43 protein-coding genes and 1 tRNA gene (1 of these 44 running past the window's edge) are annotated in these 57671 nt (G+C 59.5%); 25 read left to right on the forward strand and 19 right to left on the reverse strand.

Annotation, left to right across the window (positions count from 1 at the left end):
* Positions 1 to 409: 409 nt before the first annotated feature.
* Entirely contained in the window at positions 410 to 787 is a 378-nt protein-coding gene (locus AC4HNJ_RS18830; protein ID WP_490481145.1) for a Rap1a/Tai family immunity protein, read from the reverse strand.
* Between the two features lie 2 nt (positions 788 to 789).
* Positions 790 to 1275, reverse strand: coding sequence for an SHOCT domain-containing protein (locus tag AC4HNJ_RS18835; RefSeq protein WP_490481146.1), 486 nt, complete (start codon positions 1273 to 1275; stop codon positions 790 to 792).
* A 718-nt stretch (positions 1276 to 1993) separates the two neighbouring features.
* On the opposite strand from AC4HNJ_RS18835, the gene AC4HNJ_RS18840 reads away from it, so the two are divergent.
* On the forward strand, positions 1994 to 2464 hold the full coding sequence (locus AC4HNJ_RS18840; protein ID WP_490481147.1) for a hypothetical protein: 471 nt from the start codon (positions 1994 to 1996) through the stop codon (positions 2462 to 2464).
* A 30-nt stretch (positions 2465 to 2494) separates the two neighbouring features.
* Positions 2495 to 2959: an SOS response-associated peptidase family protein gene (locus AC4HNJ_RS18845; protein WP_490481209.1), complete on the forward strand. Its 465-nt coding sequence runs from the start codon at positions 2495 to 2497 to the stop codon at positions 2957 to 2959.
* 24 nt (positions 2960 to 2983) lie between these two features.
* Here AC4HNJ_RS18845 and AC4HNJ_RS18850 read toward each other — a convergent pair whose 3' ends face one another.
* Both AC4HNJ_RS18850 and AC4HNJ_RS18855 read right to left on the reverse strand, forming a co-directional pair.
* Positions 2984 to 3991 (reverse strand): hypothetical protein, encoded by a 1008-nt coding sequence (locus AC4HNJ_RS18850; RefSeq protein WP_490481148.1) that lies wholly within the window; start codon positions 3989 to 3991, stop codon positions 2984 to 2986.
* A 368-nt stretch (positions 3992 to 4359) separates the two neighbouring features.
* Positions 4360 to 4435: transfer RNA gene (locus AC4HNJ_RS18855), tRNA-Thr, on the reverse strand.
* A gap of 147 nt (positions 4436 to 4582) precedes the next feature.
* Between AC4HNJ_RS18855 and pilV the strand changes: the two genes are divergently transcribed.
* From pilV to AC4HNJ_RS18880, 5 genes are read left to right on the forward strand one after another with little or no spacing between them, the layout of a single operon-like run.
* The gene (gene pilV, locus AC4HNJ_RS18860) at positions 4583 to 5107 is read left to right on the forward strand and encodes a type IV pilus modification protein PilV (RefSeq protein WP_490481149.1); all 525 of its coding nucleotides are present in this window, start codon (positions 4583 to 4585) and stop codon (positions 5105 to 5107) included.
* Positions 5104 to 6450, forward strand: coding sequence for a PilW family protein (locus tag AC4HNJ_RS18865; RefSeq protein ID WP_490481150.1), 1347 nt, complete (start codon positions 5104 to 5106; stop codon positions 6448 to 6450). Before pilV ends, AC4HNJ_RS18865 begins: the two co-directional genes overlap by 4 nt.
* A gap of 34 nt (positions 6451 to 6484) precedes the next feature.
* Positions 6485 to 7135 (forward strand): pilus assembly PilX family protein, encoded by a 651-nt coding sequence (locus tag AC4HNJ_RS18870; RefSeq protein WP_490481210.1) that lies wholly within the window; start codon positions 6485 to 6487, stop codon positions 7133 to 7135.
* A complete protein-coding gene (locus AC4HNJ_RS18875) occupies positions 7116 to 9344 on the forward strand; it encodes a pilus assembly protein (protein WP_490481151.1) in 2229 nt (742 codons plus the stop codon). Before AC4HNJ_RS18870 ends, AC4HNJ_RS18875 begins: the two co-directional genes overlap by 20 nt.
* Positions 9345 to 9364: 20 nt before the next feature.
* Complete coding sequence (locus tag AC4HNJ_RS18880) at positions 9365 to 9784, forward strand: type IV pilin protein (RefSeq protein WP_490481152.1); 420 nt, start codon at positions 9365 to 9367, stop codon at positions 9782 to 9784.
* A 4-nt stretch (positions 9785 to 9788) separates the two neighbouring features.
* On the opposite strand, the gene recD is transcribed toward AC4HNJ_RS18880, so the two are convergent.
* The 3 genes from recD to recC are packed head-to-tail and all read right to left on the reverse strand — an operon-like array spanning position 9789 to position 18899.
* A complete protein-coding gene (gene recD / locus AC4HNJ_RS18885; protein WP_490481153.1) occupies positions 9789 to 11771 on the reverse strand; it encodes an exodeoxyribonuclease V subunit alpha in 1983 nt (660 codons plus the stop codon).
* Positions 11755 to 15408: an exodeoxyribonuclease V subunit beta gene (gene recB, locus AC4HNJ_RS18890; protein ID WP_490481154.1), complete on the reverse strand. Its 3654-nt coding sequence runs from the start codon at positions 15406 to 15408 to the stop codon at positions 11755 to 11757. The genes recD and recB overlap by 17 nt, the downstream gene beginning before the upstream one ends.
* On the reverse strand, positions 15405 to 18899 hold the full coding sequence (gene recC / locus AC4HNJ_RS18895; protein WP_490481155.1) for an exodeoxyribonuclease V subunit gamma: 3495 nt from the start codon (positions 18897 to 18899) through the stop codon (positions 15405 to 15407). The genes recB and recC overlap by 4 nt, the downstream gene beginning before the upstream one ends.
* 173 nt (positions 18900 to 19072) lie before the next feature.
* Here recC and AC4HNJ_RS18900 point away from each other — a divergent pair, with 173 nt between their 5' ends.
* Positions 19073 to 19345, forward strand: a complete 273-nt coding sequence (locus AC4HNJ_RS18900; RefSeq protein ID WP_490481156.1) for a hypothetical protein — start codon at positions 19073 to 19075, stop codon at positions 19343 to 19345.
* A 1-nt stretch (position 19346) separates the two neighbouring features.
* On the opposite strand, the gene AC4HNJ_RS18905 is transcribed toward AC4HNJ_RS18900, so the two are convergent.
* Both AC4HNJ_RS18905 and AC4HNJ_RS18910 read right to left on the reverse strand, forming a co-directional pair.
* Complete coding sequence (locus AC4HNJ_RS18905; RefSeq protein WP_490481157.1) at positions 19347 to 20774, reverse strand: cytochrome-c peroxidase; 1428 nt, start codon at positions 20772 to 20774, stop codon at positions 19347 to 19349.
* Positions 20775 to 20917: 143 nt separating this feature from the next.
* The gene (locus AC4HNJ_RS18910; protein WP_490481158.1) at positions 20918 to 22657 is read right to left on the reverse strand and encodes a phospholipase C; all 1740 of its coding nucleotides are present in this window, start codon (positions 22655 to 22657) and stop codon (positions 20918 to 20920) included.
* A 703-nt stretch (positions 22658 to 23360) separates the two neighbouring features.
* On the opposite strand from AC4HNJ_RS18910, the gene AC4HNJ_RS18915 reads away from it, so the two are divergent.
* The 4 genes from AC4HNJ_RS18915 to AC4HNJ_RS18930 all read left to right on the forward strand — a co-directional run bounded on the left by AC4HNJ_RS18915 (position 23361) and on the right by AC4HNJ_RS18930 (position 29300).
* Entirely contained in the window at positions 23361 to 24512 is a 1152-nt protein-coding gene (locus AC4HNJ_RS18915) for an N-acetylmuramoyl-L-alanine amidase (protein WP_490481159.1), read from the forward strand.
* Positions 24513 to 25005: 493 nt separating this feature from the next.
* A complete protein-coding gene (locus AC4HNJ_RS18920; RefSeq protein ID WP_490481160.1) occupies positions 25006 to 25338 on the forward strand; it encodes a hypothetical protein in 333 nt (110 codons plus the stop codon).
* A gap of 12 nt (positions 25339 to 25350) precedes the next feature.
* Complete coding sequence (locus tag AC4HNJ_RS18925; protein WP_490481161.1) at positions 25351 to 27309, forward strand: CocE/NonD family hydrolase; 1959 nt, start codon at positions 25351 to 25353, stop codon at positions 27307 to 27309.
* Positions 27306 to 29300, forward strand: a complete 1995-nt coding sequence (locus tag AC4HNJ_RS18930; protein WP_490481162.1) for a S9 family peptidase — start codon at positions 27306 to 27308, stop codon at positions 29298 to 29300. The genes AC4HNJ_RS18925 and AC4HNJ_RS18930 overlap by 4 nt, the downstream gene beginning before the upstream one ends.
* A gap of 103 nt (positions 29301 to 29403) precedes the next feature.
* On the opposite strand, the gene AC4HNJ_RS18935 is transcribed toward AC4HNJ_RS18930, so the two are convergent.
* Positions 29404 to 31368, reverse strand: coding sequence for a M1 family metallopeptidase (locus AC4HNJ_RS18935; protein WP_490481211.1), 1965 nt, complete (start codon positions 31366 to 31368; stop codon positions 29404 to 29406).
* A gap of 375 nt (positions 31369 to 31743) precedes the next feature.
* Between AC4HNJ_RS18935 and AC4HNJ_RS18940 the strand changes: the two genes are divergently transcribed.
* Entirely contained in the window at positions 31744 to 32685 is a 942-nt protein-coding gene (locus tag AC4HNJ_RS18940; protein WP_490481163.1) for an alpha/beta fold hydrolase, read from the forward strand.
* A 92-nt stretch (positions 32686 to 32777) separates the two neighbouring features.
* Here AC4HNJ_RS18940 and AC4HNJ_RS18945 read toward each other — a convergent pair whose 3' ends face one another.
* Positions 32778 to 33785 (reverse strand): MBL fold metallo-hydrolase, encoded by a 1008-nt coding sequence (locus tag AC4HNJ_RS18945; RefSeq protein ID WP_490481164.1) that lies wholly within the window; start codon positions 33783 to 33785, stop codon positions 32778 to 32780.
* A 139-nt stretch (positions 33786 to 33924) separates the two neighbouring features.
* On the opposite strand from AC4HNJ_RS18945, the gene AC4HNJ_RS18950 reads away from it, so the two are divergent.
* The gene (locus AC4HNJ_RS18950; protein ID WP_490481165.1) at positions 33925 to 34242 is read left to right on the forward strand and encodes a hypothetical protein; all 318 of its coding nucleotides are present in this window, start codon (positions 33925 to 33927) and stop codon (positions 34240 to 34242) included.
* 39 nt (positions 34243 to 34281) lie between these two features.
* On the opposite strand, the gene AC4HNJ_RS18955 is transcribed toward AC4HNJ_RS18950, so the two are convergent.
* Together AC4HNJ_RS18955 and cueR are read right to left on the reverse strand one after the other, a co-directional pair.
* On the reverse strand, positions 34282 to 34980 hold the full coding sequence (locus AC4HNJ_RS18955; protein WP_490481166.1) for an MgtC/SapB family protein: 699 nt from the start codon (positions 34978 to 34980) through the stop codon (positions 34282 to 34284).
* 103 nt (positions 34981 to 35083) lie between these two features.
* Complete coding sequence (cueR, locus tag AC4HNJ_RS18960; RefSeq protein WP_490481167.1) at positions 35084 to 35482, reverse strand: Cu(I)-responsive transcriptional regulator; 399 nt, start codon at positions 35480 to 35482, stop codon at positions 35084 to 35086.
* Positions 35483 to 35692: 210 nt separating this feature from the next.
* Between cueR and AC4HNJ_RS18965 the strand changes: the two genes are divergently transcribed.
* Both AC4HNJ_RS18965 and AC4HNJ_RS18970 read left to right on the forward strand, forming a co-directional pair.
* Complete coding sequence (locus tag AC4HNJ_RS18965; RefSeq protein ID WP_490481212.1) at positions 35693 to 38149, forward strand: heavy metal translocating P-type ATPase; 2457 nt, start codon at positions 35693 to 35695, stop codon at positions 38147 to 38149.
* A gap of 73 nt (positions 38150 to 38222) precedes the next feature.
* The gene (locus AC4HNJ_RS18970) at positions 38223 to 38432 is read left to right on the forward strand and encodes a heavy-metal-associated domain-containing protein (protein ID WP_490481168.1); all 210 of its coding nucleotides are present in this window, start codon (positions 38223 to 38225) and stop codon (positions 38430 to 38432) included.
* 108 nt (positions 38433 to 38540) lie between these two features.
* Here AC4HNJ_RS18970 and AC4HNJ_RS18975 read toward each other — a convergent pair whose 3' ends face one another.
* Both AC4HNJ_RS18975 and AC4HNJ_RS18980 read right to left on the reverse strand, forming a co-directional pair.
* A complete protein-coding gene (locus AC4HNJ_RS18975; protein ID WP_490481169.1) occupies positions 38541 to 39935 on the reverse strand; it encodes an FAD/NAD(P)-binding protein in 1395 nt (464 codons plus the stop codon).
* A gap of 80 nt (positions 39936 to 40015) precedes the next feature.
* Entirely contained in the window at positions 40016 to 40600 is a 585-nt protein-coding gene (locus AC4HNJ_RS18980; RefSeq protein WP_490481170.1) for a cysteine dioxygenase, read from the reverse strand.
* Between the two features lie 726 nt (positions 40601 to 41326).
* Here AC4HNJ_RS18980 and AC4HNJ_RS18985 point away from each other — a divergent pair.
* Positions 41327 to 41707: a hypothetical protein gene (locus tag AC4HNJ_RS18985; protein ID WP_490481171.1), complete on the forward strand. Its 381-nt coding sequence runs from the start codon at positions 41327 to 41329 to the stop codon at positions 41705 to 41707.
* A 277-nt stretch (positions 41708 to 41984) separates the two neighbouring features.
* The gene (locus AC4HNJ_RS18990; RefSeq protein WP_490481172.1) at positions 41985 to 43061 is read left to right on the forward strand and encodes a 2-dehydropantoate 2-reductase; all 1077 of its coding nucleotides are present in this window, start codon (positions 41985 to 41987) and stop codon (positions 43059 to 43061) included.
* 67 nt (positions 43062 to 43128) lie between these two features.
* On the opposite strand, the gene AC4HNJ_RS18995 is transcribed toward AC4HNJ_RS18990, so the two are convergent.
* Entirely contained in the window at positions 43129 to 44121 is a 993-nt protein-coding gene (locus tag AC4HNJ_RS18995; RefSeq protein ID WP_490481173.1) for an AraC family transcriptional regulator, read from the reverse strand.
* An 89-nt stretch (positions 44122 to 44210) separates the two neighbouring features.
* Between AC4HNJ_RS18995 and AC4HNJ_RS19000 the strand changes: the two genes are divergently transcribed.
* On the forward strand, positions 44211 to 45044 hold the full coding sequence (locus tag AC4HNJ_RS19000; protein WP_490481174.1) for an oxidoreductase: 834 nt from the start codon (positions 44211 to 44213) through the stop codon (positions 45042 to 45044).
* 137 nt (positions 45045 to 45181) lie between these two features.
* Here the strand turns inward: AC4HNJ_RS19000 and AC4HNJ_RS19005 are convergent, their stop codons facing one another.
* The 3 genes from AC4HNJ_RS19005 to ompR all read right to left on the reverse strand — a co-directional run bounded on the left by AC4HNJ_RS19005 (position 45182) and on the right by ompR (position 47640).
* On the reverse strand, positions 45182 to 45469 hold the full coding sequence (locus AC4HNJ_RS19005) for an EF-hand domain-containing protein (RefSeq protein WP_490481175.1): 288 nt from the start codon (positions 45467 to 45469) through the stop codon (positions 45182 to 45184).
* A gap of 136 nt (positions 45470 to 45605) precedes the next feature.
* Positions 45606 to 46925, reverse strand: coding sequence for an ATP-binding protein (locus AC4HNJ_RS19010; protein WP_490481176.1), 1320 nt, complete (start codon positions 46923 to 46925; stop codon positions 45606 to 45608).
* A complete protein-coding gene (ompR, locus tag AC4HNJ_RS19015; protein ID WP_490481177.1) occupies positions 46918 to 47640 on the reverse strand; it encodes an osmolarity response regulator transcription factor OmpR in 723 nt (240 codons plus the stop codon). The genes AC4HNJ_RS19010 and ompR overlap by 8 nt, the downstream gene beginning before the upstream one ends.
* A gap of 317 nt (positions 47641 to 47957) precedes the next feature.
* Here ompR and AC4HNJ_RS19020 point away from each other — a divergent pair, with 317 nt between their 5' ends.
* The 6 genes from AC4HNJ_RS19020 to AC4HNJ_RS19045 form a co-directional block, all read left to right on the forward strand.
* Positions 47958 to 49085, forward strand: a complete 1128-nt coding sequence (locus AC4HNJ_RS19020; RefSeq protein ID WP_490481178.1) for an efflux RND transporter periplasmic adaptor subunit — start codon at positions 47958 to 47960, stop codon at positions 49083 to 49085.
* A complete protein-coding gene (locus AC4HNJ_RS19025; RefSeq protein WP_490481179.1) occupies positions 49085 to 49321 on the forward strand; it encodes a hypothetical protein in 237 nt (78 codons plus the stop codon). The genes AC4HNJ_RS19020 and AC4HNJ_RS19025 overlap by 1 nt, the downstream gene beginning before the upstream one ends.
* A complete protein-coding gene (locus AC4HNJ_RS19030; RefSeq protein ID WP_490481180.1) occupies positions 49318 to 52362 on the forward strand; it encodes an efflux RND transporter permease subunit in 3045 nt (1014 codons plus the stop codon). Before AC4HNJ_RS19025 ends, AC4HNJ_RS19030 begins: the two co-directional genes overlap by 4 nt.
* A gap of 3 nt (positions 52363 to 52365) precedes the next feature.
* Positions 52366 to 55440, forward strand: coding sequence for an efflux RND transporter permease subunit (locus tag AC4HNJ_RS19035; protein ID WP_490481181.1), 3075 nt, complete (start codon positions 52366 to 52368; stop codon positions 55438 to 55440).
* Complete coding sequence (locus AC4HNJ_RS19040) at positions 55430 to 56932, forward strand: efflux transporter outer membrane subunit (protein WP_490481182.1); 1503 nt, start codon at positions 55430 to 55432, stop codon at positions 56930 to 56932. Before AC4HNJ_RS19035 ends, AC4HNJ_RS19040 begins: the two co-directional genes overlap by 11 nt.
* A gap of 229 nt (positions 56933 to 57161) precedes the next feature.
* Positions 57162 to 57671: the 5' portion of a sterol desaturase family protein gene (locus AC4HNJ_RS19045; protein ID WP_490481183.1), read on the forward strand. 324 nt of this gene lie beyond the right edge of the window; only the first 510 of its 834 coding nucleotides appear in the window; its start codon is at positions 57162 to 57164; its stop codon lies off the right edge, out of view.

Here is a 57671-nt window from a genome sequence, read left to right on the forward strand (position 1 = left end):
GGAGGCAAAGCTGGTCTGTTTCATCACACTTCCGTCTTCACGCAATGCTGCACGGCCATCATGCCTCATGATCAGGAATAAATCAGAGGTTCCTTAAGGCTAATGGGGCGAAATAACGATAGTTAACTTGAACTCACTCGAAAATTGAGTTGCAACTGATCCCTTCGACTCGTCCCCTCTGAATTGCGGATGCTGGTGATGCCTGAACACCGTTCCGGTATGGCCTGAACACGTCGCTGGTGTTGACAGTTAGCAGATGTCTCCAGGGTCTGGTATCGGCCAACAACAGCCGGTCGGTGAATCAGTCGCGTCCCCCGATAGCGGTCGTTCGGCGCTCGGAATGTTCAACGCCAGGCAACTCCGTCCAGTACGCGACGGCCGTAAGGAAGCGCGGGCGCGACAGGAGGGCCTATTTGGATTGGCAGGGGAACGCGGCCCTGAAAGCTGCGGTGATGAGCACCACGCTTCCGTATTGCCACTGAGTCGGGTGGTCGTCCATATACTTCTGGATGATGTGCATGTTCTGCGCGCGGGTCACCCCCTGTGGAATACAAATCACCTTGTAGATGTTCAACGTGTCCACGACGCCATTGACGTAGCCAAAGCCGATAGCCGCCTCTCCGAATTGCGCGTCTGTGGCGGTGCCGTTTTCGGTGGCCTGTGAGGCGAGGAGGTCGTAGTGCAGCACGGTTCCCCGTGAGGGGTCGTTGTCTGCAACGGCCTGTGCCGTGGCGGTAAACGTCGCGACCATCAATGCCGCGCCCAACAGGTAGGATTTGATCTTCATAATCACTGCTCTCCGAGAATCTTCTTCTTCTCCGCGTCGAATTCGTCCTTGGTGATGACTCCCTTGTCGAGCAAGTCCTTTAGCTTCATCAACTGCGTGTACGTGTCCTGCTGCTGTGCCGGTGCGGCAGCGGCGGGAGCCTGCTGATTCTGCATGACGACATCGGGGCGATTGACGAGCATGCCGTTCTTGGCAATCGGATCGTCCTTGTCCACCACTCGGAATTCATAGGAGAACTCAGCAAACCGTCCGGGGCCTGCGGGGATGGAGTTGGTGTTCACGCCTACAGCGACCTTGCCCTGGCTCTCAGCGAATGCGTTGGCCTGGGCGATCACATCGGCCTGGAGCTTGGCGGCGTTGCCAAACATGCCTGCGTGGTCTTCTTTCGACAGCATGTAGGTGTTATCGGAAATCTTGACGATGCCTGGGTTGGCACAGCCAGCGAGCGCCACGAGTGTGGCGCACATCAGATGCATCTTCCCTTTCATGCTGAGTCCCCTTTCGAGTCCCTATGATTCCCCTGGAGCCATTGTACGACTCAGCAGGACTCCATGTGGGCCGGCTAGGGCGCCCCTAACCACGGGTGTCGCAGCCCGTGACTCGGCGGCGGCGTACAGTTTGCAGATGCCGCATCGAGAACCACCACCCCCGAAAGACTTTGTCTTCGACTTCACGGCCGACTGGTCGAAAGTGGCCGCCAAGCCACCGGGCAGCGAGGCAGCGCGCGGTTGGACGCTGCACGGAACCGTTACCAAACGCGGGCATACATACGGGCTCGCCCATAGCAATGGCTTGTATGCGGCTTGCACAGAGCACGGGCTGATATTCGAGCTGACGGCAATCGAGCGCAGCCGGATCAGCAGCGCGGCGCATTTCAAGACGGCGCCAGGGTGGGAGCGCGCACCGAAGCCGGTTGAGCATGAGGCGGCCCATGTCACGGGTCTAGCACAGAACAAACGACCCAAGGGGTACTTGACACCCCGCTCGTTCGAGGGCGCTTGTGACGCCTGCTGTGCGCCGTGCTATGTGTGGCAGGATGTTGGTGGCGCTTGCCTTTGCTGCGGCAAGAGAGTGTTTCGGCCGGGGTATCTTTGGCACTTCGTGACCTGGCCGGACGGGAAAATAACCGCGACTCCTGCCGACTGGGTCACTGAGCGCGATGTCGAGCGTTTGGTCGAGCGTCGCAGATAACCGTGGGAAGCAGTCATGTGTTACAGCGCGATGGTATGGGCTGATTGGCACCTGTTTCGGAAAAAGCTTGGTGTCGACATCAACATCACAGATTTCTATAACGAGTTTTATAAGCGTCGCCGCCAGGGCGAGCTATTCCCCAAGGCGATGGACGCGGCGTTTTCGAGCCCGCAGAACGACGACGAACGGCGCATCAAGGCGCTGATTGACGAACTCAACGCGGCGCAGGCGAACAAGTGGGAGCGCGAGCTATTCGCCCAGCGCAAGCGGCTCGGCGACGCAGAGCGGACGCTACAGACTAAGACAACGAAGAAAGCTACCGAAGACAAGCGGATCGCCACGAACAAGATCGGGCGCGCGCTGTCGAAGCTGGACGATCTGAAGCGGTCGGAGCTGCTACCGCGAGACTCGCGCATTTTCCCCGACTGGTATGCGCCGGTGCTGATTAGCGACGGTGGCGAGCTAAAGCTCATCCCTATGCGCTAACACTGTCGCCCTGCGGGCCTACCCGAGTCGATTGACCGGCTCAAGGGCGGTGGTGTCAGCGGCACGTACAACGCGCGCAGGGATAATCTAGAGCGGTTCTGGCGCCATCAGTTCGGCTATACGCACGGCATTGCCGTCGTGTCGTCGTTCTTCGAGAACGTTTCGCGCCATGCGAATGAAGGCCGCGAACTGGCACCGGGCGAGAAAGAGGAAAACGTGGTGCTGCAATTCAACCCGCAGCCGCCGCACGACATGCTTGTGGCCTGCTTATGGTCGCACTGGCAGGGCGGTGACGACGATCTGTATTCGTTCGCAGCGATCACGGATGAGCCGCCGCCGGAAATCGCAGCAGCAGGGCACGACCGATGCATTATCCCGATCAAGCCCGAGAATATGCTCGCATGGCTCAATCCGGACCCGTCAAACCTTGCTGCGATGCAGGCTATTTTGGACGATAGGGATCGGTCATTCTATGAGTATGAAATGGCGGCGTGATTGCTTGAGCCAAGTGCCAGGCCTCTACGTCGACCTTGGGTCTTCCGTGTGTGGCGCCATGTTGCCTCGAATTGGAGTGATCGCAATGTGGCCCAGTTCGTTTTGAACAAACCATTCGCGTGTCGCTGGAACGACATTGGGCGGAATGACCAAATTGGCTCTGCTGTTGTGGACTAGTTCTGCCAATGGATCCTTGCCGAACACAATCGATTGTTCCTTCAAGACACAGCCCAATACCGCACTCACATGGTCGTAGCCCGGAGACAAGAAAACGCTTGAGGGCACCGCATCTCTGTCCGGTCTGTCTATTTCAGGTCGGAACTGGTTGCCCTCACTCAGGATGGTTCCGGTCCGTTGATCTAGCGCTGCCGCGATTGGCCCGACGCCATAGCAAATCTCCACTGGATAAGGCAACGTGCTGATGCCGTTGATGTCCCACCAAAACTGGTCGAGAAGTACGGAATTGATGACGATGACGTATGGCTCCCTCTCATTGACGACGCCTTTGGTAAGCCACCCCGGCTCGCGTTCCTCACCGATCCACTTGTCCGATTTCGTCTTCAACGCGTGCGTCCAGCGGAGCACGCGCTGTTCATGCGGAACCCTCTTGGCAATAGTGACGCCGGCCTTAGGCGGATCGAGATAACCCTCAGGAAACCCCCTTGGCTCTGGGGTGATGACTTCGAAGCAAATCGTTAAGCCATCTTTGACAGCACGGAAATCAGGTCCCGCATCTGCAGATGAAAGCGCGAAGTTCGACCGCCAAAGTAGCATCGCGAACAGCAGCTCACCCATGCGGGCCTCTGACTGAGTAGCGGAGCCGCTGAGCAGGTGTTCATCAAAGTGGCGGTCGGCTAGCTCTTGGGCGTGGAAACGGTCATATGCAGTAGTGAGAGCCGCTACCGCTTCAATGCGACAGGAATCCTTCGCTCTTGACCACCGCGCTTCAAAGAAGGCGATCGCTTCATTCCGGCGCAGTTGAGCCATGAGCGGCTTCCCCATTTGAGCCAGTTCCGGGTCGAAAGTAGACATCCCAAGCTTGCCGACGGATTGACTTTGCCGCACGGCCCACTACTGGCCAAAAGAGGTCTTTTGGTGCGGAAAAGGAATCATATCTTCATGCGACCTCAGCTTTGATATGCCGTCGAACAAACTCTCGTCACCACGGTACCGGATCAAACGGAACATTTCGATTCGCGAGTGCAGATTCCAGCGCATCAGACCACTGACGCCAGTCAGGGTAAATTCTGATGCCGTATACCCAAAGCTGTACCCAGAGATACCGGGATTTCAATGGAGTCGGTGGGAGTGCATAAGACAATAAAAAAAGGCCAGAGACCTCATTTTTATGAGGTTTCTGGCCTTTTTGGGAGTCCTTGAGAACTCCTGATAGCAGTAACTGGTGCCGGAAATAGGAATCGAACCTACGACCTACGCATTACGAATGCGCCGCTCTACCAACTGAGCTATTCCGGCGGAGCCGTATAGTTTAGGGAGCTCTGCCGCGGCCTGCAAGGGTGGGGCGGTGAGGCGAATTCGGACTCCAGGACGCGGCAATCGCCGACTGACGCGTGGAGTGGCCCACAGGCAGAGTGGGCGCTTGGTCAACAGGGGATGTTGTCGATGCGTTTTTCACTCCAGCAGGGCGTGACGCTGATCGAAGTGCTGGTCGCCATGCTGATTTTCAGTATCGGTTTGATGGGTGTCGCTGCGCTTTTCATCATGGCGGCGCGTTCCAATCATGCTGCCTACTTGCGCACCCAGGTGACGTTTCTGGCGCAGAACATGGCCGATCGGATGCGTGCCAATCCGATGGGTGTATGGGCCGGGGATTACAACGGCGCTTATCCCGACGCCAGCAGGCAGGATTGCTCTGCGGGTTGCACACCCAGGCAGCTTGCTGCGCACGACCGGGGCGTATGGAGCAGCGAACTGCACACCTTTCTACCCGCTAAAGCCAAGGCGCGCATTACCTGCAGTCATCGCGGCGTGGCTTACGTTCCTTCTTCGGCACAGATGCCGCTGCGTCCTCCTTATGGCGGCAATTGCGCGATGACGATTACCTGGAACGAACGGGCGCCTGACCTGGCCGGTGGGTCAACGGATGAGCGGCCGCCGCAGACGTTTGCCTGGGAGTTCCAGCCGTGAGGCGGTTCCATCGAGGCATCTCATTGATAGAGCTGATGATCGCGATGTTGATCGGCTTGTTCATCAGTGCGGGCATCGTTGCTGTATTCACGGCATCGTCACACGATCGTCTGGCTCAGCAGCAGCTTGCCCGTCTGCAGGAGGAAGGGCGCTTCGCGATCACGCAGATCCGGCAGGATCTCTCCATGGCTGGCAGTCAGTACTGCGCCAATACGGGAGGCTCGGCTCATGCCAGTGCGGCAGGACCTTATCTGGATCAGTGGCGTACGCCCACTGTGTTGGCCAGTAATCCGGGTTTGCTCATGGCTGCGCTGCAGGATGTCACCACGCCATGGGGCGGGGCTTATCCGCCCGCACCGACCGAGCCGTATTCGTTTCCGTCTTTTCTTGCCATGCGTGGTTATGACTGCACGATAGATGGCTGCACGCCTATCGATCCCAGCCATAAACGTAGTGCGGTCGGTTTTGGCATTCCTGCCATGGGCAAGGCAGTCGACAGTCGTGTAGTGGGCGCGTCGGTACTTACTGTGCGTTATCTGAAACCGAGCAGTGGCTGGACCATCGCGCCGGAAGGGAGTGGGACAGGAAGCACCTTCGCCACGCATGCGGATGGTTCCGTGAGCATCCGGCTGAATCCTTCGTCGAGTGAGCTCAAGGCCGCTGACATCAAGGGCGATGAGCCACTGATGATGTTGGCCGATTGTTCCAGTGCGCAAATCTTCACCGTGTCCGGCGTAGGCAGCAGCGAGCTCAGATCGACCGGCGCCAACTTCGTTCAACCGCACGTTGCGCAAAACATGGCGGCACCCAAGTTGTTCGATCTCAGTCGCGACATGCAAACCGTCACCTATTTCCTCAAGGTGGTGGATAACGGCGATGGCCAGGGACATACCACCGGTGCATTAGTGCGGCGTGTGAATGGCGGTATCAAACCGTTTGGCACTTCGGGGGAGATCGCGCGAGGCGTAGAGCGGCTCGATTTCAAATATGGCGTGCAGCGCGCGGATGGTACGGTTCGCTACTACACCGCCGCACAGGTGGATAACAGCACGCGCGCTGACTGTCCCGCCGTGCCGCTGCCGATACAAGGGAGTAGCGACCATGGTTGCTTATGGCATTCGGTAAGCCTGATCGAAGTCGATCTGCTGATGGATGGCCAAAGCCCTTTGCCCGCGTTGAGACCGGGTGAACTTGCATACAGCTATGTATCCGACGGCATGCTCACGCCCGAATCGCCGACGGCTGCGGGCCGCAAGGTAACGCCGCTTCAACAAGGATTCCCCCTGTCCATGCTGCGGCGCGAATTCACGACAGTCGTCGCATTGCGCAACTTCAATCCCTAAAGAGCAAAACGGCCGCCAGGAGGGCGGCGTGAAGATGTACGTCCATTACTCGAAACGCCTCTGCTCGAAGCAACGCGGTTTTGCTCTGGTGGTTGCGTTGATCTTTCTGGTGCTGATGACCCTGCTGGCGATGAGCGCTTCGCAATATGCCTTGATGCAGGAGCGCATGGCCGGCGGTCTGCGCAACGCACAACAGGCGCGCATGAGCGCGGAGACCGCTTTGCGCGGCGCGGAATACAAGTTATGGCTCACGGCCAGTCAGCCCGGAGCCCGTTTGCATTGTTCGGAAAGCACAATCACGTCGGATGATGGTTGCGTGGTATATCGGCCCTATAGCCCCTTGTATGCGGCGAGCGGCAAGGTCACGCGCTTTCGGTCGTCACCAGATTGGGTGCCCGGCATCGGCGTCAGTTATCTAGGACCCACGCGCAGTGGCTACACCCGCAACTCACAGCAGCCCACTGCCGCATTGGCGGAGAACCCTGTGTACATCATCGAGGACCTTGGCGAGCAACGTGCGCCGGGTACGGGCGTTTTGCATGAATCCGGCAACACCGGCCCTAACAATGTCGGGCAAGGACATTTGAATGTTCACATCTACCGCATTACCGCTCGTGCAACAGGCGGCAATCCCCATACCGTACGTATTGTGCAAAGTACCTTCGATGCGCCGGCAAATCCTTGAGTGGTGCAGACGATGGGCTGTGATCAGCCTGTCGGTAATATGGGTAACAGGGGTGCACGCGTTCGCGTCGGATAACCCGGGCACGGTGGAGTTGAGCCCGGTGCCGTTGGATCAGACGGAAGTCGCCCCCGCTTTGGCCGTACTTGGTTTGAACAGCAATGTGTTGGCGACAGGGTCGCTTGCTTTCGTGGGTGGCTACGACCCTGAGAATGGGGCAGGCGTTCTAAAAGCCATGACGCTTGGTGACGATGGCATGCCCATGAAAACCGTATGGGATGCCGGGGCAATACTGACGGACCCATCGCTGACGCCGCCCGACAAGCGCATAGTCCTGACTGCCGCCCTCGGCGGTGCCGGCGATATCAGCGGCATGGCATTCGAGCCTTCGGCGGATTTCGATACGCGTGAGCAGCGCGGACTCCTGGCGTCATCATCGGCACCGTCGTCCACGTCGTTAGTGGCCGATCGCGTGGCCTATCTGCGTGGTGCGCGCGAGGACGAATCCAGCGGTGCCATGCACCTACGTCACAGCTTGCTTGGCCCCATCGTGCATGCGCAAACGGTGTATGTCGCCCATCCCACCGGCAGCTATACGGATCGCTGGCCCACAAAAATCCAGGGTATTTCCGTTCTCGCGCCAGAGATGGGGCCTGGTGCGCAGACCTATGCGCAATTCGTGAAGAACAATGCGGATCGTCCGCCCGTGCTGTATGTCGCTGCCAATGACGGCATGCTGCATGCCTTCCATGCACCGATTCCCCTTTGCAAGGCGCAGGACGCCAACGGTTCATGCACGTCTTACGATCCCGGCCCTCATGCAGGAAGAGAGTGGTGGGCCTACGTGCCGCGGGCGGTGTATGACCATCTCGGCAGTCTTGCCAGTGCGCAGAACTTCCGTTTTGAACCGACCGTGGATGCGACGCCGGTAATGCGCGACGTATTCTTCAGCGAGGGTGGCCGGCGTGAGTGGCATACCGTGCTTGCCGGCGGTCTTCGGTTGGGTGGTCGCGGTGTGTACGCACTGGATATCACGCATCCCGACGTAGTCAGCGAAATCTTTCCCCAGCGCACGGTGCTGTGGGAGTTCGATGCCGATATGCCGCCAGGCATCGGAGCCGATGGCAATCCCTATCATCCTGCTGATCTGGGGTACACCTATGGCCAGCCTGCTATCGCACGGCTGGCCAATGGCCAATGGGCTGTGCTGGTTCCCAATGGATATTTTCCCGATTGCAGCAAAGCGGACAAACCTGTCAATTGCGAAGACGCCGCCCGCATGGCGCCTGTCGGTTATAGCGCTTTATTTGTGCTGGATGCACAGACCGGCGCGGTCATTGCCGAGCTAAAAACACCTACCCCCATGCATGGTGTGATGAGCCACGGTCTGACCACGCCGGTGTTGGGCGATTATTCCAATGATCAGATTGATGACGTAGCGTTTGCCGGTGATCTCGACGGCAATCTGTGGCGTTTCGATCTGTCTTCGCCCAATCCCGCGCTTTGGTCGGTGACGCTTGCCTACCGGCCAGCGGAGCAGGGCAAGCAGCCCATCACGGTCATGCCGCGGCTGTTTCCGGATCCGGCCACTCATCGCTTCATCGTGCTGTTCGGTACCGGCAAATACCTGGGAAATGGCGACAAGGTCGATGTGGGATTGCCGACACAATCGGTGTACGGCATTCGCGACAGGCTCGACAGCGAAGGGCAACCCATCACTGCCACGCATGAAAATCTTCAGCAGCAGATACTCAGCCAGACGGCTGTTACCGATGCAAACGGCCACAGCGCTGAGGTGCGCACGCTTACTTCGCATCCTGTATCCATCAAGATGGCCGGCTGGTACTTCGATCTCCATGTGATCGAAGGGGAACGCGTCATTGCCACACCGACGGCGCTGTTCAACACCAACACCGCGCTGGTGAGCACCTTCATCCCCGATGGCGATGCGCCCTATGGCGCGATGATCGCTGTGGATGCAGCCACGGGTGGACCGGGGAACGCCATGACCTTCGGCGGACGCGCGTATGCAGGCGCATTGATCGACAACCCCAGAACGTCGGGTACGTTGCCGGTCATCAGCCGCGTAGGTGGGGGCCAATCGCTATTGCCTGGCGTCACTTTGAAGGGTGGCGGCAGCCTTGCCATGCCGCTTTCCTTCGACAGCCCCATGTGGCGCCGCCGTTCGTGGTCGTTGCTGACGCCGAAATGATAAGGAGGAGAACTCAGGCCATGGAGCGTTCGCGTGGTTTTACCTTGATCGAGTTGATGGTTGTCGTGGGCATCGTTGCCGTCCTGGCGGCGCTGGCCGTGCGGTCTTATTCGCGTTATGCCTTGCGTGCACACCGCACGGAGGCTCACCGCCTATTGATGACCATGGCCCATGCCGAGGAGCGTTGGTACGCCACGCATAATCGCTACACCGATGACCTTGGCAAACTGGGCTTTGCAGAGCCAGCGGTTTCGGAGCACGGTTATTACCAGGCAGGCTTGCGCTTGTCCGATGACGACGATCAGGGCTACATCGCCATCGCGATACCGACAGGCCGTCAGGCCAGCGACGTTTGTGGAGATCTGTCCATCGATAATGCCGGGCGCAAAACCCCGGCACGAACGGACGTGGCTGCCCATGCAAACGGTGCTTGCTGGTGACGGTTCATGGCGTTGCACTTAAACGCTCGGCCAGGCCGGAATATCGTCGCGTACGCTGCGCGACCGCTTGTTCGACAATGTTTGGCCTGGCTATCAGTGTCAACCACCGGCGGGCACGGGTCATGCCGGTGTAGAGCAGCTCGCGGGTAAGCATGGCCGAGGCGTCATCGGGCAGTATCAGCATAGTGTGCTCGAATTCGGAGCCTTGTGATTTGTGCACCGTCATCGCGTACACCGTTTCCACATCGCCCAGTCGCGAAGGCAGTACGCACCGCACCGGAACATCATCGGCCTGCATAGCTGGCGATGATGTTCCACGTGTCATCGGAAAGGCGACATAAAGGCGAAACTCGCCATCGGCGCCGCGCATGCGCAAGGTGATGCCGACGTCGCCGTTCATCAGGCCGAGACTGTAATCGTTGCGGGTCATCATCACCGGCCGCCCTTCATACCAGCCGCGATCCGATTCGATCAGGCCGTTGGCCAACAGGTTGGCTGCGATGTCGCGATTCAGGCGATCGGTTCCGGCCGGTCCGCGCCGCACCGCCGCTAGCATCTGGAATTGATGGAACGCCTCCAGCACCTCGCGCGCCCAGATCCGATAATGCACGTCTTCGGCGGAAGGAGCGGGGCGATCGCGCTGCAGCCGTTCAAGATAAAAACGAAAACCATGCGGCATGGCATCCGTTGTGCGTGGCGCGCTGTCATGCGGATAGCCTTCCGTCGCCAGCAAAGCGACAGGCGTGGTTTGTACGCCCTCCGATAGCCATGCAATGGTGGACGATGGCGCATGCAAAAGCCTCTGTACCTCTGCTGCATCACCAGCGTTCACGGCAGCGGCCAACTGGCCGATACCGCTTGCCGCATCAAAACGGTGGCTCCGGCGCAACATGGCTATATGTTGATCAAGCGGTTCCGCATCCTGGCTGACGAACGCGCTCACGTCATCACCGCTGGTGTCGCGCAGCCATGCGGCCGTAGCCTCGCTGTAATAACCGTGTTCGGCACGGCGCCCCAAGTCACCCAGCACGGCGCCGGCTTCCACCGAGGAAAGCTGGTCCTTGTCGCCAATAAGGATCAGGCGGGCGTGCGCTGGCAGCGCATCCAGCACCGCCGCCATCATCTCCAGGTCGACCATTGAGGCTTCGTCGATCACCAGCACATCGACATGCAGCGGATGGCGACTGTCGTGCACATAGCGCCGGCTTTCAGCGCGGGCGCCGAGTAGTCGGTGCAGGGTTTCTACCTCCACGGGGATAGCAGCGCGTACCTGCTCGTCGATATTGAGTCTTGCGATTTGCTGCGCGATGGATCCATTCAATCGTGCCGCGGCCTTGCCGGTAGGCGCAGCCAGGCGCATGCGCAGCGGGGTGGTATGTTCGCGCAGGTGCAAGGTTTGCAGCAGGCCGAGCAGGCGGACCACGGTCGTCGTCTTACCGGTGCCCGGCCCGCCGGTGATCACGCTAAAGGCGCCGCGCGCCGCCATCGCACAGGCAACGCGCGGCCAATTCACCGAATCGTCGGTCGATGCCTGGAACAGGCGCTGCAATTCGTCCCGCGCGTTTGCAACCGGCGCCGGATCGGCTTGCAACCGCGTACGAATACCTTCGGCCACACGGCATTCGTATTGCCAGTAGCGACGCAGGTAGAGGCGATGTCCATCCCGTACCAGCGGCGCATTTGCCGGAATGCCGTCCGCGCCAGCCAGCAAAGCAGAGGGTGGCGTGGTCGTGTCGGCAAGTATGTCTAGCCATGAAGCCGGCCATGCTTGTTCGAGGGACAGGTGCTCCAGTGCGTGCAAGTCCAGGCAGGGATGGCCATCGCCCAACTGTCGACTGGTGAGCGCGGCCATCAGCAACAAGCTTGCTTCGGCGCGCGGGTCGCATTCGGCGATGAAGCGCGCGAAGGCTAGATCCAATGGCCGTAGCAGCTGACGTGTGGTGGCCTCGGCAAGCGCGGCAAGCATGGCCTCATGCGACATCGGCATGCCCCTTTGCAAACAGACGATCCATGGCATCGATCAACCCAAAGGGCAGTCTTTCGGTGTGCATGCCGTGCCCTGCCTGATCGACACCGCGTAAATACAGATAGAGCACACCACCCATGTGGCGCTCGTAGTCATAACGGGGCAGGCGGGTACGAAGCTGGCGATGCAAGGCCAGCGTGTAAATGGCGTATTGCAAGTCGTAGCGCGATTGCAATGCGGCGTCCCGCATGGCTGTCGGCGTATACGCGCTGGTGTTTTCTCCCAGCCAGTTCGATTTGTAGTCGATCACGTAATAACGGCCATCGTGCTCGACGATCAGATCGATAAAGCCCTTCAGCATGCCGTTGACGCGAAGCGGTGATAGGGCGGGGCGGGAAACACCGCTCAAGGTATGCTGGCTCACCAGGTAGTCAAGCTCCCTGGCCTCTACGTTATGGGCCTCAAGCCAGAACTCGAGCTCCGCTTGGTAGCGGTCACGCTCGCGTAAATCGGCAAGCCTCAATACGCCGCCGCCCGGCAATCTCAGCGGTGTGTTCAATAGGGCCGGCAGCCATTGGCTTAGAGGCGTTATCCATGCTTGCCAGCCGCGGCGCTGACAGCGACGGGCAATCTGCTGCTCGAGCGCGGCCGGCTGGGCCGCCAGGTGCGCGAATCCATTCTCTGCGACCCACTCCAGCAAGTCATGCAAGAACGTGCCCGGTTCCGCGCCGCGCGGGAAAGCATGCATGCCGAAATGCTCATCGGGAGGCATCCACTCCACGGCCTCGCGCGAGGCTTCGGTCAGCACGTCTTGCGTGGCGGTATCGGGTGCTGCCTGCCGCAGCGTTTCGCCAGCGCCATGGGTCAACGCGCTATAGCTGGCAATCCACCACGGCGTGGCCGCTGGCAGTGTGTAAGTACGCGCGGCACGCGGTTGCGATGCGTCGCGTCGTGCATGGAATACATGCGTGCCAGCGCTGTCAGCCACAGCATGCACATGAATATGCGGCGAGCCGCCACGCAATGCTTCCAGGCGTGGCAGCAGCTCACCGGGAGCTATCGGTTCAGCGCCGGAAAGCACATAGCCAAAGGCGGAGCGGTGCAGCAGCGCTGCGCGGGTGCGGCCATCCATCACGCATGCCACGCCAAGCCAGCAAGCGTGCTCGGCACGGGTGAGCGCCACGTAGAGCAGGCGCAGGTCCTCTTGCAGTCGTTCGCGATCGGCACGTCCCCGTGCTTCCTCGTCGGGCTCGAGATCCAGCCACACTTGCCCTCGGTCATCGTGCCAAGGCTGCGTGCTCCCCTTTGGCGCATCCTGGAATCGGCAAACGAAGGGCAGCATCACCACGGGGTATTGCAGGCCTTTCGATTTGTGAATGGTGATCACCTTGACGAGATCTGCTTCGCTTTCGAGGCGAACGATTTGTTCCTCGCCCGTTTCCGTATCGCGGTCGGCCGCGCGTGCGATCTGTGCAGCAAGAAAACGAATCAGCGCGTACTCTCCATCCAGGGTAGTGGCGGCATGCTGCAACAATTCAGCCAGATGCTGCAGGTTGGTCAGCGCTCGTTCGCCCTGCGGCTTGGCAAGCAGGCGCGCGGGTAGGTCGAACACGTGCAGCAGGTTGTGCAGCATCGCCAATACACCGTGACGCTGCCATACGGCTTGCAGCGCGCGGAATTGCTCGCCGCACCATTCCCGATAGGCTTCGTCATGATTGAGCTGGTCCAGTTCGGCCAGGCTGCGGTCCAGCGTGGCGCTGGCGAGTGCGGCACGCATCGCACGATCGGACGTGGGCAGCGCGCAGGCTTGCAGCCATAGCAGAACGTCCGGCGCTTCCTCTGCGGCATAGACCGAGTCGCGTTCTGAAATGTAGACGCTAGCCACGCCACGCTGGCGCATTGCGGCGCGTATGCATTGCGCTTCGTGGCTGGTTCGGACCAGCACTGCTATATCGCGTGGACGCACTGCGGTTGCGGCGCCTTGCGCGTCGACGAAAGCGCAACGCCCCGCTTGTGCGGCATCGAGCAAGTCTACGATGCGCGCGGCGGCATGCGCGGCGGCTGTTTCCAGATATAGCCCCGAAGCCATGGGCTTGTCGGCCGGCAAGACATTCAACTGTAGCGCGGGAACAGGTTGGCCGTCATAGAGCAAGTTGGGTTTGCCGCCCGCTGCATGCACCGGATGAAATGACAAACCATGCGAGCCGTGTCCAAATGCAAATGCACCGAGCGGCCAGGTATCGGCGTGCTGGAATACGCGATTCACCGCTTCCACCAAGGCAGGCGTGGAACGGAAATTGGTGGTCAAGGTCCAGGTGGGTGATGACGCATCATCGCGTGCAGCCAGATAGGTATGAATGTCGGCACCGCGGAAACCGTAGATCGCCTGCTTGGGGTCACCGATCAGCAATAGGCCCTTGTCGGAGCGCTCGCCATAGATGCGCTGAAAAATCCGCCACTGCAGCGGGTCGGTGTCCTGGAATTCATCGATCAGCGCAACCGGATAGTGATTGGCAAGGGTCTCGGTGAGCTGTGCGCCACGAGGGCCCTGCAAGGCAGCATCGAGCTGACGCAGCATGTCATCGAAGCCCGGACGTTGCTGCCGCTCGCGTATTTCATCGATGCGGGTGGTGATCCATGGCAACGCATGTGCCAGCAGCAGCGGCGCCAGCGGTGGCTCTGCCTGCCATGCTTCTACAACGGTCTGGATAGACTGAAAAACAATGTGCGCAGGTGGCGTCTTGCCCTTGCTTGTCGCTTCATTGAGCTTGGCTTGCGTATAGCGCTCAAGCAGTGAACGGGGGGCCGCGGCGCCTTCCGCCCATGCACGCAGGGCTGGTAATTCGTGCGCCACGGTTTGCGGACGAAACGTAGTGTTTTTGAGCGTCTTGTTCTGGACGGCGGTGCGCAACATCTCTTCAATCGCATCGGCATCGCGCAACCATTGCGTGCGGGCGAGGTGTTCGGCGGCGCGGCGCGGTGCCTCACGCTGGCGCAGTCCCTCGCTGAGGTTATCGATAGCAGGCAGGGGATGGCCGTGAACGCGTAGCTGATTAGCGGGTTGGCGCAGTAAGGGGCGCAAGGCGCGCTGCAAGCTCTGGGGATCGCGCCATTGCGTGGTGATGCAGGCGGCTTCCACGGGATCGAGGCCGACGTAGAAACGTCGCCAATAGTCGCGTGTCGCTTCCGCAAGGCGTGCTAGTTCGTCGGCAATATCGTCTTCCGATTCGCTGCCTTCGAACGCGTGCTGCGACAACATGCGCTGACACCAGCCGTGAATGGTGTGGACGGCGGCTTCATCCATCCATTGCGCGGCGAGCTCCAGCTGGCGTGCTGCCGCGGCGCGTTCCTCCGGGCCCGAGTATTCAGCCATCAGCTGCTCGAGAAAGGTATCGGCTTCGTGTTGGCCACGAAAAACCGCCGCGGCGGTGGCGAGACGTTCGCGAATGCGTTCGCGTAGTTCGGCGGTGGCGGCGCGCGTAAATGTCACGACCAGGATCTGTGCCGGCAGCCGCGCGGCTTGGTCGCCATGTCCGAGTACCAGGCGCAAATAGAGTGCTGCCAGCGTCCAGGTCTTGCCGGTACCCGCACTGGCTTCGATCAAGCGCATGCCTTGCAAGGGCAGGCGCAGCGGATCAAGTGGCGCTATCGCAGTCATGCCTCCATCTCCAGCACGGCTGCGTCGAGCAGGGGTCGATAAAGGGTAAGCCAGCGTTCGAAGCCATCGGCGTGCAATGCGGCAAAACTGCGCCAGGTGCGTGCGAGGCAGGGTTCGCGTTGCATTTCCCCGGGAGGGGCGTTCGGAGCGTTGCTGCCTTCATAACAGGTCTGCGCGGCGTCAAAGGGAGATTTTTCGTCTCGCTCGGCAAGCAGCCATGCATAAGCGGAACGACGCGCTGCCGGCAACGGAGCTTGCATGCCATGACGCCATGCATCCACCAGTGCATGCAGCAGCGACGCTGCTTCGTTGCCATCGAGCGATGGCAATACCACGCTGGCATCCGAACCGAGAAAACGGGTGGAGAGTGCCAGGCCGCTTGCATTGGCCAGCAGTTGTATCACCCATGGTTGAAGCAGGCGATCGTAACGAAGACTTTTGCCGGTGCCGAGGTCACCTACCATGGGTATCAATCGCACTGGCGATGTACCGGCCAAGCCGTGCAAATCATCAAGCCAGCCTTCCACCGTCAGTGTGCCGCATGCGTACCGCAACTCGTGTGCAGGTAATCGTTGAGGCCAACGTGCGAGTGCGGCGTGCCAGCGATGCAAGATGCGCTGTACGTCATCGCGGATGGCTTCCATCGTGAGTATTCCAAAGCCACCGGCGGGTAGTACACCTTGTTGCCGCAGGTGCTGGGCGGCGTCAATCAGCGCGGGCAGGGGATCGGCATCGTTGGTGGCGAGTGCGCTTTGCAACAATGCCTGCATGGCGACGTGGTTATCCAGCACGTCCAAGGCGAATGGCTCGTCGTCTTCGAGCCCGACATCGATGTCGCCAAAGCGGACTTTCAACCGTTCGTTGTAAAAAAAAGTTGCCGGCCGCACGATAAAGCGTTGCAGCGCACCGATATCCAGTGCGGATTCCGGTTGCCAGGGGGCTAGTAGTGTTTCGTGGGCGATCAGAGGGGCACGACGCGCACACGCCCATTCGTCGGCATACGTAAACAAGTGCGTATCCGTATCTGCCGAGAAATAGCGCGGACTGAATGCCTGCAGAGGATGCACGGTCGTGATGGCGGCTAGCAGCCGCTTGCGTTGCTCGTCGGCGTGCGGCGAGTCGTCACCGATGTGCCAGCCGGCAGCAAGGTAATCGCGCAACTGTCCTACCAGCACGGATGGCGGCAGTTCGCTGTTGTCGCGCACGCTATGCCCGATCCAACTGATGTGCAAGACATCGCGAGCGGACAGCAAGGCTTCCAAAAAGAGGTAGCGATCGTCATCGCGCCGTGAGCGATCGCCGGGACGATGCTGGCCGGCGAGTGCCATGAGGTCGAAATCCGGCGGCGAAACGCGGCGCGGATAATCGCCATCGTTCATCCCAAGCAGGCATACCACGCGGAATGGAATGGCGCGCATGGGCAGCAGGGTGCCGAAGTTCACCGCGCCGCCCATGAAACGTTGCGACAAGTGATTCTGGTCAATCGCCGACAACCAATCCTCGCTGACGATACTCAGCGGAATCGCTTGCGAAAATCCTGCTTCATGGCAGGCATCCAGCCAGGTATCCAGTGCGTCTTCCAGCCGATCGACGCGCAGCGTATCGAGAGTGTCGCCGCGTGTGTCGAAACAGTCGCGCAGCAGATGGCGCAAGCGTTCACTCCATTGCGCGGGCGTTGCGGGAGTGGCGAACAGGCGCCAGTAGCGCTCCAACGTATCCAGCAACGCGCTCAGCGGACCGAGCAACGCCGCATCCAGGCCGCCTACTTCTCCGTAGGGAGCAATGTCGCCTAGGGAGACTCCATCGCCGCTGGCATAACCCAGCAACATGCGGCGCAAGCCGAAACGCCAGCTGTTCTGCTCGTCCGGCGGCAGCCCCAGGGCGAGCTTCTGCTGGCCGTGCAATCCCCAGCGTATGCCGGATTCGGCAATCCATCTCCGCAGGATGGGCAGATCGTCTTCGTTGAGTCCGAAGCGGCGTCGTAGCGATGGTACGTCGAGCAGGTCCAGCACATCGCCGGCAGTGAAGCGCGAGTCGGTCAGACGAAGCAGGTGTTCCAGCGCGCTCAGCAATGGCGACGTGCCGCGCCCCGGTTGATCGGCCACGCTGTATGGCAAATAACGCGGATCATCTGCTGCTACGCGTCCGAAGACGGCTTGGATATGCGGCGCATAGGTGCGGATGTCCGGCACCATCACCATCACGTCCCGCGGCGCCAGGAGGCGTCCTTCGTGCGCGGCTTGTTCGAACAGCGCCAGCAACTGATCGTGCAGAATTTCCACTTCCCGTTGCGGACTGTGCGCTACGTGAAAATGCAACGACCGGGTTTCCGGCAGCGGCTTGCGCAGCGTTGCTTTGGCGGGCAGCGGCTCGAGATCCAAAATGGCCTGCTGCACTTGATGCAGCAGCGTATCGGTGCGGAGATCTTCGAACAGATCAATGCCACGCTTGATCGATACGAAACGCTCTCGATAGCGATCAGGTTGATCGAACGCATCGAGTTGGCGGATGAAGTCGCGCCCTTGCTTGCCCCAGGCGGCGAGCAGCGGGTGTGCATGTAAATGCAGGTCTTGGTAGCGTGGTTCGGGAGGCAGGCCGGGTTTGCCCGCATGACGGCGATGTTCGGTCCGTAACAGTTCGCGGTCTTCGATGATGTCGGCCCAATAGTGCCGACAGGGGTTCGTGACCAAGAGCAAGACCTGGCTGAAACGGGCCAGGGAGGTGAGTGCTTCCAGCACTTGCTGCGGCAAGGAGGTGATGCCGAATACGACGATGCGCCGTGGCAGCGCGGCCGGCCGCGCATCCAGCGATTGCATATGCTGCATAAAGTGGCGGTGTACGCTGGCACGATGGCTACTGCGCTGCGCTGCGGGAACATCCTCCAGCAGCAGTCGCCACAGCCTGGGTTGCCAGCGCTGTGCGTGCGGCAGTTCAGCAAGACGATTGCGCGCAGGATCGCGCAGCACATCATGGTGGCGCTCCCAATCGTCCAGCCAGTCGGCGCGGAATACCTGGTACTGGTCGAACAGGTCCGCTATCTGCAAGGCCAGCCGATGCTGTCGGCGCCAGTCACGGGCGTCGCCGAGCAAATGGCGTAGCGGTGCGAAGGCCGCTTCATCCAGGTGCAGCGGCAGCAAGCGCAACAGGCGCCATATCAACCGGGACTTGTCGAATGGCGATGTCGCCGGCACGGCTTCCTCACCCAGTACCGCGCGATAGGCCTGCCACAAAAAACGGCCCGGCAACTGCATGTCCACCGCTGCGCTGATGCCGAGCCCGCCGCTCTCCATTGGCCGTGCCAGCGCCAACTTCAGCCACTGCGCAATGCCGTTGCTCTGCACCAGCATCACCTCGTTCTCCAGTGGCTGGAGGGGTGTGCGTTGTAACCATGCGACTAATAGATCGCGCAGGTCTTCCTGGCGATTGCCGTGAATCACCATCAGGCCGGGTTGAATCGCTTGGAGTTGGAGCGTCGGTTCGGAAGCACTCACGGCGGTTAAAGATTCCTTCTTGACGCAGATGGAGAACGCCCCTTCAGGCGAAGGGTGCATGGCTGGCATTATTTCATCCCGAGCGCGCACCCGGCGATGTCCTTCGTCAAGGGGTTGATTCCATGCCATTAATGCGGTCATGAGTTGCGCAGGAGGACGCTTGCCAGGACGCTTTGCGGGCGGCCTACCTGTGGAAGCCGTATCTCACGTTGAATCTTTGGTGCGGCGTTCCTCGCGATGAAGACAGGGGGTTGGCCGGGCACGAGGCCATTACCATCCCTCTTGCCGGCACGCCTATCGAGCTAGGCGGTGGCGTCAATGCAACGCTTCATCGCGATGTGAGTTTTTACGACGATGCCAGCTATCTGCAGCATATCGATGGCCTGCACCGGTGCGCCGCATGGGGCGACGTCGAGTGGCGCAGTTGCCAGGGCAGCGGTCATTAACTTATTGGAGCTTGCTTCGAGCAGCTACTGCCGATGTCGCAGTCGGTGTTTTGGAGGTGTAACCATCGTCCAGGGTATGAAGGAAGGCGATGATGTCGCGGATGTCCTGAGCGGTGAGCGGCGGCGGATCGCCGACGTGGCGGTTGAACGGTGCATCGGTGGTGTCTACGTTGCGCTGGTAGGCCACAGGCAAATCGTTGTAGAGCTCCAGCTTGCCGTTTGCACCGCGCGGATAGATTTTCTGGGGAGCCACGCTGCGCAAATTATAGAAATCCAGCACTTGCGTCAGGCTGTGATAAACCCCGTTGTGAAAGAACACGGCGCGCCGGTCGACGTTGCGCAGGGTGGGTGTGAGAAACATGCCGCAATATTGCGTCTGGCGCACGAGATCTTTGCGGAAAGGGCCGCATAGCCCCAGATCATAAAAGTGTGGATTGCGGTTGAGCGCCAGCTTGGCATTGCGAGGTACGCCCAAGGCTTCGTATTGCGTGTCGGTGAAGAGTGGCGGCAAGCCGTCGCGGCTGACCTGGCTGAGATGGCAGCCGGCGCAGTTGCCTTTTTGCGGATCGTTGAAGAGTTTCAGGCCGCGCATCTCGCTCGGCGTCAAGCGCGCGAGACCCTGCAGCCACGCATCGTACTTGCTAGTGAAGGGATGGAAGGAGATGTCTTCGATTTCGAAGCGACCGATGGCGAACATCGCTTCAGACACTAATTGTTGTGGATCGTTGAGGATGCCTGGCCCAAACAATTGGAGGAACGACTGGCGGTAGCGGCTTTGCGCCAACTTGCGAGCCACGTCGGCAATGCTGGTATTGGCCATTTCCACCGGATTGAGCATGGGGATATAAGCTTGCCGTTGCAGGGAATCCGCACGGCCGTCCCAGAACAGTCCTCCCTGCGGCACCATCGCAGTGACGGCAGGCGCAGTACCCGCTGATTTGCGTACATGCGGATCGTTTTGAGCAGATGCCGCCACCGCATTGAGATTGACGGGCACATCGACGTCGGCGGTATCCGGCCCGATGCTGAAAGGCGCCTGCCGATACAAGTATGCCAACGACGGCGGCGGCCGAAAGCCAGCCTGTTTCAAGCTGGCGCCACCTGGTTGCACGGTCAGCGCGTTAGGCGGGTTGTAGCCGTATTTGGGGCTGTGGCATGAAGCGCATGACTGCTTCCCCGACCCGGACAGCATGGGGTCGAAGAATAACGATTTGCCGAGCTGTGCCATGGCGCTGAGCGGCGCTATTGGCGGAAGTTTCAAATGCACGGGATGCGGATTGATGCCGCTCGCATCGACAGCGTTGCCATGAGACGGCGTTGCTGCCTGATTGACGAAGGCATAACTTGCAACGCAACTCAATGCGCAGGCCGTGCTTAGCACAGCCTTGAACAAACGGTACCGGTTCCACCGCGGTTTGATGGGCGACATGGAGGCTCTAGACGTTCGGATGTCCAAATAGGAAAGCATGATGGCATGTCATGCTATCCGGAAAGTATTCCTGCTCCACACAGAGCAGGAATACTGTTTCCGTGACCGGGGATCGCACAGCGATCCACCGGTCCGGATTAACATCAGGAGTGCCAGGGCTGGCGCTTGTCGATCGGCGTGCCTTGGTTGGGATCGAGGAACAGCGGTTGCGCCAGGTCGACGCGGCGGCTGAAATCGAACATGCCCATGATGCTGCCTGTGCTTGCATCGTTGGAACCTTCGCCGATGCGCTCGCCACGCAGCCAGTTGTCTTCGATGAAGCGTACGACCGATGCCTGCGTGATGCGCGCGTCATCCACATAGTTGATGCGTGCGTAGGGCGAGATGACCAGGAACGGAATACGCGTGCCGGGGCCGCAGCGTCCATTGACGCGACCGCCATTCACGCCGATGCCCGGTTTGGCATCCGGACCATTGCAGATGCCCGGGCCATTGAGCTGGTCTGCACCGGTGACCGAGCCTTGAGGTGTGGTGGCATCGAAGGACGAGGTCGTCGGCGAGGCATAGCGATGGTCGTACCAGCCGTCCGAGTCGTCATAGGTAATGATGATGGCAGTGTTCTTCCAATCGGGCTGACGCTCCAGGAAGTTGACCACCTTCACGATGAAAGCCTGCTCATCCAATGGATCGGAGTTACCCGGATGTGCATCGCCTACGGCGGGCGCCTTCAAATAGCTGACGGAGGGGAAGTTGCCCGACGACACGGCCTTGAAGAAGTCATGCAAGTCGTATTCGTGGTGCACTGGCGTGGAGGTGCTGTCCTTGGCGTCGGTATAGCCGATTTCCTCCACCGAGGTGGGGCGTGTGTGGGTCGGGTTCGACGTGCTGGCGTAGTACTGGAACCAGTTGTGATGCGGCACGTAGTCGGTCTTGGTCGCGTCCAACACGCTGGAATACGTGCTGCGACTGCAGCCGGTGCTTCCATTCGGATTGACCGCGGTCAGGTCGAAACCGCCTGTGAAGCCACCCCAGGTGATGTGATGTGCATTCAACAGGTCGCCGATGTTCTTCGACGTCATCATGACGGTGCTCGAAGTCGACGAGCAGGTGTCATAAGCAGGATCGGTATCGCCGATCAGCGTCAGGCCGCCTTGGCCATCGGGGATGGTCGAAGCCGAACCGAGCACCACCTTGGCGCCGTTGTTGGTGCCGGATACCACTTCGATCGCGCCAGGTGTCGAGGGACCGTACGTGTCGGTGTAGGCGTTGTCGTCCATGGCGAAGTGCTGGGCATAGTTCCACAGCGCTGTGACGGTATTGCCATCGAAGTAACCCATCACCAGGCCATGCGTGCCGAAGGTGCCGGTGCTGCTGACGGTGTTGTTACCGGTGAAGGCGGGGAAAAGATCAGCGGCGCCGTTGTCGTACGCCTCTTGCTCTGGCGTGTAATTGTGGTTCTGGCCTTCGGTGTTGGCCTGGGTGCGATCGAGGCGGAAAGGATTGACCGCATTGACGCCATTGAGCGGGTTGAGCTTGTTTGGGTTTTGCGTCAACAGCTGGGGCGAGAGGCCGTCAACCTGGGGCGTCCAGGGGCTCGCCTTGAATTTAGGTTCGCCAGGTGGGTTGGTGGCGACCGGATACGTGCCGAAGTAGTGATCGAACGAACGGTTTTCGTCAAAGATCACCACCAGATGCTTGATCGGCGTTGCGGTCGAAAGCTCATCCTGCGGAGAGCGCCAGGATCCGGGCCAGGGGGAGTGCGGCTGAGAATCGGCGTTTTGATTCGAAAACGAGTCGACTTGGGCAGACGCTGCAAAGGCGAATCCCATGATGGCGATCGACGCGGGCAGCAGTGCCTTTCGGAACATGCGAAGACTGAACATTAAAGCCTCCTGATATGGATACAACGACGCAGGGCTAGTACGTAGTGCTGCGGATTCCCCCTTGCTGCTTTGCCGCACGCTACATATGCAGTTCGCGGCAAGCGTTCATTGAACCACTCGGATATGAAGGTTCTGGGACAGTGGCCGGGGAGAAGAGGGAACGGGTTCTTACGTTGGATGATGCGTGGCGGCATCGCTCAAAACGGTGGTTTTTGTTCAGATGTGTTTTTTGGCTGGATCTGTTCAAACGCCATGCATTTCGGCTGGCTGCCGCGCTCAGTGCGGCAATGTATTTTTCGCTGAGCGTGCAGGCAGTGCGAAGATCTTGCGGTGTATCTCCGGCAGTCGCACGTTTTTAGAGGCATGAATGCGGCGACAGGTTTTCTCGGTTCACGCTTGCACCTGCGCAGGTTTTCAAGCAAAGGCATCGATGCGGTGCATTCTTAAGAGATGCATTAGAGATGCATTCTTTAAGAAGAGAGAACGTTTTTCTGAAAATCGTGTCTTTCACGCCAAGGGTGAGAAGCCATGCGGGGCTGGCTGTTGGCTTTCAGGGATTGGGCACCCTGCTTTCCGAGCCTGAGGGCCGCTCCGAGAAAGCTGCCATAAGGGACAGGGCTTGCTTCCTGAGAAAGCACTTGAAGTTTGGCATGCAAGTTATGTTATAACATGCCAAATAGTGGAGTAGCCTTCGGGGAAGTTGATGAACCGGCGACATTTCCTCAGCGCATTGGGCACCGTGGCGGCGTTGTCTCCTTCGCTCGCTCGGGCTGCCCTTCATCTCGATACCACGCGGGTAACCGGCTGTCGTCTGGAGACGGATGGCGGTGGTGCGCGTCTGACGCTTGATTTGAGCGGAACGGTTCCGTACCGGGTTTTTACCTTGTCATCGCCTTCGCGTGTAGTCATCGATCTCCAACAGGTAGCCGCCTATATGCCGGCGCTGCACATGGATGGTGGCAATCCATGGATTGCAGACGTACGCAACGGGCGGCACGGTGACGGCATGCGTATCGTTTTGGATCTGCGACACGATGTAAAACCACAGGCCGTCATGCAATCTGCCGCAGCGGCTACGGGGATGTATCAGTTGGTCGTCCATCTGCCCTTCGCTGGGGCGGCAGCGGCGGTGCGTCCGACGCGTCGCCCGGCAGTGATTGCCATCGATGCGGGACACGGCGGCAAAGACCCGGGCGCCATCAGTACCAGCAATGTGTATGAGAAATACGTCGCCCTCGCCATCGCTACCAAGCTGCATGGACTGCTCGCGACGGACTCCCGCTTTCAGCCGACGATGACTCGCAATGATGACTATTTCATCCCATTGGAGGAGCGCGTACAGATCGCACATCGCGAAAATGCGGACCTGTTTGTCTCCATTCATGCCGACGCGGCGCCTGTGCCGTCGGCGCAAGGGGCTTCTGTCTGGGTGCTTTCGCAACACGGCGCCACCTCCACCATGGCGCGTTGGCTGGCCAATAGCGAAAACAGTTCCGATCAATATGCTTCGCTGAAGAATAGTGCGCTTTACACGCCCGATCCTGCGCTGATGAGGGTCCTGGTCGATATGTCGATGGATGCGACCATCGCCTACAGTCTGGATCTTGGCCGATTGATGATCGACAACCTGGGGCAGGTGACACGCATCCATCAACGACAGGTCGATCAGGCCGGTTTTGCGGTGCTGAAGTCGCCGGATATTCCGTCGATCCTGGTCGAGACCGGCTTTATGAGCAATGCCGACGACTGCCGTCGACTCGTCACTGACCAGCATCAGCAGGAATTGGCCGAGGCGTTGAAGAGCGGTATCGCGAATTACTTCCGGCAATATCCACTGCAGAGTACGGCGGCCTGATGGGCTGGAACAACTCGGGCATGGCGGAAAACCGGTTGGTGGACATGGTGACGATTTACGCCAAGGGCTGTGCCGGGTTCTCATCACGCCAAGGGCGTTGAACGGCGATATGGATTAGCACTGTATAACCGCCAATTCGTGCCCGAGTTTGCCGTGATTGATGATGACGAAACGAATGGTTTGGCCGGCGCTGACGGTTACGGCAGCAGGCGTGAACCGATATTCGATGGCTGTACTCGAATAGTGCGCCCGACCTACGTCAAAGCCGATGGCAAGCGACAGGGCTCAAAAGGCTGTGTGCTGAGTGGGAATGCCGCTGTTCAAAAGAGGTGTGGTTGCCTTATCCGGTATGGCAGGTACCCATGACATTAGTCATGTTGTTACAGAATAACGCTTGATCCCATACTCGATTCATAGATCTTCGAACGCCCTTGCGGAATCTACGCTTGGTGGCACGTTGCTCGCCCATTGACGCAGGTCGATGCGTTGTGTCTTGGGCCTCGTGCTGCCGATGAGTAAGCGTGAAGTGTCGTTATATAGGGGTTTTGACGCAGATCTTTTGGCGAAGAAGGATGCCCTTGTGCATCCAAGCGTCATTTCATCCACGCCACTTCGTCATGATGCAGATCGGATGATGGCAGCCATCACAGGGGTGATGACAGGGCATGCAAAAGCTTTTTCGTTCTTTGCTGCAATGGATTCCAGCATGCCGTTCGCTGATCGCCTTGGCGCGATCGACGCCAACCCTGCAGCCGTGCGCCAGCGCAACGCTGTAGATATCTCTTTGCACCGGACGCCGCCAGTGACGGCGTCGACTTTTCCTTGACGGATAGCCACGATGAAAATTGCCACCCTTTTTCCACGCCGTCCCTTGGCGTTGCTTTTGGCTTCGCTCCTGTGCGCAGGCGCAGCCTATGCGAGCGATTCCACCGAGAGTCACGCCAAATACCCCAATTTCCCCAGCGACATGCCGGCGCACTTTGATCCGTCGACGCAGCATTTCAACTACATCCGCCGCGAGGTCATGATCCCGATGCGCGATGGCGTAAAGCTGCACACAGTGATTCTGATTCCCAAGGGTGTCAAGCACGCGGGCATCGTGTTGACTCGCACGCCTTACGACGCCGATCGCATGACCTCAGGAAGCAGCGACGACCTCGGTGAAGTGTTGCAGCACGACGATGACTCCACCGCCGTGCTCATCGAAGACCACTATATCCGCGTCGTGCAGGATGTCCGCGGTAAATACGGTTCCGAAGGCGATTACGTCATGAACCGCCCAGTGTTGGGGCCGCAGAATCCAACGCCGGTGTCCGATGCCACCGATGCTTACGACACCATCGGCTGGCTGGTGAAACATGTGCCGGAGAGCAACGGCAGGGTAGCCATCATGGGTATTTCCTACGATGGTTTCGAACCGCTGATGGCGCTGGTGCATCCGAACCCCGCCTTGAAGGTCGCCATTCCGGAAAACCCGATGGTGGACGGCTGGATGGGCGACGACTGGTTCCATCACGGCGCTTTCCGTGAGCAGATGATTCCCTACATCTACGACCAGACCGCCACACGCTCCAACAGCATCCATTGGTGGAGCAGTTATCACGACGACTACAACATGTATTTTGACGCCGGCAATCCGACAGCGATTGCGGACGCGCACGGGATGCAGCAGCTGGGCTTCTGGAACAAGCTGGTGGCGCACCCCGCTTACGATGCCTTCTGGCAGGATCAGGCGATGGACAAGATCCTGGCTGCGCAACCGCTCAAAGTGCCGGTGATGCTCGTAGCTGGTGAATGGGATCAGGAAGACATTTACGGCCCCTTGGCCGTCTATCGTGCGTTGAAGCCCAAGGATACGCACGGTGACATGGTCTATCTCACGCTCGGCCCCTGGTATCACGGACAGGAAATCCGCGACGGCAGCGCACTGGGCCCGATCAAGTTCAACTCCGACACGTCGCTATACTTCCGCGAGCACATCCTGCGGCCGTTCTTGGCGCACTATCTGAAGGATGACGCGCCGCCGAACCCGGTTGCTCCCGTCAATGCCTTTGTCACCGGCACCAACCAGTGGGAAGCTTTTTCATCGTGGCCGGGATGCGCTTCCGATTGCCATATCCAATCCAAGCCGCTGTACCTGCAGGCCGATCATGCATTGAGCTTTACCGCGCCGGCGGCAAACAGCGGCGATGGCTACGATGAATATATTTCCGACCCGGCCAAGCCTGTTCCTTACCGGCATCGCCCGATTCCCGCCGCCGAAACGCCAACCTGGCACGAATGGCTGGTAGACGATCAGCGCGAAGCAGAAACGCGCTCCGATGTAGAGACCTATGAAACGCCGGTACTGACGCAAGCCGTACGTATTACCGGCAGGCCGGACGTGCATCTGGTGGCATCGACCAGCGGTACGGATTCGGATTGGGTAGTGAAGTTGATCGATGTCTATCCGCAGCAAGACATCACCGAGCCGTCGATGAGCGGTTACGAGCTTGCCGTCGGCATGGATATATTCCGTGGCCGCTATCGCACCAGTTACGCGCATCCCTCGCCGCTGACGCCGAACGTGCCGCTGGCATACCACTTCCACTTGCCAGCGGCTGACCATGTGTTCTTGCCGGGTCACCGCATCATGGTGCAGATCCAGTCCAGCTGGTTCCCGCTCTACGATCGCAACCCGCAAACCTATGTGCCGAACATTTTCCTGGCCAAGCCCGGGGACTATCGTAAGGCGGTGCAGCGCATCTATCACACGCCCGATCACGCCACGTATATTGACTTGCCGGTGGCGCAATGATCTCGACACGATCCCTCACCCTGGCTGTTTGCTGTGCGTGCCTGGCGTGGTCGTCAAGCCACGCTGCAGAGGCAGCGTCACCGTTCCAGCTGACCGATTTGCGTAAATTGGCGAGCCTGAGCGAACCGCAGGTTTCTCCTGACGGCAAACACGTCGCGGTCATCGTTTCAAAGCCGGATTGGGAAACAGACCAGCGTCCGCAAGAGATCGACTTGATCGATGTGGCGACGGGTTCGTCCCGTGCATTGACGTGGAAACGCAAGGAGCTTTCCTCGCCGCGCTGGTCGCCCGACGGCACGCGGCTGGCGTTCCTTGCCGAGGATCCCGATAGCAAACACGCACAGCTTTTCGTGATGCCTATGGATGGCGGCGATGCAATGCGTATTACGGAGGCCAAAGAGGGTGTGGATGCCTATGCATGGAGCCCCGATGGTGCGCAGATCGCGTTCATTACCGAAGACGAGGCGCCAAAGCCAAAGAGCGGCAAGAAGCAGGACGATGCCTTCCGGGTGACGGACAACAACTTCCTGATGCGCGCAGCTTTGGCGCCGTGGCACCTGTGGGTGGTGCCAAGTGCCGGCGGAACGGCAAAGCGTCTGACGCAGGGCGACTACAGCCTGTCGACGGATCAGCAAGACAACACGCCGGAACCGACCTGGAGCAGGGATGGGCGATCTATCGCCTTTACCCGGTTCACGAGTCCGTATTGGGGACCGTCGTTCAAGTCGGTGATTGACGACATCGCAGCGACGGGAGGACAACCGGAAGTGTTGTCCGCCGACTCAGGAAGCATGAATCCGGTATACGCACAGGACGGCGATACGCTTGCCTTCATGCGCCCGCGTCAGGGCGATCAAAACAACGGTAACGCGGTGTATGTCCTGAAGCATGGCGAAAACGCCAAGGATGTCACTCAAGCGCTGGCGCGCAACATCGATGCCTTTGCTTGGTTGCCTCGCGCCAAGGCTCTATTGCTGGCAGGTGCGGATGGCACACAGCTGGCGCTATGGGATCAGCCTTTGTCAGGTGCGGCGAAAAAACTCGATCTTGGCCAGGTGCAAGCCCATCCGGACTTCACCCTTTCCAAAAACGGCGTGATCGCATTTGTAGGCAGCACATCCACCCATCCGGATGAGTTGTATGTGATGAATGGCATCTCGGCTACGCCGCGGCGGCTCACCGACATCAACCGCTTCGTCGATAGCCGGACCCTGGGGCATGTCGAATCGATCAGCTGGCAAGGCCCCCAAGGTTTTCAGGAAGATGGAGTACTCACGTATCCGGTGGGCTATGCCAGCGGGAAAAAATACCCGCTGGTGCTGGTCATTCACGGTGGTCCGGAAGCGTCGTCATCGGTGGCTTTCTCGTCGCTGCCGCAATTGCTTGCCGCACAAGGCTTCATCGTGTTTGAGCCTAATTATCGCGGCAGCACGAATCTTGGCGACGCGTACCAGCACGCGATCTATCGCGATACCGGCGTAGGTCCCGGCGAAGATGTGATGGCTGGACTCGCCGCCGTGGAAAAGCTCGGCATTGTCGACGAGCAGCACATCGGCGTAAGCGGATGGTCTTATGGGGGCTACATGACGACCTGGCTCACCGGCCATTACGGCGTCTGGAAAGCAGCCGTGTCGGGCGCGGCATTGACCGACTGGGTCATGGATTACACCGTGGCTTATTACCAGCAGGGCGATACTTATTTCTTTGGCGGATCACCCTGGAAGGCCAAATATCGGGACATCTGGCGTGAACAATCGCCGATCGCCTATGCGCAGAACGTCACTGCGCCCACGCTGATCATGGGTGACGTGGGCGATCCCAACGTGCCGCTGGTAAACAGCTACGAGTGGTACCACGCGCTGCGCGATAACGGTGTGCCGGTGGAGTTCTATGCGTATCCGGCCGACACCCACTTTCCAAAAGATATCGTGCGTACCACCGATGTATACCGGCGCTGGGTGGATTGGATGACGCAGCATCTGAAGAGCTGACAGCAAACAAAAATGTGATGCCGGCATAGGGCATGCCGGCATCACATCGTTCGTATTCGCTGCCTTTTGCTTTTCGGCAGTGAAGGCTTGAAAGCCGCAGGGCTTATTTGACCGTGAAGGTATTGTTGCTGCGATTCACGTCCGGAACGGCATGCATCGGATCGATCGTCGCCGATTTCACTGGCTTGTTTCCAGTTATGCGGATCGCGTAACTGCGATGCTGCATCCAGGTTTCCACCGGCACACGGATATCCTGCTTGCTGCCGTCGCTGTAGACCACTTCCAGCGTAGCGGGCATCACCAGGCGGTCGAGGTTGGCAACCGTCACCGTGGCGCCTTTGCGCCAGTCGCCATCCACCGGGGCGACATCTTGCACGGCCAGGTCGAGCTTCCAGTTATGCGCGTACCAGCCGCGCCAGAACCAGCTCAGGTCTTCACCGGTTTCACTTTCCATGAAGCGGAAAAAATCTGAGGGGCTGGGATGCTTGTACGCCCAGGTCTGGATGTACTTGCGGAAGGCCGGGTCGAAGCGTGCCGGCCCGATAATCTGTTCGCGCAACAGCACTAGGCCGAACGCCGATTTGAAGTACGTGACAGGGTGGCGATATTTCTCCGGGATTTCGTCTGCGCGCGTAAGCAGCGGCGGCGCGTCCGGGTCGGTCAGCACCTTGACGATTTCGTCGGCGGGGTTGCCATGTCCAGGCGCGTATTCCTCGTCGCGCTTGGGCGCATATTCGCCATGATTGAAGTGGTCGGCCTCGTACACGTCGATAAAGGTATTGAATCCTTCGTCCATCCACGCATTGCGGCGCTCGTCCGTGCCCACGATCATCGGGAACCAGGTATGACCGATTTCGTGCGCGATCAGCGCATGCAGGTCGCTGCCTTTTGCTTCTTTCTCATCGAATGTGATGCCGGGGTATTCCATGCCGCCGGCCGATCCGGCTTCATTGATCGCCGCCGGATAAGGGTAGGGATACCACTGTTTTGAAAAATACTCGGTCGCCGCCTTGACGTATTCGGTGGCACGACCCCAGGCATCGTTGCCGGCGCTTTCCACCGGATAAGCGGACTCGGCCAGCGCCGTCTTGCCATCCGGCAGGTTGATGCGCGCGGCATCCCAGATATACGCCTTGGACGCACCGAATACGGCGTCACGGGCATTGTCGATGCGGAAATGCCAGGTCAGCGTGCCGCTCTGCTTCGGACGGCTGCGCGGATCATTGACCTCTGCCGCCGAGCGGATCATGACCGTCTTGTCGCTATGCCGTGCCTCATCCAGTCGCTGCAGTTCGATCTTGGTCAGTACGTCCTGCGGATTGAGCAGTTCGCCGGAGCCCACCACGATCATGTTCCACGGCACGGTGACGTAGTAATCGTAATTGCCGTACTCGAGATAGAACTCGTTGTTGAGATAAGGGTCGGTGTTCCATCCGCGCAGATCGTCATACACGCACATGCGCGGATACCACTGCGCGATCTCGAAGATGTCCCCGTTTTTGGTCGGATTGACGTCGGTGCGGCCGCCGAATTCGCCGGGTACGGTATAGCTGTAGCTGATGTGCAGCCGCAGTTTGCCGTCGCGAGCCTTGAGCGCGTGCGGCAAGCGTACCTGCATGCGCGTATCGGAAATCACGAAATCGGCTTTCTGCAGCCTGCCATCGAGGCCTTCCACCGCCACCGACGCAATATGTTCGCCATCGGTGAATTCGGTCGGGAATGTACCGTCGTCGAAGGCGCCGCGCGCATCCTTGAGATAACGATTTTGCTCAACCTGCAGCCATAGCACATCCAGATCATCAGGGCTGTGATTGGTATAGGTGATCACTTCCTCGCCGGTCAGCTTGCGCGTGGTGGGATCCAACGTCGCCTTGATCTGATAGTCCGCGCGGTTTTGCCAGAACAGCGGACCCGGCAGCCCGCTCGCCGTGCGAAACGCGTTGGACGGCTGGGGATAGACAAAGGGAGCAAAGGTCTCGAGGGGGTTGTACGTCGATGTCGACGAAGTGGCTGCGCCGGCAGGCAAGGACAACGCGACCAGCACCGCACTGCTGAGGATCGGGAGAATTTTCATGGGGAGCCCTGTAGCAAACACTTGCGCCAGCTTGACGCAAGCGGCTGACCATACTGCAAGGCAGTAAAGCGTTGCTAGTGGCAGCGGATGGATAGACACCCGGCCCATGGCAAAGCGTCGTTATGCAGCGCGACGAAACCACGATCTTGAGAGATGACGACTGGGATTGCCTGATGATCAAGCCAGGTCGGCCCCCTGACCGGCCACTCGAGCAAGCATGGCTTCAAGGCAAGCCATGCAGTCTTCCATATTGCGGAAGTGAGTATTGCGGAATCAATGGCTACTGCTGTTTCGCGGAAAGGAGCATCGTGTTGGCGTCGCGCACCCAAAAGGCAACGGCGCCACGCCCATATCCCAGGGAATAGAGTGATGAAACTCCGACTTCTACTGATCGCCATGGCCGCTACGATCATCGGGCCTAACGTACAGGCCACGCCGGTGGCATCGACGTCTGCCACGACCACTTACCATCGCGTCACAGTCGATGGCGTGAAGGTGTTTTATCGCGAGGCAGGCCCCAGGCACGCGCCTACCATCGTGTTGCTGCACGGCTTCCCATCTTCCTCACGCGAGTTCGATACGCTGATTCCCTTGCTCGCTACGCGCTATCACTTGATAGCGCCGGATTTTCCCGGCTTCGGCCAGAGCGATGCGCCGCCGCCGTCTTCCTATACCTATACATTCGATCACCTGGCCGAGACAACGGACCGTCTGCTTGAGCAGCTCGGCATCGGCAGCTATACCCTTTATCTGCATGACTACGGCGGCCCGGTTGGTTTCCGCATCATGCTGAAGCATCCAGAGAGAGTGCACGCGCTGATCATCCAGAATGCGAATGTCTACAAGCAGGGCCTGGGCGCCAAATGGGCCGGCATAGCGCAGTACTGGGCTGACCCTCAAGCGCATCCGGAGGTGGTCGATAAATTCCTCTCGTTCGAAGCGACCGAGCAGCGTCATACCCTGGGTACGTCGCATCCAGAGCGCTACAACCCCGACACCTGGACCGACGAATACGCGCATCTGCAGAAACCGGGGCAGCGCGAGATCCAGGCGGATTTGCTCTACGACTACCGCACGAACGTTGCCGCCTATCCGACATGGCAGGCATGGTTACGCGAACACAAGCCGCCGACATTGGTCGTGTGGGGGCGCAATGATCCTTCCTTCATTGCGCCCGGTGCCGAAGCCTTCAAACACGATCTGCCGAACGCCGAGATCCATCTGCTCGATGCTGGACACTTTGCCCTGGATGAGAAGAACGACGAGATCGCCAGTCTCATTCTGCAATTCATGGGCAGGCACCCTGGCTGATATCGCGACGCCTGCGCTTCGGCGCAGGCTCTACTGGGCCACGCTCATGGAGAGAAAGCCAGCGGTGCCTGAGTAGCGCCTTGGCAGGTGGGTCATTCCACTTCGCACTTGGCGAAGACATCCATCACATCCCCCGGCTCCGCTGCCAGGAATCGATAATCTTCCGAATCAAGTCCACGCCGGCGCAGCGCCTCGCGCAGGTGAATGGCGGGCTCTTCGCGTGATTCGTCCGTCAGTTGGAATACGCCCCAGTGAATACCCATGGCCTCTCTGGCACCGAGGTCTTGCATGATCGCTACGGCTTCCTCGGGATTGATGTGCTGGTCGCGCATGAACCAGCGCGGCGCATAGGCACCGATGGGAATCAGCGCCAGGTCAGGCGCACCGACGCGCTCGCGCATCTCGCGGAAAATATTCCCATCGCCATAACCAGTATCGCCAGCGAAATAGACCATGCCTGCAGGTGTGTGGAGCATAAACCCCGCCCAAAGCGCCATGCGTCGATCTCCGATGCCGCGCGCCGACCAATGATGCGCGGGGACGATGGTGGCGCGTGCATGGCTATGGATATCCAGCGATTCCCACCAGTCGCCCGTGACAATGCGTGCATCCGGAATCGCGCGGCTCACGACGGCGTCATTGCCGAGCGGCGTCACGATCAGCGGCTGGTGTGCTTGATGCAGCCGGGCCAGGGTGGCGATATCGAGGTGATCGTAGTGATTATGGCTGAGCAGGATCGCATCGATAGGCGGCAGATCCTCGAAGTGAATGCCGGGATCGACGACGCGGCGAGGACCCATGAAACGAAAAGGGCTGGCTCTTTCCGACCACAGCGGATCAGTCAGGATATTCAGCGATCCGGCTTGAATCAGCACGGTGGCATGACCGACAAGGGTGGCGCGCAATCCCTCCACACGTTTATCCGGCACCACTTGCTTGCCCGGGATCGAATTAGGCCACGGCGCCGATTTTTCCTTAAAGCGCCAGCGCAGTACATCTTTTAAGCTGCGATCCGTATCCGGGTGGCCTGGATTGAAAAAGCGAACACCATCGTAATGATCGCTTTCCGGGCCAGCATGATAGATGTTGGTCTTTGCCATTCATTTCGCTCGATCGGCAGCACGAACTGGCTTAATAGTGCTCGACAGCGGGGAATCAAGGCGAGGCTGACTTCATAGGCCAGAAGCCACAGCCCACTGCATGCGGGCGTGCTGGGCGGTCCGGATACGGTGCGTGGTTATGAAGTCAGCATGCTGGTTGGCGCGTCCGGTTTCCTGGCGACGGTCGAGTTGCGTCACGACCTTGTCTTGCCATGGCGCGTGGCAGGAATTGGTTTTTGTCGACCATGGCGGCGTATGGGTCAATGCAAAAACATGGCTGGACAGCACCGGTTCCAATCACGCTGATTTGAGCAGCGCGGGTATCGGCCTCAATTGGGCGGGGCCGGATCAGTGGACCGCGACGCTGCAGGTGGCGGCTTCTGTGGGTAATGCGCCGGAGTTGGCCGGGCATCGGCCGTCGTCGCGCGCGTGGCTGCAAATCAGCAAAGGCTTTTGAGCTAGCGGGAAGCCCCGGAGCGCATACCGCGTCTGCACGTCATTCGATACTGCGACCCGGCAGCGCGATCCTGATAGCGCGCGTGCCCTCGATGCTGCGGCAGGCATCGGCCAAGGCGCTGAGCTTTTGCAAGTCGAGAGCTTGGGCGAACCGTATCTCGACCGTGTCGTAGCCATCCGGTTCGCGATGCAGCGCCATATGCCGAACCGGTGCATGTGCATGGTTGAGAATACGCTCTACCGTCGCCAGCGCCGCATTGCTGCTCAGTTCGATCAGCAGTGCGGTATGACGGCGCCGAGGTTTGACGAAACGTTGCTCCAACGGTTTGAGCAGCGCAAGAATCACCCACAAGATCATGGTGGCAGCTACCGCCGGAACGTATAGACCCGCGCCAGCGGCCAAGCCCACTGCGGCTACTGCCCATAATCCCGCGGCGGTGGTCAGGCCGCGGATCACTTGTTCGCGCTGCATGAAAAGTATCGTGCCCGCGCCGAGAAAACCGATGCCGCTGACGACCTGCGCGGCGATACGCGATGGATCCAGGATGACATGATCGTAGGTCAGCGCATGCCGGAATCCATACGCGGAAACGATCAAGGCCAGCGCAGCACCGACGCTGACCAGCATGTGCGTGCGCAGTCCGGCGGTCCATTCCAGGCGGCCACGATTGGCGCCGATCACGGCGCCAAGCATCGCAGCCGTCAGCAGACGCAAGATAACTTCATAGGAGCTGATCACGCGGCACCTCCCGATATCGTCGATGCATGGTGGATCGTCGTGCATGAAGTGCCGATAAAATCGTTGCTCCAATGCAGTGAGGGTATTCGCCGCGTACGGGTGCCTAGTCGTGGCAGGAGTGCGAAAGTCCCTCAAGGATCGGACAGTCCGGGCGTGAGTCACCCCGGCAGTGATCGGCAAGGTGTTGAAGCGTATTGCGCATAGCCGTCAATTCCTGGATGCGCTGCGTCAATTCATCGATATGGGTCAGCGCCAGGTGTTTGACCTCGCTGCTGGGGCGATGGTGGTCTTCCCACAATTCCAGCAGGGTCGCTATCTGCTTCATCGAAAAGCCGAGACGCCGTGCCTGGTGCACGAAGCGCAATACCTCGATGTCTTTCTTGGCATACGCACGGTAATTGGAGCCGGTACGCGCAGCAGGGCGGATCAAGCCCACCTGCTCGTAGTAGCGGATCATTTTGGCGGAAACGCCTGATGTCTTGGCTGCCTCTCCGATATTCATGGCATGACCTCCTGGGAAGCCTATATGGTGATCCTTCCTATCGTGGCAAGGTCAAGTCCGCATGAAGATTTCCCGATTTGATGCGTGACCGCTTGACCTTCCTAGCGTGGGAATCCCTAGGATGAACTGGACGCGGAATAGCAGGAGTGTCTGGTGAGCACGGTTACTAAAGAAGAAATTCCCGAAAAACAGGCTCGGCTTCAGGTTGGCATGACACTGAGTTTGCCGGTGGAAGGCATGAGCTGTGCTTCGTGCGTGGGGCGTGTCGAGCGCGCACTCAGGGCGGTTCCAGGTGTGCAGTCTGCGGCGGTGAATCTGGCGACGGAACGGGCCGATGTGGTGCTGAGCGATGCGGCGGATGCGCAAGCCGCGATCCATGCCATCGAAGAAGCCGGGTATGGCGTAGGGGAAACGTCGATGGAACTGTCCATCGAAGGTATGAGTTGTGCGTCCTGCGTCGGGCGCGTGGAAAAAGCGCTGAAGCAGGTGCCTAACGTGAGGACGGCGAGCGTCAATCTTGCTGCCGAGCGCGCGCGCGTCAGCTACGTGGCAGGCACGGTGTCGGCATCGGACCTGATCGCGGCAGTGGAGCAGGCTGGCTATCATGCATCGCTGCAAGGTAGTGCCGCGGCGGGCGCGCATCAGGAAAGTGATGATCGCCGCCAGCACGAAGTGCAATCGCTGTGGCATGCCTGGCTGATTGCGACTTGCCTCACCGTACCGATTCTTTTCCTGGGCATGCTGGCCGATCTGGTGCCAGCCATCGGTGCCTGGGTCCATCACACGCTGGGTCGGTCATGGAACTGGGATATCCAGTTTGCGCTTGCCAGCATCGTGATGTTCGGGCCGGGCATGCGATTTTACCGCAAGGGTATTCCGGCCTTGTTGCGTGCTGCGCCCGACATGCATTCGTTGGTTGCCGTAGGCACGCTTGCTGCCTATAGCTATTCCTTCGTCGCCACGTTCTTTCCACATGCGCTGCCAGCCGGCACCGTGAACGTGTATTACGAAGCGGCCACGGTGATCATTAGTTTGATCTTGCTCGGTCGTTTGCTGGAAGCGCGTGCGAAAGGGCGTACTTCAGAAGCCGTGCAACGCCTGATCGGTTTACAGGCGAAAGGTGCGCGCGTGGAGCGCGATGGAAATGTCGTCGAGGTCCCTGTCGAGCAGGTGCGAGCCGGTGACATCGTTCATGTGCGTCCCGGTGAAAAGATTCCGGTGGATGGTGATGTCGTTGACGGTCATGCCTATGTCGATGAAAGCATGATTTCCGGCGAACCCGTGCCCGTCTCGAAAGATGCGGGTGCGAAGGTGATTGGCGGAACCATGGCGCAAGGCGGTGCGTTCCGGTTCAAGGCGACCGGTGTGGGCGGCGACACCATGCTGGCGCAAATCATCCGCATGGTCGAGCAAGCGCAGGGATCGAAACTGCCGATCCAGGCTATCGTCGATCGCATCACAATGTGGTTCGTGCCGGCCGTCATGGGCGCCGCCGCGTTGACGTTCGTGATCTGGCTGCTGGCAGGTCCTTCGCCCGCCTTGGCGTTTGCACTGGTCAATGCCGTAGCCGTGCTGATCGTTGCGTGTCCCTGCGCCATGGGCTTGGCCACGCCGACGTCGATCATGGTCAGCACCGGTCGCGCGGCCGAGCTCGGTGTGCTGTTCCGCAAGGGCGATGCCTTGCAGGCGCTGCGTGAGGTGAAAGTCGTCGCGCTCGACAAAACCGGCACGCTGACCAAAGGAAAGCCCGAGCTGACCGATCTGGTCGCGGCAAGCGGCTTCGAGCGGCACGATGTGCTCGCCTACCTCGCCGCGGTGGAGTCGCTATCCGAACATCCGATTGCACTAGCGATTGTCGAGGCGGCCAAGCGGGAAGGCACGACGATGCATACGGCGCAGGCGTTCGAGTCGCTCGCCGGCCTCGGCGTTTTGGCGCGAGTAGCCGGCAAGCGCGTGGCAGTGGGTTCGGATCGGCTCATGCAACAGCAGGGGGCGGATATCGGCATATTCGCAACGCAAGCCGAGCGATTGGCATCGAAAGGCAAGAGTCCGTTTTACGTCGCTGTCGATGGACGCGTTGCGGCTATGGTCGCTGTTTCCGATCCAGTCAAACCCACCAGTCGTTCCGCCATCGATGCCTTGCACGCCTTGGGATTGAAAGTTGCGATGGTCACGGGCGATCACCATGCAACGGCCAACGCCATTGCCGCCGAGTTGGGCATCGACACTGTTGTGGCTGAGGTGTTGCCAGCGGGGAAGGTCGATGCGATCAAGCGTCTGCAAACGGATGCGGGACAGCTCGCGTTCGTCGGCGATGGCATCAATGATGCGCCTGCCTTGGCAGCCGCCCACGTCGGGTTGGCCATCGGCACCGGCACGGATGTCGCCATCGAATCGGCCGATGTGGTGTTGGTCGGCGGTGACTTGCGCGCGGTAGTCAATGCCATCGCCTTGTCGAAAGCCACGATACGCAACATCCGCCAGAACCTGCTATGGGCATTTGGTTACAACGTTGTGCTGATTCCCTTTGCAGCAGGCGCGTTCTATCCGTTGGCCGGCGTGTTGCTGTCTCCGATGATTTCAGCCGCAGCGATGGCGCTTTCCAGTGTGTTCGTACTCGGCAACGCTCTTCGCCTGAAGCGCTTTCAAGCCCCGATCGGGGCCTAAGCCGTGTGTCGTTTTACCGTCCTGCATTGGCAGGATCGGTGTTTTCATCATGAGTTGTAGCAAGGAGATAACGATGTTCCGTTTCCACGTCCCCGATATGACCTGCGGCCACTGTGTCGCCACGATTACCAAAGCTGTGCAGTCGGTTGATCTCGCCGCGCAGGTGGAGGCCGATATATCCAGGCATGAAGTAAACATTCATGCATCTATTGCCGAGGAGGTCCTTGCGCAGGCGATCAAAGATGCGGGTTATGCGGTGCAACCGATGGATGTGGAGGCATAAGCAGAATCGAGGTGGACGACAGCCGATGGCACGCGCGGTGCCATCGTGCTTTCAAGTCCGGCTGAGTCTCTTGGAGAAAGCTCATCGGTGTCGTGCCTGGCGTTGCACTCAAGCGGAGACGCTGGTGGAGGCATTGATCGAGGCAGTGGATGTGGCCAACGCGGTTGCCAGCGCATGCGCGGCTGCTCTTATTTCAGGCATGGCCGTGCATTCCCAGAAATTGCCGCGTAGCAGGGAGCCGATGGCATGCAAGTCGGGCTGGATATGACCGCGCGCATCGATCAACCGCCCATCCGGATGGGCCAGGATACCGAGTTGCAAAGGGTCTGCGACGGCGAGGCCATCCTTGATGATCTGCGAAAGCAATGTGTGTTCCGTAAAAGCCACCGCGGTATCCAGGCCCGTCGCTTGCACGACAAGATCGGCTTGCAAGTTCGATATTGCCTGGTTGGCGCGCCTGCGCACGGTGACTTCCAGCGATCCATCGCCATCCACCTGTAACACGCGTGCTGCATGTACCTGGAGACGGCCTTCGTCACGCAGTTGCTGGATCGCATCGGCCGACTTGGGGGCAGTACGGTGACGGGACGCTTCCCATACCCAACGCACATGGCGCAGAAACTGGCGGCGTTTGGATAACGTCAGTCCCTGCCAAAGCAATGCGTTGACGGGACGCATGCCGTCGACCACGCTGCGCCAGTCAATGTCTGAGGCATCGCGCAGTGTCTGGCGGATTTTCCGCAGCATGGCGGCTGTTCCATCGCAGGCAAGCAAGGCTGCATTGAGATTGGCTTGGTCCGGGAACGGTGCGATGGGGAGCTCGGGATGAACGAATGGCAGCAGCCCATGACGCGAGACGGCTATGAGTTCCGCATCCGGCCATTGCCTGGCTGCTGAAAGCAGCGTGTCCACGGCGGTAAGGCCGGTACCGATCACGATCAACCGCCGCGGACTCAATGTCCGGTTCGGCAGATTCCATGGATCAAGTTCATAGGATCCACTCGCAAGCGCGCGTGCTGAAACCGTGCGAAGAGGGCGTGGTGTCAATGCGCCCACAGCCAGTACGATCTTGTCCGCTTGTAGCGTACGGTCATCGTCAAGCTTGATCAGATAGCCATCATCGCAACGGTGAAGTTCAGTGGCTTCCTGCTCATGACAAGCGAAACGACGCCCCTGTTGTGAAGCCGTGGCTATGCGCTCCTGCACTTGCGCTTGGATGAAGTCACCGAACCATCGACGGGGAAGGAAGTCCGTTCCATGAATGCCTGCGCGCTGGCGTGCACTATGCTGGACAAAATCCTCGCTTTGATCGACATACAGTCCCATGCCGCTCGCGCGCACATTGAGCAAGTGATGGTCGTGGGGCGTGGCATAGGCCACACCCCGGCCGGTGGTGGACGTGCCGGTGATCCAGTGCACTGTACCGGCATGGTCCTTGTTCAGCAGGGCGCCGAAGACGGCCGCACCTGCCGCGCCGCCGCCAATGATTGCGATATCCGCCATGGAAACATCCTCGTACTGGGCCAGATCGGCACTGTTATGCGTAGCCAGATAGGTACCGGCTACGTACTGGTTTGCGTGAATCAGCTCAACGCGGGATCGCGAACGGTCTGGTGTTGCGTAACGGTCCAGTGGTCGTCCTCTTCATGGAAGCTGCGATAGGTATTCAGTTCACCGCCATAGATATGCAACGAAAGCGCCGGGCGGTTCGACGAGAGATTCTTGCAGCGGTGTGCATAGTCGGCATCGGAAAACGTGACGAAATCACCGACGCCGAGAATGGATGCCTCTCTTGAAACAAGATGAGGATGCTGGTTAAGGGATAGATCGAAAGCTTCGACTTCCAGCACGCCATCCAAGACAAACTCCATGCCCCAAAGACCGTCGTGATCGTGTATCGGGGTAGCGTGGTCCGGCGGCCACAGGATCAATAGGGCTTCATAGTTACGCGACGTTTGCAGTGTCAAGGGGAAGCGACGGTAAGCGATGGCGGAGCGGCCTTCGGCCAGATCGTCGGCGCGCGGACATCCTTCCCATGTGGATACATCGGCCAGTGCTTTTGCCAAGCGTGACCCATCGATGTTTCCCTTCACCCCGGTGAAGGTGTCGATGGTGATAAGCAATCGTTGCTTCCAGCGTGCGATGGAAGAGGTGAGTGCGTCGTGCATGAAAGCCCCTGGTGGTTGGCGTACTCGATGACGAAACAACCACACGCTGCGTTAAAGAACTGCTAGTCGGTCGTTCCGAATGCTCATGGCGATATGCCTTCCATGCGATGCCAAGCCGCGCAAACATTGGGGTAGCCAATTTAATTAAAAATTTGCCAGCGCAATAAGATGAATTTCGTCTTACGCCATAGGTATTTCGAATGAGTAATGAGCGGGTGCGGTGCGGCACTGCGTGGTGGGCGCGCGTTGCGATTTGTTTAATCGCAACGCGCGTTTTTGCAAAGATTCCGATATGAGGATCCTTTCTTCACGTACGATTTTTACGATGCGTCACGAATGATCGCGATGTGCGTTCAGTTGATTGTCTATATTCGGGGCGGTGGACACCAATCAAGCGCGTTTCTTCGCCGCCCTGGCTATGGTGATGTTGTGGCACGCATCACTCGCTAAGCCAGAGTGATACGTGGAATGCGATTGCGCTGTCCTTGCCTGCCATCGATGATGGTTCCCGTAATTTTTCACGGTGAGAAGGGCGGGGATCATTTGCCGACATGCGCGATGAAAGGGCGGCTAGGTTTTTGTTGGCCCGCATGACCTCTGCAAGAAAGGCGCCGCACAGGCATCATGAATCGCACCGCGGCTATTCATGTTTCTTTACTTGTCTTCCAGGCGTTGCGGCGTTTAAATCACTCAGGGAATCTAGGGTGGCGCCTATGGCATACACCCATGACCATTCGAGCGCGGCCAAGCGAAAGCGAATTTCGGCGATTCCTGTTGGACGGCGGGATTGTCAAGTTCGTCGTCGAGAAGGTAGACGTGGATCCGGACGGCACCGTGCTCGGCAACGTCCCACTGGATGCATTGCTTTACGGATTCCAGCGCGCGCGGCTACCACAGCGGCGCGCACCGGAACGCTGGCTTTCCCGCGCGATCAAGAGCGATCACTGGGCGACGGTTGAAGAAGTGATTCTGCGGCGCGCCGGCTCGATCACCTACCGACAAGTGGCACCCGAGTTGTTCGAGGCGACATGCCTGATTTCGATGGGGCAGACAAGCGAAGATCGATTGACGCGTGGCGCGCTTGGCATGGGTCCTATTCTTCGGTAGCCGGGAGCATCCTGCACGCGGTGCGGTCATCGGTGTACCGCCCTGCGGGTTTCATAAGTGGGTCGTTCAACATCGGCATGCGTTGACACAGCCTCTTACAATTCCATCTGCACCGGACATATTTTCCGAACACCCTGTCGCCAGAATGCTTCCTCGTGAAGACGGGCATTTCCCCAGGGCGGCGGCGCGGGGGGACTTTTTTGATTCGCGCCGCCGCCATTCGTCACATCCACGGCCACATCAGACAGCGTGGTCCTTACGGATAAACGAGGTGTGTATGGCAAAGATCTGTGTTTATGGCGCGGGTGCCGTGGGCTGCTACATCGGTGGCCGATTGCTTGCATCCGGAAGTGATGTGAGCTTCGTCGGGCGCGGACGCGTTCCGGGCGATGTGCGAAAGCATGGCCTGATGCTTTCCGATCACAGGAATCGATGGTGGCACATTCCATCATTTGCCGCACATTTTTCTACAGACATCACTCGCGTTGCAGCGGCTGACCTAGTCCTGCTGGCGGTCAGGTCCATGGACATGCCTGCGGCGGCGACAGAGTTGGCGGGATTGCTCAAGCCCGGTGCGACCGTGATCACTTTCCAAAGCGGAATGCGCTGCGCGGAGTTGCTACGTAACGGCTTACCTCAGCATGCAGTGCTGGAAAGCCAAGTGCTTTTCGAAGTGGTCACCCTTGGCTACGGCATTTTTCATCAAGTTTCGGCAGGCGGTTTGGAAATCCGTGCAGGGCAAGGATTGCTGCCGTTTCTCCCCGAGTTCAGCCAGGCCGGCATCCCTCTGCGTATGCATACCGATATGTTGCCCGTGCAGTGGGGAGCTTTGCTGTTGGCTATCAATCAATCCATCAATGCGCTTGCAAACCGTCCCTTGAGGGAACAGTTCATTGAGCGTGCTTATCGGCATTGCCTTGCGCTGGCTCAAGAGGAAGCGTTGGAACTGCTCGCCGAGACGGGCATCAAGCCGCTTCGGCTCGGGCGTTTTGCTCCTGCCTGGATGCCTCGTTTGCTGCGCTTGCCCTGCGTGGTGTTCAGCGTGCTGGGCGCTTCGCTGCTGGATATCGATCCGTTGGCCCGGTCCGCCATGTCGGATGATTTGGCGGATTGCCGCGATACCGAGGTGGACTGGATCAACGGAGATGTCGTTCGCCTGGCTCGCCGGTTGGGCCGCCGTGCGCCGGTGAATGCGCGCTTGTGCCAGCTGGTGCACGAGGCAGAGCGGAGCCCGATAAGGCCGGCCTGGCGGGGCGATCATCTGCTCGCTGAGTTGCAGGCGGCCCGCTCAGGTAAAAGAGGGAAGATAAAGCAGCCTCATCGCGATGCGCTGAGGGATGTCCGGCTGACCTGAGTGTGAGTGGGTAAAGCCGTGGCAACGGGACGCTCCACCCGTCCGGCATCATGCTTATGCATTGGGATCAGTGCGAGGAGATATAGGGTGCATTCGCCTGTGCGGGAGGGAGAGCGAAGCTGCCTTTCATACGCCGGACTTCTTCCTTGGGCGATCGTCCAAAGAGACGTTTAAATTCCCGGCTGAATTGAGAGACGCTTTCATAACCTACGGAGACACTGGCTGCAGCAGCGGTCATGTCGTGGCGAAATATCAATAAGCGTGCTTGATGCAAGCGAACGGATTTTACGTATTGCATCGGAGAGGTATGGGTAATCGCTTTGAAGTGGCTATGAAAGGTGGGAACGCTCATATTCGCTTCGTAGGCGAGTTGCTTTACGTCCAGCGGACCATCGAACGTCGCATGGATATGGCGCAGGGCTTTGCTGATTTTGCCAAACTGTCCTTGCATGGCCAGCGCTGCACGCATGGAGCTGCCTTGCTCCCCTGTGAGTACGCAGAAATAAAGTTCGCGTACCACGCCAGGGCCGAGGACTTCCGCTTCAAGCGGATGATTCAGGACTTGCAGAAATCGTGAAACCAGTTCCCGGAATGGAGCGTCCATCGGACTGGAAAACATGCCGCGCGGCGACAGCGATGGAGCAGACGGAGCGTGTCGGTCAATAAGCAGGGCGACTTCAGCCGCCGTGCTCAAATTGAGTTGCATATAAATAGCCAAGAGAGGCTTGGTGGCGCTTGCGTCCGTTTCCATGGTGAACGGAACCGGCACCGATACGGCGAGATAGTGCTGTTCGTCATACACATAAATATCGTCGCCAAAATAGCCCCGCTTTCGGCCCTGACATACGATGACCAGCCCTGGCTCATAGAGCACAGGGGTGCGCACCAGGGGACGGTCAGAGCGAAGGATACGGACATCAGGCAATGCCGTTGGGTTATAGCCTTCTTTGTGCGCCAGTTGCCGAAGCAACGCCAGCATGCGTTGGTGTTCTTCAAGAGACGACGGTTTCATGATGCGGGTTTCTCGGATGGCGCTATGTCTATTCATAGGAATAGGCAACAAAAATAGATGGTTTGGTCTCTTTTCCCACGCAGTGAACGGTTAATTTGACCATTCGTCAACAGCCACAATGTGTTCAAGGAGCCCCTATGTCAGCCGTCAAGACCTTGCTTATTACTGGCGTCAGCAGTGGATTCGGCAGAGCCCTCGCAAAGGAGGCATTGGCGGCGGGCCACCGAGTGGTGGGCACGGTACGTAGCCATCAAGCCGCGGAGGAATTCGAAGCTATGGAGTCAGGGCGCGCCTTCGGTCGCATCCTCGATCTGGCCCACATGGGGCCGGCCGAGTCGTTCGTCGCGGAGATCGAATCAGCGATTGGTCCGCTTGATGTGTTGGTCAACAATGCGGGCTATGGCCATGAAGGCATTTTCGAAGAATCCACACTGGACGACATGCGTCACCAGTTCGAAGTCAATGTCTTTGGCGCCGTCGCCATGATGAAGGCTGTGTTGCCGTGCATGCGTCAGCGACGGAAGGGGCACATCATCAACATCACGTCGATGGGCGGCTTCATCACGATGCCAGGCATCGCCTACTACTGCGGAAGCAAGTTTGCGTTGGAAGGCATCTCGGAGGTAGTCGGCAAAGAGGTCAGCTCATTCAACATTGCTGTTACCGCCGTGGCGCCAGGATCGTTTCGCACCGACTGGGCCGGCCGATCCATGCATCGCTCGCCGCGTTCCATTGCGGATTACGATGCGCTGTTCGAGCCCATCCGGAGCGCTCGCCAGGACAAAAGCGGCAAGCAATTGGGAGACCCGGTCAAGGCTGCGCGCGCTATCTTGACCGTCATTCATGCTGCAAACCCGCCCGCCCACCTGCTTCTGGGGAGCGATGCGCTCCATCTCGTACGGGACAAGCTCGAATCGCTGAGCGATGAGTTTGCCGCATGGGAGCAGCTGACGCGCTCGACCGATGGATGAACATGCTCGTAAGTGAACGGCCTCTTTGCAAAAAAAGGCGGCAAGGCGGCACCGTCGTGGCGATGCGTATCCACGGTGACGGAGGTGGGTGCCGCCTTGCCAAAGTCGCGCTTACATTCCAAATACAAGCGTGTGGATCAGTCGCCGCGCCGGCTCATGACGAAAGCCTTGATCTGGTCGAGCGTGATGTAACCCTGATGGTTGGTGTCGATATCGTCGAAATGCTGGGCGAGGCGCGGCATGCCGGCCTGGGCTTCGGCCAGCGTCAACTTGCCGTCGTGATTGGTATCGGCGGCAGCGAACTTCTGTTGGAGCATCTGCAAGGCGCGTTGCGCGCGTGATGATGAGTCGTCGGACTGCGGTGCAGCGGCAGCCAATGCAGGCACCAGCAGTGCAATGGCTAACAAGCATGAATGGATACGCATGACATACTCCTTGGTGTTGTGATGGCCTGTCACGGCCATGTCGGCGGATGAACTCAACCGACGGACGACATGCTAGGAGTAAGGTGTTGGGCGATTATTGCGATCGATACGCAAGTTGTTTCAGGTGATGACGGCATCATCCCGCCAGCATGGGAGAGGGCGGGGCCGAGGGGAGCGTGACGCGCGCTTCCAGTCCTCCACCCAGGCGGCGGTGCAAATCAAGGCGTCCACCGTGCAAGCGCACGATGCGATCCACGATCGCCAGGCCGAGGCCACTGCCGCTGACATGCGACCGGCCGACGTCGGCGCGTACAAAGGGTTTGAGCAAGTGCGTTTCCTCGCCGGCTGGAAGGCCCGGACCGCGGTCGAGTACGGATATGACCGCGTGATTGTTTTCAACACGGGTTTGCACTTCCAATCCGGCCACGCCGTACTTGACGGCGTTCTCCATCAGGTTGTTGATCACGCGCATCATCGCCACCGGCCGGAAATACAACGCTGGCAAGGACTGCAGCGACAGCGCAAAAGGATGTCCGCGATCGGCGAAACCATCGGCCAATTCGCGTATCTGTTCATTGATATCGCCGCATGCGAGCGGCTCGTCGCTGCCGGTGCGCCCGAAGTCGAGAAACTGCCCTACGATCACATCGATCTGGTCGATGTATTGGCTGAGCGGAAGTTCGCTGGCGTGACTGTCCATTGCCAGCGCAAGGCGCAATTTGGTAAGCGGCGTGCGGATATCGTGGGAGATGCCGGCCAGCATCACGGTGCGTGAGGCTTCCATTTCCTCCAGGCTGTCCAGCATCGTGTTGAATTGCTCCGCTACGGCTGCAAGTTCGGTAGTGCTGTAGTTCGGAAGTCGTTCCGGACGTCCGCCCGCGCCGAGATTGCTTGCCGCATTGGCGATATCGCGCAGTGGTTGATTGATGCGCCGCTGGATCAGCATGGCCGCCAGGGTCGCCGAGAGCGCCATGCAAAGCGAGAGCACCATCGCGGAAGTCAGCCATCGATAGCGCAGGGTGGCGTGGATCGGCAGGGAAATCCAGTAGCGCTCCCCGCTGATATTGACGTGCACCCATACCCGAGGTTTGGATCCGTCCATCCATCGCACTTCGATGTTCTTGTCCAGGTGAGCCTGCACAATACGAATGAAAAGATCGGCCAGCAGGCCATGTGACTTTGCTTCGCTGAATGGCGGAGGCGTCTTCTGCACGGTGAACCGCCCACCGACGCGGTCGACGAGCGCGATGTATGCATCACGGTGATCGGCAGGAATCTGGGAGAGCGCCGCATCAAGCGTGTTGACCTGCGTCGCCACCAGTTCGGCCACTTCCACCACGCGCGGACGTTGCAGAAGGATGTAGACGAAGATCGTGGACAATTGTGCGGCACCGGCCAGTGCAAGCAGCACAAGCAGGTTGCGACCGAATAGGGAACGTGGCCAGAGCCTAGGCATGACTGCCATCGGGAATGAACATATAGCCGATCCCCCACACGGTGCGGATATACAGCGGTGATGACGGGTCATCTTCGATCTTGCGCCGAAGCCGGGAAATCTGCACGTCAAGGCTGCGATCCATGGAGTCATGGTCGCGCCCTTTCACTTTGTCTTGCAGATGATCGCGACTCATGGGACGGCGCGGATTGGCGGCAAACACGCGCAAGAGCTGGAATTCCATGCTGGTCAGTGGAATCACTTCGCCATCGCGCTGCAGTTCCATGCGCGAGATATTCAGTTTGAATGGACCGAATTCGGTGATTTCATCATTGCCCCAGGTCTGAGTGTTGTGCAGCATTTTTTGCCGCCTCAGCATTGCGTTCAAACGGGCAATCAGTTCACGTGGATCGAACGGCTTGGCCAGGTAGTCGTCGGCGCCCATCTCAAGACCAAGGATGCGATCGACCGGATTGCCGCGCGCCGTCAGCATCAGGATCGGGATCGTTTGTCCCATGACACGCAGGCGCCGGCAAATCGAAAGACCGTCCTCGCCGGGCATCATCAAATCCAATACCAATGCATCGTAGGGTTCGCGCTGAAGCATGCGGTCGAGCTGCTCCGCGCTAGCGATCGCCTGCGTGTCGAAACCATGTTCGCCAAGATAGCGGCGCAGCATGCCGCGCAGTTCGGCGTCGTCGTCCAGGATGATGATGCGTGGCGGTCGCGTGTTCACTGCGGGATCTCCGAAAACGTAGCTGGCTTTCCACAGCTGTCGTGTGGACGACGTCCGCATTATCGCATCAGCATGAAGGCGTGTAGTCCCGGTTTGGGCCGTTTCAGGGCTGCTCGTAACAACTTGTAACAAACTTGGTGGGCGCAGCAATCGTCTGCCAACAAGGTCTTCCTAATCTTCGCCATCGCGCTGATCCAGGCGCGGGAAATCCATCTCGGATGGCGTGCGCCAGGCATGGCGCACCTGTCCGATGATTTTGCAGAGATGAGCGAGTGAAGATCAGCGGAAGAAAATGCTTTGTAACGGTGGCCTCGGCAATGTGCGTCATCCTGGCCGTCGTTCTCGCCGGGAGATGGCATCGCCGGCATTCCAGCGTGGCCGCCGACGATGCGCGCAAGGTGGACGTCACGCCCGTACGGCTGAAGGATGTGCCGGTGTACGTAGAAGCGCCCGGCACTGTCACGCCGATTCATACCGTCGTGGTGCATGCGCAAGTCACGGGTACGCTCACCTCGATACGTTTCCACGAGGGCCAGCATGTCGAAGCGGGTGACCTGTTGGCTACCATCGATGATCGCGCGCTCAAGGCGCAGGTGATGGCTGCGGTGGGCACACTACAGCGCGACCAGGCGTTGCTGGACAACGCGCATGCCGATCTGCAACGCGACCGTGCCTTGATCGCGATAGGGTCTGTCACCCGACAGCAGTGCGATACGCAGGCAGCCTTGGTAAAGCAATACGAAGGCGCGGTGAAGGCGGATGCGGGATCGCTCGGCAACCTGCAGGTTCAATTGAGCTATACACAGGTGCGTGCTCCTATTGATGGCGTGGTGGGGCTGCGCGCCGTCGACGCGGGCAACCTGGTGCAGCCCACGGATGCCGCTGGCATCGTCACCATGACTTCGTTTGCACCGACCAGCGTGAAGTTTGCCGTGCCGGAAGACGATCTGGCCCACGTCCTGGCCGCGGAGCAGCAACTGCATGGCGCGCAACGCCTCATGGTCGAGGCATTCGATCGAACCGATCACACGTTGCTGGCAAAGGGGTGGCTCGATGCCATCGACAACCTGATCGATGTCTCCACCGGCACCGTGATGATGCGCGCAACGTTCGACGATCCGGCGCATCGCCTGTTTCCTAACCAATTCGTCAATGTGCGGCTGCAGCTCCGCAGCTTGCACCAGGCCAAAGTGATTCCGACGCGTGCCATCCAGCACGGTACGCAAGGCGACTACGTGTATGTCGATCGGGATGGCAAGGCGGTGCGCACGCCGATTGTCGTCGGTCCGGTGGATGGCGATGACACGGTGGTGTTGGATCAGCCCCATGGCGCATCGCCACTCCAGGCAGGAGAAGCGGTCATTGCCGACGGCGTGGATGCGCTGGACGATGGCATGGTGGTTTCATCGAGCGATGGCGCGAATCCAGGCGGAGGCGCACGCTGATGCGCCAGGCACGCTCCCATCATCGATTCAATTGGCTCGATCGACCAGTGGTCGTCGTGCTGATCATCGCATTGCTGTTGCTCGCGTATGTCGGTGGTGTTGTGGTGATCTGGAAGATCTGGGATTCCGGTAATGACGATGCGTTCCAGCCCATGCAGGAAATAGGCGCTTATGGGTTGCATGCCGCTTCCGCTTTTCATCTTGTACGTGGCGGCAACGGATCGCTGGATACATGAATATCTCGCGTCCGTTTATCGAGCGCCCGGTGGCAACGGCGCTCCTGATGTTCGCCGTATTGCTGGCGGGCTTGCTGGCCTATCGGCTGCTGCCGGTCTCGGCGTTGCCGCAAGTGGATTACCCCACCATCCAGGTGTACACGAACGATCCTGGGGCCGGTCCGGTGGTCATCGGATCAAGCATTACCTCGCCATTGGAACGGCAGTTCGGGCAGATGGCGGGCCTGATGCAGATGGATTCGACCAGCGCCGACGGCGTATCGATCGTCACGCTGCAATTCCACCTTTCAACGTCGCTGGATGAAGCCGAACAGGAAGTGCAGGCCGCGATCAATGCGGCAGGTGCTTACCTTCCCAAAGGCCTTCCGTATCCGCCGGTGTACAGCAAGGTCAATCCGGCCGATACCGCCATTCTTACCCTGGCCATGACGTCGGATGTGCTGCCGCTAACCCGCGTGCAAGCATTGGCCGAAACGCGCATTGCGCAGAAAATCTCGCAAATGCCGGGTGTGGGCCTGGTCACTGTCAGCGGGGGCCAGCGGCCTGCGGTGCGGGTGGATGTGAATCTGCCGATGCTGACTCACCTCGGCATGACGCTGACGGATGTCGATCAAGCGATCCAGGCTGCGAACGTCAACAATCCCAAAGGAAGCATCGACGGCCGATACCTGTCCTACGCCATCGAAGCCAACGACCAGTTGATGAGCGCAGCGCAGTACCGCCCCTTGGTATTGGCATGGCACGGCGATGCGGCACTCAAGCTGGGATCGGTCGCGTCGGTGGAAGAGGGCGCAGAAGATCGTCGCCAATCGGCCTTGGTCGACAGATCGCCATCCTTATTAATTAGCATTCAGCGTCAGCCGGGCGCCAATGTGATCGCGACGGTGGCGCGCATCCGTGCCGCGTTGCCTGCGCTTTCTTCGGGCATACCGCGTTCCGTGACACTGCGCGTCATCAATGATCGCACCGACACTATTCGCGCATCCGTCGCGAATGTGCAGATGGATTTGCTGTTGGCGATCGTCCTGGTAGTGGCGGTGATCTGGGTGTTTCTGCGAACCGGCGCGGCCACCATCATCCCCGCTGTTACGGTGCCCTTGTCCTTGCTGGGCACATTAGGCGTCGCCTATGCGCTGGGTTTCAGCCTGAACAACCTGACCTTGATGGCACTGACGGTAGCCGCGGGATTCGTGGTGGACGATGCCATCGTCATGATCGAAAACATCAGCCGGCGCATGGAGGAGGGCGAGTCCGCGCGGGAGGCCGCGTTGGCCGGCGCACAGCAGGTCGGCTTCACCATTATCTCGCTGTCAGTGTCGCTCATTGCCGTGATGATTCCGCTGCTTTTCATGGGCGATGTGGTCGGACGTCTGTTCCGTGAGTTTGCGCTGACGCTTTCGGCGGCCATCGTCGTATCCGCCCTGATCACCTTGACGCTGACACCGATGCTTTGCGCGCGCATGCTCAGGGCGCAACGCGAGCAAAAGGTGTTCGCGCTACTGCGATGGTTCGAAGGCGCGTATCTGCAAGGCCTGGATGGGGTGCTGGCGCATCGCCGCCTGACGATGGGCAGCGTGCTGGTTGCGACGTTGGCGACAGGCTTGATGCTCTATGTTTTACCGAAAGGTTTTTTCCCCACCCAGGATACCGGCCTGTTGCAGGGTGTGATGGAAGCGCCGGGCGGGACCTCATTCGCCAGCATGCAGGTTATGCAAAAGCGCCTGGCGTCTTTGTTGCTGTCCGATCCCGCGGTAGCTGGATTGTCCTCTTCGTTGGGGATCAACCAGGCCAACGCCTTGCTGAACGCCAGTCCGTTTCTGATCCGGCTCAAACCAGGGCAAGGTTCCGATGAGGCGATCCGGCGATTGAGCGCACTGGCCCGTACGCATGATCCGGATGTCGGTGTATTTCTCCGTCCCGTCCAGGATCTGACGCTGGATGCGCAAACCGGTGTGTCTTCATACGGCATCGGATTATCCTCGCCCGACCGCGATGCACTGGCGGTATGGACGCCGCGCCTTATCGCGGCGATGAAGTGCGATCCTGCATTTACCGATGTAAACAGTCAGGCGATGCAGCAAGGCCCTGTCGCCATGCTCGATATCGATCGGGTCAGCGCTGCACGACAAGGCGTTACCGTGCAAGCGATCGACAACGTGCTGGATGCCGCCTATGGACAGCAGCAGGTTTCGACCCTTTACAGCGACCTGACGCAATACCACGTCGTGTTGGCAGCAGCCGGGCAGCGGCAGGATGTTGCAACGCTGATCGGCCAACTCTACGTGCCGGGTACAGACGGCAAGCCCGTGCCCTTGACGAGCGTGAGTACCTTGCGCATGGGCCGCGCACCGTTGGTGAACCTGCGCGAAGGACAGTTTCCCTACACCGATGTCTCATTCAACCTGCGCGCCGGTTATGCGCTGGGCGATGCTGTCGCGCATATCGACCGGCTCATGCGGCAATGGCCTCTGCCGGCCTCGATCAAACTGGTGTTTCAAGGCGCAGCCGGCAGCTTCCAGGGCTCGCTCGGCGGACAGGCGGCGCTGATGTTCGCGGCGGTGGTGGTGGTCTACCTCATGCTTGGCATGTTGTACGAAAGCTTCATCCATCCGCTGACGATTCTTTCCACGCTGCCATCGGCCGCGCTCGGCGCGCTGGCCGCGTTGTGGCTGGCCGGCAAGCAGTTCGACATCATCAGCATGATCGGCATCGTGTTGCTGATCGGTATCGTGATGAAGAACGCGATCATGATGATCGACTTCGCACTGGAGCTGGAGCGCAAGGAAGCGTTCTCGCCGCTCGATGCCATCCGTCGCGCATGCGCCTTGCGTTTCCGTCCGATCCTGATGACGACGATGGCATCATTGTTGGGCGCATTGCCGCTGGCGTTTGGCGGCGGCATGGGCGCCGAGCTGCGCCAACCCTTGGGGATCGCGATCATGGGTGGTCTGGTGGTGAGCCAACTGCTGACCTTGTTCACCACCCCTGTCATTTATCTCGGCCTGCATCGTGCCGAGGCGGCGTTGGCGAGGCGGCTCTGAGTCATGGCGATTCACCTGTCCGCTCCCTTCGTGCGGCGTCCGGTGGCCGCGAGTTTACTAGGCCTTGCCATCGCGCTATTCGGCGCCTTGGCTTTCAAGGTATTGCCGGTATCGTCGTTGCCGGACGTGGAGTTTCCCACCATTGCCGTTACCGCCAGTTTGCCGGGTGCCGATCCGGCAACGGTCGCGAGCTCCGTGGCGCTGCCATTGGAACGGCAATTTGCCTCGATCGCCGGCATGACCGAGATGACGTCGACCAGCTATACCGGTTCGGTCCGCATCGTGCTGCAGTTCGACCTGGATCGCGATATCGATGGCGCTGCACGCGATGTGCAAGCTGCGATCAACGCGGCAGGGAGTTTTCTGCCGGCCGACATGAATGGCAATCCTACCTATCGCAAAGTCAATCCCGCGGCGGCGCCGATTCTGGTGCTGGGCCTGACCTCCGGCACGGCGAGTACGGCGCAGATGTACGACGCCGCTTCCACGGTGTTGCAACAGAAATTGCTGCAGACCGACGGTGTCGGCGACGTACAGGTGGGTGGCGGCGCGCTTCCGGCGGTGCGGGTGGAACTTGATCCCTACAAACTGGCGCATCAGGGCATCAGCCTGGAAGACGTGCAGCGCACGCTTGCCGCGGCCAATGCCAATCTTCCCAAGGGAAGTGTCGATGCCGGCAGGCGCCATGTCGTGATCCATGCGAACGATAGCTTGCTGCAGCCGGATGATTATCGACCGCTGGTCGTGTTGAATAACCACGGCGCGGTGGTACGCATCGACGATCTCGGCCAGACGCAGGAGTCCAACGAAAACCTGCGTAATTTCGGGTTGATCAATGGCAGGCAAGCGGTCGCCATCATCATCAGCAAGCGGCCCGGCGCCAACGTGGTCGCCACGGTAGAGCGCATCAAGCGCGAACTGCCGCAGCTATCGGCGGCGATTCCGGCCAACATCGCGCTGGGCATCGTGCTGGATCGCACGCAAACCATCCAGGCTTCGCTGCGCGATGTCGAATTGACGCTGTTGATTTCCATCTTGCTGGTGATCGCGGTGACGTGGGCGTTTTTCCGCAACTGGCGCGCAACGCTGGTGCCGGCCATCGTGGTGCCACTCTCGCTGCTCGGCACCTTCGGTGTCATGTGGGCCTGCGGTTTCAGTCTCAACATCCTGTCGTTGATGGCGCTCACGGTAGCGACCGGCTTCGTGGTCGACGATGCGATCGTCGTGGTGGAGAACACCATGCGGCACCTGGCGATGGGCAAGTCGCGCATCGATGCCGCGCTCGACGGTGTGGGTGAAGTGGGCTTTACCGTGTTTTCGATCAGCCTGTCGCTGGTGGCAGTGTTCACTCCGCTGCTGTTGATGAGCGGTTTGGCGGGCCGCCTGTTCCGTGAATTTTCCGTCACGCTTGCGGCCGCCGTGCTGGTGTCGATGATCATTTCGCTCGCGCTGACACCGATGATGTGCCGTGTTCTGCTGCGTGCCGACGAAGCAGGGCAGCGAGATATCGTGGCGATGCGCGAGCATGGCTGGTACGCGCGCAGCCTGCGCATCGTGCTGGAGCATCCACGCGGCATGGTCGGCGCGACCGCCGGTGCGTTCGTGCTCAGCGTGGTACTGATGGCGATCATTCTGAAGGGCTTTTTCCCCGAGCAGGATACGGGGTTGCTGATCGGCCAGATCCAGGCGCCGCAGAACATTTCTTTCGATGATATGAAGCGTCGCTTCACCGATGTGGTGGCGCGCATGCGCGGTAACCCGGCCATCGATGGCGTGTTCGGCTTCGTCGGCGGCAGTGGCGTGAATGCCAATAATACGGCAGCGGTGTACGCCACATTGAAACCGTTCGGCCAGCGCCATGTCTCCGCCACGCAAGTGATCGGATGGTTGCATGACACGTTCGCCAACGACGCCGGCCTGAGGGTGACGTTCCAGGCGGTACAGGACATCACCGTGGGCGGACGCCAGACCGCCGCCCAATATCAATACAGCTTGTCGGCGGATCGCATGAGCACGCTGGATGAGTGGGCGCCCAAAGTGGAAGCCGTGTTGCGCAAACTGCCCATGCTTACCGACGTCAGCAGCGACAAGGAAGACCAGTCGCTAAGTACCAAAGTGCAGGTGGACCGCGATGCGGCAGCGCGCCTTGGCGTATCGATGTCGAACATCGACCAGACCTTGTATGACGCTTTCGGCCAACGCCAGGTCTCCACCATGTATCGTTCCATGAACGAATACCACGTCGTGATGGAGCTGGCGCCGCGCTATTGGCAGGATCCTTCGGCATTGCGCGCGATCTATGTGCCATCCTCCGGGACACCATCGGCATTAGTGCCGTTGAGTGCGTTGTCGCGTATGACGATCGCTCCGGCTGCGATCTCACTATCGCATCAGGGGCAGTTTCCTGCCGTCACGCTGTCTTTCAACTTGAAACCCGGAGCGGCCATCGGCACGGCCATCCAGGCCGTGAGCAAAGCCGTTGCGGCATTGAATCTACCGCGCGCCGTTATGGCAGGATTCGCCGGAAGCGCGCAGGCATCCCAGCAGACCACGCAATCGATGCCCTTGTTGATCCTGGCTTCGCTGCTGGCCGTCTACATTGTGCTCGGCATGCTCTACGAAAGTTTCATTCATCCGCTGACGATTCTTTCAACCCTTCCATCAGCGAGCGTGGGCGCCTTGCTGGCGCTGTTGCTGCTGCATGAGGAATTCAGCGTCATTGCACTGATCGGCATCATTCTGCTGATCGGCATCGTCAAGAAGAACGGCATCATGATGGTCGATTTTGCACTCAAGCAAGAGCGCGATCACGGGCTGGATTCGTTGCAGTCGATCTATCGCGCCAGCCTGACGCGCTTTCGTCCGATCCTGATGACGACGCTCGCCGCCATGCTTGGCGCGTTGCCGCTGGTGATCGGCTCAGGTTATGGCTCGGAATTCCGGAAACCTCTCGGCGTAAGCATTATCGGCGGTCTCTTGCTGAGCCAGTTGCTGACGCTTTATTCCACCCCCGCGATCTATCTGTGCATGGATCGCCTGCGACAGCGGCATATCCGCGAGGCTCCTCGTGAAGCGTAAGTTCCATTCCATATCGACCATTGCTGCGTTCGTCGCACTTGCCGGCTGTGCTGTCGGGCCGGATTATCGACGTCCCACCGTGCCGCTGCCGGACTCCTTCAAGGAAGGCGACCTTGTCTGGCAGCGCGTGGTGCCGGATCAGTTGCCGGCCGATGGCGGCGAGTGGTGGCGGGATTTCGGCGACACGCAGTTGAACGGTCTGGTCGTGCAGGCATTGCGTGCGAATCAGGATCTTGCCAAGGCTCAAGCAGCATATCGTCAGGCGCAGGCCAGCGTGCGCGCGGCGCGTGCCCAATACATGCCTTCATTGGGCCTGGATGTCTCCGGTTCGCGTGGGCGAACCGACCTGGAGCGGCAACTGGGTTCGTCCCCCAAACTTTTGCAAACCCTGGGGGCCAATCCGATCGCGCAAACCATAACGGCTGAAGCGAGCGCGAGCTGGGAACCTGATTTCTGGGGCAAACTGCGCCGCGATGTGGAGGCGCAACGTGCAAATGTACAATCGCAAGCCGCTGAGGTGGCGGCGGAAAGGCTGAGCATCACTACCAGCCTGGTCAACGATTACCTCAGCTTGCGTCAATCGGATCGCGACATCGCCTTGCTGGAACGAGAGCAGTCGCTCAATGCGAGGTTGCTGGCGATCACCGAGCAATCGGAACGCCGTGGCGTGGCCTCGGGCGATGATGTGCTGAATGCGCAAAACAATCTGGACGCCGCCAAGGTAACGCTGGCCAATGCACGCATTGCACGCGCGCAATACGAGCACGCCATTGCCGTGTTGTGTGGCCAGGCGCCGGGTAAGTTGACTGTGGCGCCGCGCAACGATTACCGCTTCGTCGAAGCGACGATACCTGTCACGCTGCCGTCCCAGTTGTTGCGTCGTCGTCCCGATATCGCGGCTGCCGAGCGACAGGTCGCTGCGGCCAATGCACAGATCGGCGTAGCGAAGGCCGCTTATTTTCCGTCGTTGCAGCTGACCGCGGGAAGCGGCTACAGCAACAACGCCTGGGCGGGATTGTTCGAGGCGCCGAATCGGGTGTGGTCGCTCGGTCCCCAGCTTGCCGAAACCTTGTTCGACGGTGGCGCACGGCACGCCGCGGTCGCACAAGCGCGGGCAGGTTATGACGCAGCGGTCGCCGGCTACCGACAAAGCGTGCTTTCCGCCTTTCAGGAGGTCGAAGATGGTTTGTCTTCGCTCGATCACTTGCGCGAGCAGCGTGAATATCAAGGGCAGGTGATGGAGCGCCAGGGCACGCTGCTGGAGCACGTTCATGCGCAGCAGATGGCCGGGACGGCAAGCGATGAAGACCTGATCAACCAGCAATTGAAATGGCTGACAGCCGAGCGCAACGCCAGCGATGCCGCGGCGGAAGCCAGCGAAGCCAGCGTCACGCTGATCGCTGCGCTGGGCGGTACGGCGCCCATGCCCGCCGTAGTTGGGATTGCAGCTACGGCGTCCATCCATGACCACCAGTCGAGCGCGGCGTTTTAACAGATTGAAACAAACAGGCCGGCCACGGACATCGCCTATTTACGTTTGCGCGCGAAGCTGGTCGCACTGGAAAAACGCTCCTGAACGCTATGCCACGATTCGTCCCTGTTCTCTTTCGGCCGTTTCGTGGGGTGATCGAAAGGCCACGGTTGCAAATCCCATGCAATGGGCTTGTCGGCACGTTGGGACGTTTTCCTTCTACCGCCACCTCTTTGTCAGAAGACACGCCATGCACCGCGCTTTTCATCTGTATACCGGTCACACCTTCCTGCTGCTATTCATTGCCCTGGGTGTCGTGCTGTTGGAACTGGTCTGGCGTTTGTTTATTGCCAGCAAGGGTTATGACTTTCGTGGTGCCCTGTCGACGCTCGCCATTGCCGTAGGGCATCGGGCCTTCGATGGGCTGGGTGCCTTGATGATTAGCCCGCTGTTCCTGCTTGCGTGGCACGTGGCTCCCTGGCATTGGTCGCTGCACGACTGGCGTACCTGGGTTATCGGTTTCTTCGTGGTGGAGTTCGCCTATTACTGGTACCACCGCTTCAGTCACCAAGTGCGTTGGCTCTGGGCGAATCATTCCGTTCATCACACGCCGGAGGAAATTACATTTCTATCCGCCGTGCGGCTTGGCTGGACGCATTTGTTTTCAGCCGGGTGGGCGGTCTACCTACCGGTAGTGTTGCTTGGTTTCGACCCACGCCTGATCTTTTTTCTGCTGGCGCTGGACCTGCGTTTCCAGTTC

It is taken from the genome of Dyella sp. SYSU CM1112 (assembly GCF_058216415.1).

What these genes read in the sequence shown, in the direction of transcription:
- AC4HNJ_RS18830 (WP_490481145.1), bottom strand. Translation starts at nt 787, where the DNA reads ATGAAGATCAAATCCTACCTGTTGGGCGCGGCATTGATGGTCGCGACG.
- AC4HNJ_RS18835 (WP_490481146.1), bottom strand. Translation starts at nt 1,275, where the DNA reads ATGAAAGGGAAGATGCATCTGATGTGCGCCACACTCGTGGCGCTCGCT.
- AC4HNJ_RS18840 (WP_490481147.1), top strand. Translation starts at nt 1,994, where the DNA reads ATGTGTTACAGCGCGATGGTATGGGCTGATTGGCACCTGTTTCGGAAA.
- AC4HNJ_RS18850 (WP_490481148.1), bottom strand. Translation starts at nt 3,991, where the DNA reads ATGTCTACTTTCGACCCGGAACTGGCTCAAATGGGGAAGCCGCTCATG.
- pilV (WP_490481149.1), top strand. Translation starts at nt 4,583, where the DNA reads ATGCGTTTTTCACTCCAGCAGGGCGTGACGCTGATCGAAGTGCTGGTC.
- AC4HNJ_RS18870 (WP_490481210.1), top strand. Translation starts at nt 6,485, where the DNA reads ATGTACGTCCATTACTCGAAACGCCTCTGCTCGAAGCAACGCGGTTTT.
- AC4HNJ_RS18875 (WP_490481151.1), top strand. Translation starts at nt 7,116, where the DNA reads ATGCGCCGGCAAATCCTTGAGTGGTGCAGACGATGGGCTGTGATCAGC.
- AC4HNJ_RS18880 (WP_490481152.1), top strand. Translation starts at nt 9,365, where the DNA reads ATGGAGCGTTCGCGTGGTTTTACCTTGATCGAGTTGATGGTTGTCGTG.
- recD (WP_490481153.1), bottom strand. Translation starts at nt 11,771, where the DNA reads ATGCCGATGTCGCATGAGGCCATGCTTGCCGCGCTTGCCGAGGCCACC.
- recB (WP_490481154.1), bottom strand. Translation starts at nt 15,408, where the DNA reads ATGACTGCGATAGCGCCACTTGATCCGCTGCGCCTGCCCTTGCAAGGC.
- AC4HNJ_RS18905 (WP_490481157.1), bottom strand. Translation starts at nt 20,774, where the DNA reads ATGTCGCCCATCAAACCGCGGTGGAACCGGTACCGTTTGTTCAAGGCT.
- AC4HNJ_RS18910 (WP_490481158.1), bottom strand. Translation starts at nt 22,657, where the DNA reads ATGTTCAGTCTTCGCATGTTCCGAAAGGCACTGCTGCCCGCGTCGATC.
- AC4HNJ_RS18915 (WP_490481159.1), top strand. Translation starts at nt 23,361, where the DNA reads ATGAACCGGCGACATTTCCTCAGCGCATTGGGCACCGTGGCGGCGTTG.
- AC4HNJ_RS18925 (WP_490481161.1), top strand. Translation starts at nt 25,351, where the DNA reads ATGAAAATTGCCACCCTTTTTCCACGCCGTCCCTTGGCGTTGCTTTTG.
- AC4HNJ_RS18930 (WP_490481162.1), top strand. Translation starts at nt 27,306, where the DNA reads ATGATCTCGACACGATCCCTCACCCTGGCTGTTTGCTGTGCGTGCCTG.
- AC4HNJ_RS18940 (WP_490481163.1), top strand. Translation starts at nt 31,744, where the DNA reads ATGAAACTCCGACTTCTACTGATCGCCATGGCCGCTACGATCATCGGG.
- AC4HNJ_RS18945 (WP_490481164.1), bottom strand. Translation starts at nt 33,785, where the DNA reads ATGGCAAAGACCAACATCTATCATGCTGGCCCGGAAAGCGATCATTAC.
- AC4HNJ_RS18950 (WP_490481165.1), top strand. Translation starts at nt 33,925, where the DNA reads ATGAAGTCAGCATGCTGGTTGGCGCGTCCGGTTTCCTGGCGACGGTCG.
- cueR (WP_490481167.1), bottom strand. Translation starts at nt 35,482, where the DNA reads ATGAATATCGGAGAGGCAGCCAAGACATCAGGCGTTTCCGCCAAAATG.
- AC4HNJ_RS18965 (WP_490481212.1), top strand. Translation starts at nt 35,693, where the DNA reads ATGACACTGAGTTTGCCGGTGGAAGGCATGAGCTGTGCTTCGTGCGTG.
- AC4HNJ_RS18970 (WP_490481168.1), top strand. Translation starts at nt 38,223, where the DNA reads ATGTTCCGTTTCCACGTCCCCGATATGACCTGCGGCCACTGTGTCGCC.
- AC4HNJ_RS18975 (WP_490481169.1), bottom strand. Translation starts at nt 39,935, where the DNA reads ATGGCGGATATCGCAATCATTGGCGGCGGCGCGGCAGGTGCGGCCGTC.
- AC4HNJ_RS18980 (WP_490481170.1), bottom strand. Translation starts at nt 40,600, where the DNA reads ATGCACGACGCACTCACCTCTTCCATCGCACGCTGGAAGCAACGATTG.
- AC4HNJ_RS18985 (WP_490481171.1), top strand. Translation starts at nt 41,327, where the DNA reads ATGACCATTCGAGCGCGGCCAAGCGAAAGCGAATTTCGGCGATTCCTG.
- AC4HNJ_RS18990 (WP_490481172.1), top strand. Translation starts at nt 41,985, where the DNA reads ATGGCAAAGATCTGTGTTTATGGCGCGGGTGCCGTGGGCTGCTACATC.
- AC4HNJ_RS19000 (WP_490481174.1), top strand. Translation starts at nt 44,211, where the DNA reads ATGTCAGCCGTCAAGACCTTGCTTATTACTGGCGTCAGCAGTGGATTC.
- AC4HNJ_RS19005 (WP_490481175.1), bottom strand. Translation starts at nt 45,469, where the DNA reads ATGCGTATCCATTCATGCTTGTTAGCCATTGCACTGCTGGTGCCTGCA.
- AC4HNJ_RS19010 (WP_490481176.1), bottom strand. Translation starts at nt 46,925, where the DNA reads ATGCCTAGGCTCTGGCCACGTTCCCTATTCGGTCGCAACCTGCTTGTG.
- AC4HNJ_RS19020 (WP_490481178.1), top strand. Translation starts at nt 47,958, where the DNA reads ATGTGCGTCATCCTGGCCGTCGTTCTCGCCGGGAGATGGCATCGCCGG.
- AC4HNJ_RS19025 (WP_490481179.1), top strand. Translation starts at nt 49,085, where the DNA reads ATGCGCCAGGCACGCTCCCATCATCGATTCAATTGGCTCGATCGACCA.
- AC4HNJ_RS19030 (WP_490481180.1), top strand. Translation starts at nt 49,318, where the DNA reads ATGAATATCTCGCGTCCGTTTATCGAGCGCCCGGTGGCAACGGCGCTC.
- AC4HNJ_RS19035 (WP_490481181.1), top strand. Translation starts at nt 52,366, where the DNA reads ATGGCGATTCACCTGTCCGCTCCCTTCGTGCGGCGTCCGGTGGCCGCG.